Annotated in this window: 52 protein-coding genes (1 of these 52 cut by a window edge); 22 read left to right on the top strand and 30 right to left on the bottom strand. The window is 69.4% G+C overall.

Features of this window, described 5'->3' with window-relative positions; genetic code table 11:
* Positions 1-1,083 carry the 5' portion of a TonB-dependent receptor gene (locus tag E8D38_RS20610; RefSeq protein ID WP_140635064.1) on the bottom strand. 1,212 nt of this gene lie to the left of the window's left edge, so only the first 1,083 of its 2,295 coding nucleotides appear in the window; its start codon is at positions 1,081-1,083; its stop codon lies off the left edge, out of view.
* Positions 1,084-1,373: 290 nt separating this feature from the next.
* Here E8D38_RS20610 and E8D38_RS20605 point away from each other — a divergent pair, with 290 nt between their 5' ends.
* The 15 genes from E8D38_RS20605 (at position 1,374) to E8D38_RS20535 (ending at position 21,697) form a co-directional block, all read left to right on the top strand.
* Positions 1,374-2,123, top strand: a complete 750-nt coding sequence (locus E8D38_RS20605) for a GntR family transcriptional regulator (protein WP_140635062.1) — start codon at positions 1,374-1,376, stop codon at positions 2,121-2,123.
* Positions 2,124-2,141: 18 nt separating this feature from the next.
* The gene (locus E8D38_RS20600) at positions 2,142-3,245 is read left to right on the top strand and encodes a BMP family lipoprotein (RefSeq protein ID WP_140635059.1); all 1,104 of its coding nucleotides are present in this window, start codon (positions 2,142-2,144) and stop codon (positions 3,243-3,245) included.
* On the top strand, positions 3,242-4,864 hold the full coding sequence (locus tag E8D38_RS20595; RefSeq protein WP_140635057.1) for an ABC transporter ATP-binding protein: 1,623 nt from the start codon (positions 3,242-3,244) through the stop codon (positions 4,862-4,864). Before E8D38_RS20600 ends, E8D38_RS20595 begins: the two co-directional genes overlap by 4 nt.
* Positions 4,861-5,979 (top strand): ABC transporter permease, encoded by a 1,119-nt coding sequence (locus E8D38_RS20590; RefSeq protein ID WP_219851810.1) that lies wholly within the window; start codon positions 4,861-4,863, stop codon positions 5,977-5,979. The genes E8D38_RS20595 and E8D38_RS20590 overlap by 4 nt, the downstream gene beginning before the upstream one ends.
* Before the next feature lie 61 nt (positions 5,980-6,040).
* The gene (locus E8D38_RS20585) at positions 6,041-7,015 is read left to right on the top strand and encodes an ABC transporter permease (protein ID WP_140635055.1); all 975 of its coding nucleotides are present in this window, start codon (positions 6,041-6,043) and stop codon (positions 7,013-7,015) included.
* Complete coding sequence (locus tag E8D38_RS20580; RefSeq protein ID WP_140635053.1) at positions 7,012-8,082, top strand: ADP-ribosylglycohydrolase family protein; 1,071 nt, start codon at positions 7,012-7,014, stop codon at positions 8,080-8,082. The genes E8D38_RS20585 and E8D38_RS20580 overlap by 4 nt, the downstream gene beginning before the upstream one ends.
* Positions 8,083-8,093: 11 nt before the next feature.
* The gene (locus E8D38_RS20575) at positions 8,094-9,041 is read left to right on the top strand and encodes a carbohydrate kinase family protein (RefSeq protein ID WP_181179307.1); all 948 of its coding nucleotides are present in this window, start codon (positions 8,094-8,096) and stop codon (positions 9,039-9,041) included.
* The gene (locus E8D38_RS20570; protein WP_140635049.1) at positions 9,035-9,964 is read left to right on the top strand and encodes a ribokinase; all 930 of its coding nucleotides are present in this window, start codon (positions 9,035-9,037) and stop codon (positions 9,962-9,964) included. Before E8D38_RS20575 ends, E8D38_RS20570 begins: the two co-directional genes overlap by 7 nt.
* The gene (locus E8D38_RS20565) at positions 9,961-10,881 is read left to right on the top strand and encodes a nucleoside hydrolase (RefSeq protein WP_140635047.1); all 921 of its coding nucleotides are present in this window, start codon (positions 9,961-9,963) and stop codon (positions 10,879-10,881) included. The genes E8D38_RS20570 and E8D38_RS20565 overlap by 4 nt, the downstream gene beginning before the upstream one ends.
* A 15-nt stretch (positions 10,882-10,896) precedes the next feature.
* Entirely contained in the window at positions 10,897-13,119 is a 2,223-nt protein-coding gene (locus E8D38_RS20560; protein ID WP_140635045.1) for a winged helix-turn-helix domain-containing protein, read from the top strand.
* 136 nt (positions 13,120-13,255) lie between these two features.
* On the top strand, positions 13,256-18,130 hold the full coding sequence (locus E8D38_RS20555; protein WP_140635043.1) for a hypothetical protein: 4,875 nt from the start codon (positions 13,256-13,258) through the stop codon (positions 18,128-18,130).
* 110 nt (positions 18,131-18,240) lie between these two features.
* A complete protein-coding gene (locus E8D38_RS20550) occupies positions 18,241-18,972 on the top strand; it encodes a hypothetical protein (RefSeq protein ID WP_219851807.1) in 732 nt (243 codons plus the stop codon).
* Between the two features lie 10 nt (positions 18,973-18,982).
* Complete coding sequence (locus tag E8D38_RS20545) at positions 18,983-19,723, top strand: metal-dependent hydrolase (RefSeq protein WP_140635041.1); 741 nt, start codon at positions 18,983-18,985, stop codon at positions 19,721-19,723.
* A gap of 176 nt (positions 19,724-19,899) precedes the next feature.
* On the top strand, positions 19,900-21,237 hold the full coding sequence (locus tag E8D38_RS20540) for an ammonium transporter (RefSeq protein ID WP_140635039.1): 1,338 nt from the start codon (positions 19,900-19,902) through the stop codon (positions 21,235-21,237).
* A complete protein-coding gene (locus E8D38_RS20535) occupies positions 21,218-21,697 on the top strand; it encodes a hypothetical protein (RefSeq protein WP_140635037.1) in 480 nt (159 codons plus the stop codon). Before E8D38_RS20540 ends, E8D38_RS20535 begins: the two co-directional genes overlap by 20 nt.
* A gap of 31 nt (positions 21,698-21,728) precedes the next feature.
* Here the strand turns inward: E8D38_RS20535 and E8D38_RS20530 are convergent, their stop codons facing one another.
* From E8D38_RS20530 to E8D38_RS20515, 4 genes are all read right to left on the bottom strand, one after another.
* Complete coding sequence (locus E8D38_RS20530; protein ID WP_140635035.1) at positions 21,729-23,477, bottom strand: hypothetical protein; 1,749 nt, start codon at positions 23,475-23,477, stop codon at positions 21,729-21,731.
* A gap of 90 nt (positions 23,478-23,567) precedes the next feature.
* Entirely contained in the window at positions 23,568-24,182 is a 615-nt protein-coding gene (locus tag E8D38_RS20525) for an OmpA family protein (RefSeq protein ID WP_140635033.1), read from the bottom strand.
* The gene (locus E8D38_RS20520) at positions 24,170-24,796 is read right to left on the bottom strand and encodes a hypothetical protein (RefSeq protein WP_140635031.1); all 627 of its coding nucleotides are present in this window, start codon (positions 24,794-24,796) and stop codon (positions 24,170-24,172) included. Before E8D38_RS20520 ends, E8D38_RS20525 begins: the two co-directional genes overlap by 13 nt.
* Before the next feature lie 20 nt (positions 24,797-24,816).
* Positions 24,817-25,200: a hypothetical protein gene (locus E8D38_RS20515; protein ID WP_140635029.1), complete on the bottom strand. Its 384-nt coding sequence runs from the start codon at positions 25,198-25,200 to the stop codon at positions 24,817-24,819.
* 235 nt (positions 25,201-25,435) lie between these two features.
* Here E8D38_RS20515 and E8D38_RS20510 point away from each other — a divergent pair, with 235 nt between their 5' ends.
* Entirely contained in the window at positions 25,436-26,446 is a 1,011-nt protein-coding gene (locus tag E8D38_RS20510; RefSeq protein ID WP_140635027.1) for an SET domain-containing protein, read from the top strand.
* 35 nt (positions 26,447-26,481) lie between these two features.
* On the opposite strand, the gene E8D38_RS20505 is transcribed toward E8D38_RS20510, so the two are convergent.
* From E8D38_RS20505 to E8D38_RS20425, 17 genes are all read right to left on the bottom strand, one after another.
* A complete protein-coding gene (locus tag E8D38_RS20505) occupies positions 26,482-27,879 on the bottom strand; it encodes a GGDEF domain-containing protein (protein ID WP_140635025.1) in 1,398 nt (465 codons plus the stop codon).
* Between the two features lie 303 nt (positions 27,880-28,182).
* Positions 28,183-29,529, bottom strand: coding sequence for a leucine-rich repeat domain-containing protein (locus tag E8D38_RS20500; RefSeq protein WP_140635023.1), 1,347 nt, complete (start codon positions 29,527-29,529; stop codon positions 28,183-28,185).
* A gap of 131 nt (positions 29,530-29,660) precedes the next feature.
* On the bottom strand, positions 29,661-31,055 hold the full coding sequence (locus tag E8D38_RS20495) for a hypothetical protein (protein WP_140635021.1): 1,395 nt from the start codon (positions 31,053-31,055) through the stop codon (positions 29,661-29,663).
* A 46-nt stretch (positions 31,056-31,101) separates the two neighbouring features.
* The gene (sctN, locus tag E8D38_RS20490) at positions 31,102-32,424 is read right to left on the bottom strand and encodes a type III secretion system ATPase SctN (RefSeq protein WP_140635019.1); all 1,323 of its coding nucleotides are present in this window, start codon (positions 32,422-32,424) and stop codon (positions 31,102-31,104) included.
* 98 nt (positions 32,425-32,522) lie between these two features.
* The gene (locus E8D38_RS20485) at positions 32,523-34,046 is read right to left on the bottom strand and encodes a hypothetical protein (protein WP_140635017.1); all 1,524 of its coding nucleotides are present in this window, start codon (positions 34,044-34,046) and stop codon (positions 32,523-32,525) included.
* A gap of 130 nt (positions 34,047-34,176) precedes the next feature.
* The gene (gene sctL, locus E8D38_RS20480) at positions 34,177-34,995 is read right to left on the bottom strand and encodes a type III secretion system stator protein SctL (RefSeq protein WP_181179305.1); all 819 of its coding nucleotides are present in this window, start codon (positions 34,993-34,995) and stop codon (positions 34,177-34,179) included.
* The gene (locus E8D38_RS20475) at positions 34,989-35,651 is read right to left on the bottom strand and encodes a type III secretion protein HrpB4 (protein WP_140635013.1); all 663 of its coding nucleotides are present in this window, start codon (positions 35,649-35,651) and stop codon (positions 34,989-34,991) included. The genes sctL and E8D38_RS20475 overlap by 7 nt, the downstream gene beginning before the upstream one ends.
* A gap of 8 nt (positions 35,652-35,659) precedes the next feature.
* On the bottom strand, positions 35,660-36,454 hold the full coding sequence (gene sctJ, locus E8D38_RS20470; protein ID WP_140635011.1) for a type III secretion system inner membrane ring lipoprotein SctJ: 795 nt from the start codon (positions 36,452-36,454) through the stop codon (positions 35,660-35,662).
* Positions 36,455-36,482: 28 nt separating this feature from the next.
* The gene (locus E8D38_RS20465) at positions 36,483-36,869 is read right to left on the bottom strand and encodes a hypothetical protein (protein WP_140635009.1); all 387 of its coding nucleotides are present in this window, start codon (positions 36,867-36,869) and stop codon (positions 36,483-36,485) included.
* Between the two features lie 35 nt (positions 36,870-36,904).
* Positions 36,905-37,378, bottom strand: coding sequence for an HrpB1 family type III secretion system apparatus protein (locus E8D38_RS20460; protein WP_181179303.1), 474 nt, complete (start codon positions 37,376-37,378; stop codon positions 36,905-36,907).
* A gap of 103 nt (positions 37,379-37,481) precedes the next feature.
* Positions 37,482-38,354 carry a hypothetical protein gene (locus E8D38_RS20455; protein ID WP_140635005.1) on the bottom strand — a complete coding sequence of 291 codons (873 nt, stop codon included), beginning with the start codon at positions 38,352-38,354 and terminating at the stop codon, positions 37,482-37,484.
* An 87-nt stretch (positions 38,355-38,441) separates the two neighbouring features.
* Complete coding sequence (locus E8D38_RS20450) at positions 38,442-38,699, bottom strand: hypothetical protein (protein WP_140635003.1); 258 nt, start codon at positions 38,697-38,699, stop codon at positions 38,442-38,444.
* 101 nt (positions 38,700-38,800) lie between these two features.
* The gene (locus E8D38_RS20445) at positions 38,801-39,241 is read right to left on the bottom strand and encodes a hypothetical protein (protein WP_140635001.1); all 441 of its coding nucleotides are present in this window, start codon (positions 39,239-39,241) and stop codon (positions 38,801-38,803) included.
* A 29-nt stretch (positions 39,242-39,270) separates the two neighbouring features.
* Positions 39,271-39,531: a hypothetical protein gene (locus tag E8D38_RS20440; RefSeq protein ID WP_140634999.1), complete on the bottom strand. Its 261-nt coding sequence runs from the start codon at positions 39,529-39,531 to the stop codon at positions 39,271-39,273.
* Positions 39,532-39,560: 29 nt separating this feature from the next.
* Positions 39,561-40,574 carry an HrpD5 family protein gene (gene hrpD5, locus E8D38_RS20435; protein WP_140634997.1) on the bottom strand — a complete coding sequence of 338 codons (1,014 nt, stop codon included), beginning with the start codon at positions 40,572-40,574 and terminating at the stop codon, positions 39,561-39,563.
* Positions 40,575-40,588: 14 nt separating this feature from the next.
* The gene (gene sctC, locus E8D38_RS20430) at positions 40,589-42,439 is read right to left on the bottom strand and encodes a type III secretion system outer membrane ring subunit SctC (protein ID WP_140634995.1); all 1,851 of its coding nucleotides are present in this window, start codon (positions 42,437-42,439) and stop codon (positions 40,589-40,591) included.
* Complete coding sequence (locus tag E8D38_RS20425; protein WP_140634993.1) at positions 42,439-42,843, bottom strand: hypothetical protein; 405 nt, start codon at positions 42,841-42,843, stop codon at positions 42,439-42,441. The genes sctC and E8D38_RS20425 overlap by 1 nt, the downstream gene beginning before the upstream one ends.
* A gap of 257 nt (positions 42,844-43,100) precedes the next feature.
* On the opposite strand from E8D38_RS20425, the gene E8D38_RS20420 reads away from it, so the two are divergent.
* The 3 genes from E8D38_RS20420 (at position 43,101) to E8D38_RS20410 (ending at position 45,439) form a co-directional block, all read left to right on the top strand.
* The gene (locus E8D38_RS20420; RefSeq protein WP_140634991.1) at positions 43,101-43,523 is read left to right on the top strand and encodes a hypothetical protein; all 423 of its coding nucleotides are present in this window, start codon (positions 43,101-43,103) and stop codon (positions 43,521-43,523) included.
* Between the two features lie 13 nt (positions 43,524-43,536).
* The gene (locus E8D38_RS20415) at positions 43,537-44,235 is read left to right on the top strand and encodes a lytic transglycosylase domain-containing protein (protein WP_246099586.1); all 699 of its coding nucleotides are present in this window, start codon (positions 43,537-43,539) and stop codon (positions 44,233-44,235) included.
* A gap of 199 nt (positions 44,236-44,434) precedes the next feature.
* On the top strand, positions 44,435-45,439 hold the full coding sequence (locus E8D38_RS20410) for an RICIN domain-containing protein (protein ID WP_181179300.1): 1,005 nt from the start codon (positions 44,435-44,437) through the stop codon (positions 45,437-45,439).
* Here E8D38_RS20410 and E8D38_RS20405 read toward each other — a convergent pair.
* The 7 genes from E8D38_RS20405 to E8D38_RS20375 form a co-directional block, all read right to left on the bottom strand.
* On the bottom strand, positions 45,410-46,153 hold the full coding sequence (locus tag E8D38_RS20405) for a hypothetical protein (RefSeq protein WP_140634987.1): 744 nt from the start codon (positions 46,151-46,153) through the stop codon (positions 45,410-45,412). The genes E8D38_RS20410 and E8D38_RS20405 overlap by 30 nt on opposite strands.
* Before the next feature lie 46 nt (positions 46,154-46,199).
* Positions 46,200-47,675, bottom strand: coding sequence for a helix-turn-helix transcriptional regulator (locus tag E8D38_RS20400; protein WP_140634985.1), 1,476 nt, complete (start codon positions 47,673-47,675; stop codon positions 46,200-46,202).
* Between the two features lie 239 nt (positions 47,676-47,914).
* Entirely contained in the window at positions 47,915-48,349 is a 435-nt protein-coding gene (locus E8D38_RS20395) for a hypothetical protein (protein ID WP_140634983.1), read from the bottom strand.
* Between the two features lie 70 nt (positions 48,350-48,419).
* Positions 48,420-49,217 carry a hypothetical protein gene (locus E8D38_RS20390; protein ID WP_140634981.1) on the bottom strand — a complete coding sequence of 266 codons (798 nt, stop codon included), beginning with the start codon at positions 49,215-49,217 and terminating at the stop codon, positions 48,420-48,422.
* A 120-nt stretch (positions 49,218-49,337) separates the two neighbouring features.
* On the bottom strand, positions 49,338-49,826 hold the full coding sequence (locus E8D38_RS20385; RefSeq protein ID WP_140634979.1) for a hypothetical protein: 489 nt from the start codon (positions 49,824-49,826) through the stop codon (positions 49,338-49,340).
* 304 nt (positions 49,827-50,130) lie between these two features.
* On the bottom strand, positions 50,131-50,964 hold the full coding sequence (gene sctT, locus E8D38_RS20380) for a type III secretion system export apparatus subunit SctT (RefSeq protein WP_246099585.1): 834 nt from the start codon (positions 50,962-50,964) through the stop codon (positions 50,131-50,133).
* A gap of 1 nt (position 50,965) precedes the next feature.
* Positions 50,966-51,484, bottom strand: a complete 519-nt coding sequence (locus E8D38_RS20375; protein ID WP_181179298.1) for a type III secretion protein — start codon at positions 51,482-51,484, stop codon at positions 50,966-50,968.
* A 328-nt stretch (positions 51,485-51,812) separates the two neighbouring features.
* Between E8D38_RS20375 and E8D38_RS20370 the strand changes: the two genes are divergently transcribed.
* Positions 51,813-52,907, top strand: a complete 1,095-nt coding sequence (locus tag E8D38_RS20370; RefSeq protein WP_246099584.1) for an ABC transporter substrate-binding protein — start codon at positions 51,813-51,815, stop codon at positions 52,905-52,907.
* A gap of 46 nt (positions 52,908-52,953) precedes the next feature.
* Here E8D38_RS20370 and E8D38_RS20365 read toward each other — a convergent pair whose 3' ends face one another.
* Complete coding sequence (locus E8D38_RS20365; protein WP_140634973.1) at positions 52,954-53,577, bottom strand: response regulator; 624 nt, start codon at positions 53,575-53,577, stop codon at positions 52,954-52,956.
* Positions 53,578-53,987: 410 nt separating this feature from the next.
* Between E8D38_RS20365 and E8D38_RS20360 the strand changes: the two genes are divergently transcribed.
* Both E8D38_RS20360 and E8D38_RS20355 read left to right on the top strand, forming a co-directional pair.
* On the top strand, positions 53,988-56,390 hold the full coding sequence (locus E8D38_RS20360; RefSeq protein WP_181179296.1) for a TonB-dependent siderophore receptor: 2,403 nt from the start codon (positions 53,988-53,990) through the stop codon (positions 56,388-56,390).
* Positions 56,391-56,521: 131 nt separating this feature from the next.
* Positions 56,522-56,746 (top strand): transposase (locus tag E8D38_RS20355; protein ID WP_140634969.1); only part of this gene is annotated, 225 nt, incomplete at its 3' end.

Genomic DNA, 56,746 nt, shown 5'->3' with positions numbered 1-56,746 from the left:
GGCGTTTCCGTCCATGCCCGGGAAACCGCCGGTGCCCACGCCCGTTTCCTTGCCGATGCCGCTTTGCGTGTGGTAGTAGACCTTGGTGTTGAGCTTCAGGCTGGCTGCCAGGGGCATGTCGACATCGACATAGCTCAGCACGTCCTTGCGGGGGTTGCCCTTCAGCTCGCGGTAGTTGCGGTCGATCGACGCAGTGCCGGTCCAGCGGTCGGTGTAGCCGTCGTTCTTCGGGTCGGTGTTGAACTGGCGCAGCGTCACGATGTTGGTGCCGCTCTCTTCCTTCTTGTCGTTGTAGCCGCTGCGCAGCTTGATCACCGTGCCGTTGTCGAGCTTGGCCACCGCCTTGAAGTCCAGGTGCTCGCGCCCGTTCTTGCCGGCCGGGTCTTCGACGTACGACACCTTCCACTGCTCCTTCGACAGGCTCAGGTAGCTGGTGAGGCCGGGAACGAACTCGCCGCTGTCGATGCGGGCATACACACGGCCGAAGTCGGCACTGCCGGCGGCGGCTTCGGCACGCGCGGCGAAGCGGCGCTCCGGGTCCTGTGTGAGGTAGTTCACATGGCCGGCCAGCGCCTGGTGCGAAGGCGAGCCGATCACGCCGGCCGACTGCGAGACGTCCACGCCCGCCAGGTTGCTGGAGTCGAAATAGCGGGTCGGCACGGAACCGCCGCCCAGCGTGGTGCGGCCGTTGGGCACGCCATCGATCGAGAAGCCGATGCTGTCCTTCGCGAAACCGCGCATGTTGATCGTGCTTTCGAAACCGTCGCCGCCGAAGGCGTTGGACGATCCCATCTGGATGCCCGACACGCGCTCGAGCACCTTGTCGGCGCTGACGCCGGGCGGGTAGTAGTCGAGATCGGCGGCGGTGATCTTGACGTTGGCGCGCGTCTGCCGCACGCCGATCGCCTCGCCGGTGATCACGACCTTCTCCATCGACCGCACCACCGGTGCGGAGGCTGCCGCGGCGGGCGGCTCCGGCGACGAGGGCTCGGTCTTGGCGGCTTCCTGCGCGAACACAGGCAGCACCTGGGTGCTGATCAGGAGGGCCAGCAGGTTGCGTGGCAGGCCGGGAAGGGATCGCATCGTTGTTGACTCCGTGCGCAAAGGCTGTGGGTGGTGTGTGTCGGGTACCTTACGAAACGCGTGATCACTATAGGCCTGGTACGTACCAGTCGTCAATTGATACAAATTCACGATGTGTGAGTTTCATGCAACCCCTCTATGGTGCTCAGAGAGCGTACATTCCCTTGGGTCGCACCATGCTGGCGCTGATTGACATTCTGGTACGTACCACGATACGATGACTGCGCCGTGACGACTTCCGGGCAACATTGAAGACCGACCAGCTCCTCCAGCCCCGAACGGGACACTCCATGGCCACGGAAAGAATCCAGACCACCTCCACGCCGCGCTACCGGCAGCTCGCCGACATCATTCGCGGCGCCATCGAGCAGGGCCTGCTCACCGACAACCAGGCCCTGCCCTCCGAGCGCGAACTGGCCGAGAAGTACGAAGTCAGCCGCGACACGGTGCGCAAGGCGGTGCGCTACCTCGAGGAACGAGGCGTCATCTACAGCGACCACGGCCGCGGCACCTTCGTGGCCCCGGCGCTGGTGCGGCGCATGTCGCGCTTCATCGACAGCTTCTCGCAGGACACGGCGCAGCGCGGCGGCGTGCCGGGCCAGCAGATCCTTGCGGTGGAAAGCGTCGCCGCATCGATGGGCATCGCCGGCCTGCTGGGCGTGGAGCCGGGTCATTCGCTCACCCGTGTGCGCCGCGTGCGCCTGATCGACGATGCGCCGGTCGGCCTGCACGACGCCTATTTCCCGCTGCCGCGCGGCATGAAGATCGACCGCGCGGAGATCGAGCAGACCCAGTCGCTCTACAAGCTGCTGACCGAAAAGTCGGGCTTCGCACCCGCCGAAGCGGTGGAGAACCTCTGCGCGGCCGCGGCCGACGCCGAAGACGCACGCCTGCTCGGCATTGCCGAAGGGTCGCCCGTCCTGCTGTGCGAGCGCATCACGCTGTCCGAGCGGCGCGAGCCGATCGAGTACTGCGTGATGAAGTACGTGGCGAGCTATCGCTACAACACGCGCATCGCCAAGACGAGTGGCATGACATGACCCAACCCCGTTGACATCATGAAGCCGCTGCTGCGTTCCGTGCTCGTTCAACTGGCCTGGCTGGCCGGCCTGTTCGCCGTGCTGTACGGCCTGGCCGTGCTGGGCGAGCGCGCCGATGCGCGGCGCACCGGCGAGGTGAAGCTGCGCGCGGTGCTGTTCATCAACGGCACGCTGGGCGACAAGTCCTTCTTCGATTCGGCGGCCAAGGGCATGCGCGAGGCGAGCGGCACGCTGCCGGTGCAGGTGAAGGTGATCGAAGGCGGCACCGATCCCACGCGCTGGCAGGGCGCGCTCACCGACCTGGCCGACAGCGGCGACTACGACCTCATCGTGACCGGCACCTTCACCATGGTGCCCTACGTGCAGCGGCTGGCCGAGCAATACCCCGACGCGCGATTCGTGGTCTACGACGCGGCGGTCGACTACGCCGCCTGCCGCTGCGGCAACGTGCATTCCATCCTGTTCCGCCAGAACGAGGGCGCCTACCTCGCCGGCTACCTGGCGGCCCGGCTCGACAAGGCCGGCCTGCCCGGCGTACCGCCCGGCAGCGGCCTGGGCGTGGTGGGCGGCATGCAGTTCCCGGTGATCGACGACTTCATCATCGGCTTCCGCGCCGGCGCCCTGGCCGCCGTGCCGAGCGAAACGGTGCTGGCGCAATACGCCAACTCCTTCTCCGACCCGGCCGCCGGCAAGGAGGTGGCCAAGGCGCAGTTCGGCCGCGGCGTGGGCCTCATCTTCCATGCGGCCGGTGCCACCGGCCAGGGTGTCAACGAGGCGGCCCTCGAAGGCCGCCGCTATGCCATCGGCGTGGACATGGACCAGTACGCGATGTACCGGACGTCGAACCCGCAGCTGGCCTCGCGCATCGTCACCTCGGTGATCAAGAACGTGGATGTCGCGGTGGTACGTGCCATCGACCAGGCGCTGCAGGGGCAGCTGGCCTACGGCCGCACGCAGTCGCTCGGCCTGGCCGAGCAGGGCGTGAGCCTGGCGCGCCAGTCCGACGTGCTGTCGCAGGCACCGCCTGAACTGCTGCGTTCGCTCGACGAGGTGCAGGCCGCCATCGCCCGCGGCGAGCGGCGGGTGCCCAGCGCCTTCAGCACCACGAAGGAGCTGCAATGAGCGTGAGCTTGAACGCCACCCCGGCCGTCCCCCTGATCGAGCTGCGCGAGGTGTCCAAGCGCTATGCCAACGGCACGCTGGCCAACGACCGGGTGAGCCTGAGCGTCGAGCGCGGCGAGATCCATGCCATCGTCGGCGAGAACGGCGCCGGCAAGTCCACGGTGATGAAGATGCTCTACGGCCTGGAACAGCCCAGCTCGGGCCGGATCCTGCTGGAGGGCCGCACCATGCACCTGCAGCAGCCGGGCGACGCCATCGCCGCCGGCATCGGCCTGGTGCCGCAGCACATCGAGCTGGTACCCAGCTTCACCGTGGCCGACAACGTGGTGCTCGGCTGTGAGCCGCTGCGCCGCTTCTGGCTGGACCGCCGGCGCGCCGCCGACGAGGTACGTGCCACTGCCGAGCGCTTCGGCCTCGCGGTCGATCCGCTGGCGCGCGTGGAGGACCTCTCCATCGGCGAGCAGCAACGGGTCGGCATCCTGAAGGTGCTGTACCGCGGCGCCCGCATCGTGCTGCTCGACGAGCCCTCGGCGGTGCTGCCGCCGCAGCAGATCGAAGCCCTGTTCGCCGCGCTGCGCCAGCTGGTGGCCGCCGGCCTCACCGTGGTGCTCATCACCCACAAGCTGGCCGAGGTGCGCGAGATCTCCGACCGCTTCACCGTGATGCGCGGCGGCCGTGTCACCGGGCGCGCCCGTTCGCGCAGCGCCACCGAGGCCGAAATCGCCGAGATGATCGTCGGCCGCACCGTGGTGCCGCTGCGGGTGCAGCGCGTGCAGGCGCGGGCGGCGCAGCCGCTGGTCCGTGCGCGCGACCTCACCGTGCTGCACCGGGACGGCCGCATGCCGCTGCAGCAGGTCTCGTTCGACATCGCCGCCGGCGAGATCCTGGGCATCGCCGGGGTCGAGGGCAACGGCCAGGCCCCGCTGGCCGCCGTGCTGTCCGGCCTCGAAGCGCCGGCGCAGGGCGAGGTGCAGCTCGACGGCCGGCCGGTCAGCGGCCATGGCGCGCGTGCGGCACGCGCGGCCGGTGTCGCCGCCATTCCCGAGGACCGCCTGCACGACGGCGTGGCCCCCGGCATGAGCATCATCGACAACGCGATGGCCAACCGCTACCACCGCCCGCCGCTGTCGCGCTTCGGCTGGCTCGACGCCCGTTCGGCTCGCGAAACCGCCGAGAGGATGCTGCAGGAGCATGGCGTGGTGGCCCGCTCGGCCGACGTGCACATCGGCTCGCTGTCGGGCGGCAACATGCAGAAGGTGGTGCTCGCGCGTGAAGTGGCTGCGTCGCCGCGCCTGCTGGTGGCCAGCCAGCCCACGCGCGGCGTGGACATCGGCGCGGCCCAGTCGCTGCGCCAGCGGCTCGTCGCGCTGCGCGATGCCGGCACCGCCATCCTGCTGGTGTCGGCCGACCTCGACGAGCTGCTCGAGCTTTCCGACCGCATTGCCGTCATGTTCCAGGGCCGCATCGTGGCCCACTTCGCGGCCGGCACGGTGAGCGCGCAGCAGCTCGGCCTGTACATGACCGGCCTGCGCGGCGATGCCGGCGCGGCTGCCACGCTGGAGGCGCCGTTCACGCCGCCCGCGCAGATCACCCCCTTCCCTGAAGAAGTTCCGGCGTGACACCCTCCACCACCTCCACCCCCACCTCCGGCACCTCCCTCCGGCAGGCCCTCCAGCTGCCGGCGGCCATCGCGGCCGCGCTGCTGGTCGGCTTTGCCATCACCGCGATGGTGAGCGCAGAGCCCCTGCGCGCCTGCCTGGCGCTGCTGACCGGCGCATTGCCCGACATCCGCCATTCGGCGTCCGAAGGCTGGCAGGTGCACCGGCTCGTGCGCTTCGGCTCGGTGATCGAAGACGCCATCACCCTCACTTTCCTGGGCCTCGCGATCGCCATTCCGTTCCGCGCGCGGCAGTTCTCGCTCGGCGCCGACGGGCAGATGTTCCTCGCGGCGCTGGCCGCCGCCGCGGTGAGCCTCGCCATCGGCGGGCCGTGGTACCTCGTCATGCCGGCGGCCTTCGTCGCGGCGCTGCTCACCGGCTTTGCCTGGGGCTTGCTGCCGGGCTGGCTGAAGGCCCGCCACGGCGCCAGCGAGATCGTCACCACGCTGATGCTCAACCTCATCGCGGTGCAGCTGTACCGGCTCGTCATCACCCAGTGGATGCGCGACCCGAATGCCGGCTTCCTGGTGACGCCGGTGCTGCCCGAGGCCGCCCTGCTGCCCAACCTGCTGGCGCGCACCAACGTGACGGCGATGCTCTTCGCCGTGCCGCTGGTGGTGGCTGCCGGGTGGGCCCTGCTGATGCGCACCACCGTGGGCTACGAGATCCGCACCGTCGGCCAGGCTCCGGCCTTCGCGCGCCAGGTGGGTATGCCGGTCGAGCGCGCGGTGATGCTGTCCATGGCGCTCGGCGGAGCCTTCGCCGCCTTTGCCGGCATGCACGTGAGCAATGCGCTGCTCAAGCGGCTGCCGGTGGACCTGACGCCCGGCATGGGCTTCGAAGGCCTCGTCGTCGCCCTGCTCGCGCGCAACGAACCGCGCAACATCCCGATGGCCGCCTTCCTCTATGCCTACCTGCGCGCCGGCGCACAGGCCATGGAGCGCACCACCGACGTGTCGCGCGAAGTGGTGCTGGTGATCCAGGCCTTCATCATCCTGTTCGTCGTGGCCGAGCGGCTCCTGCCGCGGTGGCAGCTGCCGGCGTGGATGCGGCTTCACGTGAAGGAAGCGCCATGAGCCGGGCCATCTTCACCGCGGTGAACGCTTTGGGATTTCGCCGACAAGGCAAGGGGCACGCATGACCATGGACCTCGCGGGCTGGGCGCTGCTGGCCGCCACGCTGTTCGTCGCGGTGCTGCGGGCCACCACGCCCATCCTCTTCGCCGCCCTGGGCGGGCTGGTGTCCGACCTCGCGGGCAGCATCAACGTCGCGCTCGAAGGGCTCATGCTGATCGCCGCCTTCTTCGGCGTGCTCGGTTCGGTGTACGCGGGCCAGTGGCTGCCCGGGCTTCCGGTATGGGCGCATGCATGGATCGGCTGCGCGGCAGGCCTCGCCGCGGCGCTGCTGGTCACCGCGATGCTCGGCTTCTTCCACCTCGAGCTGGGCGCCGACCTCATCGTGGCCGGCATCGCCATCAACCTGCTGGCCGCCGGGCTCACCGTGTTCCTGCTGGTCACCATCGTCGGTGACAAGGGCTCCACCGCGGGACTGCACAGCCCGTCGCTGCCGTCGCTGCACATCCCCGGCTTCGAAGACCTGCCCGCACTCGACACCCTGCTCAACGGCGACGGCGGCCACGGCCACCATGTGCTGGTGTATGCCGCCTTCCTGGCGGTGGCGGGTCTGTGGGCCTTCCTCACCCGCACCCGCTACGGCACCTGGCTGCGCGCGGTGGGCGAGAACCCGAACGCCGCGCTCGGCGCCGGCATCCCGGTCAAGCGGGTGCGCTACCTGGCCCTGCTGATGAGCGGCGCCCTGGCCGGCCTGGGCGGCATCTACCTCAGCATGGGCTACCTCACGCTCTTCCAGGCCGACATGAGCGCCGGCCGCGGCTTCCTCGCGCTCGCGGCCGTGTTCCTCGGCGCGAGGCGTCCGCTCGGCACGCTGGGCGCCTCGCTGCTGTTCGGCGCCTCCACCGTGCTGGCCACCCAGCTGGGCGCGCTCGACCTGCCCACGCAGGTGGTCTACATGGTGCCGCCCTTCATCACGATCTGCGCGCTGGTCTTCGCCGGCCGCCGCCCCTCTCTCCGAAAGAACAGGACTCCCGCATGAACCAGGATGTGATCCACGACCGGATCCTCGCTTCGCTGTCGCTGGCCGGCATGGGCGACGCACTCGGCGCGCCCACCGAGCAATGGACCATCGACGAAATCGCCGCCGCCTTCGGAGGCCTCGTCACCCGCTTCGAGCAGCCTTCCGAAGACACCTTCGCCGGCGCCAACGCCGGCAAGCGCGCCGAGGTGACCGACGATGCCAGCCAGATGTACTACCTGGCCCGCGCACTGGTCGCCGCCGGGGGCCGGCTCGACCAGGACGGCTGGGTCAACTGCCTGCTCGACTGGGTGAACACCAGCCCCAAGGCCGGCTTCATGGGCCCCAGCACCGCCGGCATCGTGAAGGCCCTGCAGGAAGGCGCCGACACCGCCAGCGTGGGCGTCATCGGCCGCTCGCGCCGCAAGATGACCACCGTGGGCATCACCAACGGCGCCGCCATGCGGGTGGCGCCCGCGGGCCTGGCGCACCCCGGCCATCTCGAAGCCGCCTGCGAGCAGGCCTTCGTGACCTGCCTGCCGTCGCACGACACCGACGTCGCCGTCTCGGCTGCCTGCTCGATCGCCGCGGCGGTGTCGCAGGCGCTGGTGTCGCCGTCGATCGACGACGCGGTCGCCGCGGCCATCGAAGGCGGGCGCATCGGCGAGCGACTGGCGCGCGAGCGTGCCCGCACGGTGGCCGGGCCCAGCTACCTCGCCCGGCTCGACCTGGCCATCGACATCGCGCGCAAGTCCGACGACGACTACGCTTTCATGCGGCGCATCGAGCGCCTGGTCGGCAACTCGGTGCTCGCCGCCGAGTCGGTGCCCGCCGCCGTGGGCGTGCTGGTGTACGCCAAGGGCGACCCGCTGCGCACCATCGCGCTGGCCGCCTCCATGGGCAACGACACCGACTCCATCGCCACCATGGCAGGCGCCATCGCCGGCGCCTGCGCCGGCACTGCCGGGCTGCCGCAGGACCTGCTGGCCGAGTTCCGCGCGGTCAACGAGCCCGAATACGGCCTGGACGCCCTGGCCGGCGGGCTGTCGGCCATCGCCTGGCACAACCTGCAGCGGCAGCTCGCATGACGGTGCCGGCCATGTCGCGTCGCTGGGACCTGCTCGCCCACGGCGACCCGTGCGCCGACGTCGTCGTCGCGCTGGAGGAAGCCTCCCGCTTCGGCGAGAAGGTGGTCGGCCGCCCGCTCGGCATCCATGCCGGCGGCACCACCGCCAACGCCGCCTGTGCGTTCTCGAGGCTGGGCGGACGCGCGGCGGTTTACGGGCGCGTGGGCGACGACGCGCACGCGGCGCTGCTTCGCCAGTCGCTGCAGGACTTCGGCGTCGACATGACGCACCTGCGCACCGAACCGCACAGTGCCTGCGCCTGCGTGATCGCGATGGTGCCGCCTTCAGGCGACCGCGCCATCGTGTACCTGCCGATGCCGCCGTGCGAGCCCGACCTTGCGGACCTCGCCGCGGCGCTGCGGCAGACGCGGGTGCTCTACGCCATGCCCTACGACCTCGAAGCCTTCGCCGACGCCAGCCGCCTCGCGCACGAATGCGGCGCGCAGGTCGCCATCGACCTCGAGGCCGCCGTGGCGCCTGATCGCGACGCGATGCTGCAGCGCATCGCGCTGGCCGACATCGCCTTCTTCAACGAATCCGGCTTCACCGCCGGCACCGGCCGATCGCCCACGCCCGAGGCGCTCGCAGCCCTGTTGGCCGAAAGCCGCCTGCAGGCGGTGGTGGTGACGCTGGGCGCTGCCGGCGCGGTGGCCGCGAGCCGGGAAGGCACGGCCCTGCAGCCGGCCTTTGCACAGCCGCAGGTGGCCGACACCACCGGCGCCGGCGACACCTTCAACGCCGCCTTCCTGCTGGCCAGGCTCGAAGGCCGCGGCCTGCAGGACTGCCTGCGCTTCGCCTGCGCGGCCGCCGGCCATGCCGTCACGGCCGTGGGCGCACGCAGCGCAATGCCCGACCGGGCCGCGGTGGAGCGCATCATTGGCGGCGGCCAGGAGCCGCCGCTCGCGGAGTCCTCATGCTGACCGTCCTCGGATCGATCAACCTCGACGTCTCGGTGCGCAGCGCGCGGCTGCCGCAGCCGGGCGAAACGCTGCTCGGCGGCAACGCCCTGCTGTCCCCCGGCGGCAAGGGCGCCAACCAGGCCCATGCCGCCCGCCGCTTCGGCGTGCCGACCCGGCTGTTCGGCAAGGTGGGGCAGGACGCCTTCGCGACGGCCGCGCTGGCGCTGCTGCGCGAGGCCGGCGTGGACCTCGCCGGTGTGGAAGTGTCGGCCGGCGACCCGACCGGCCTGGCCGTCATCACCGTCGGCGAGGCGGGCGAGAACACCATCGTCGTGGCGCCCGGCGCCAACCATGCAGCGTGTGCCGCCCAGGTGCCCGACACGGTGCTGCACGACTCGCGCGTGCTGCTGCTGCAGCTCGAAGTGCCCTGGCCGGAAAGCCAGGCGCTCGCCTGGCGTGCTCGCCTGGCCGGCTGCAAGGTGGTGCTCAATGCATCGCCGCTGCCGCCGCAGGAGCTGCTGCAGCCGCTCGACGCGGTCGACCTGCTCATCGTCAACGGCATCGAGCTCGAGCAGCTGTGCGCACAGCGCGGCATCGCCGGCGAGGGCCCGCTGCAACGCGCTCAGCGGCTGGCCAGCGCCTTGCACCTGGACGTGCTGGTGACGCAGGGCGCCGCCGGCTCCATGCTCGTGCAGCCCGACGGCCGGCACCTGCATGCCAGCGCCCCGGCCGTGCAGGCGGTGGACACCACCGGCGCGGGCGACACCTATGCCGGCGTGCTGTGCGGCGCACTGGCCACCGGCGAGACACCGGAGCGCGCCATGGCGCTCGCATCCACCGCCGCCGCGCTGGCCTGCCAGCGACCCGGCGCGCAGGCGGCACAGCCGTCGCGCGCAGAGATCGACGAGCACATGAACATGAGCGCACCGGAGGCGGTTGCATGACGCGCCTCATCCTCGATTGCGATCCGGGCATCGATGACGCGCTCGCGCTGCTGCTGGCCTGCGGCAGCCCCGAGCTCGAGCTCCTGGGCATCACCACCGTGGCCGGCAACCGGCCGGCCGGCATCACCGCCGCCAACGCCTGCCGGCTCATGGGCCTGGCAGGCCGCGACGACGTGCCGGTGTTCGCAGGCGCGGTGCGCCCGCTCGCGCAGGCCGAGGCCCGCTGCAACCTCGTGCACGGCGAGGACGGCCTGGGCGGCGTGGTGCTGCCCGCAGGCCGTGCACCGGCCGCCGAACATGCGAGCGATTTCATCGCCCGCATGCTGCTGGCCGAACCTGCCGGCAGCGTCACGCTGGTGGCGGTGGGACCGCTCACCAACCTGGCCCTGGCCGAGATCAAGCATCCAGGCCTGCTCCGGCGCGCGAAGGCGCTGGTGGTGATGGGCGGTGCGGCATTCCGGCCGGGCAACATCACGCCGCTCGCGGAGTTCAATTTCCACGCCGACCCGCTGGCCGCCAGCACGGTCATGGAGTCCGGCCGGCAGGTTCACATGTTCGGCCTGGACGTGACCTCGAAAGCCGTGATGGCGGCCGACTGGATCGAATCCCTCGGCATGCTCGACACCCGCTGCGGCCGCGCCGCACACGCCATGCTGCGCGCCTATGCGCTCGAAGACCCGCTGCTGCACGACGCCTGCCCGGTGGCCTGGCTGCTGGAGCCCTCGCTGTTCAAGGGCGAAGCCTGCACGGTGGAGGTCGACTGGCTCCCGGGCCCCAACGAGGGCCGCAGCTGCGCGCGGCGCCTGCGCAGCGACAGCAGCACCGACGGCGAACGGGTCAACGCGATCGTCTACACCCACGTCGACGGGCCGCGCCTGCTGGCGCTCGTGCGCGAACGCATCGCCACGCTGCCCTGACCCCGGGTCCCGCCCATGGACGAGACCTGCTTCCGTTTCGAGCGCTGCGAGGTGCGCCTGGCCGCCCGCGAGATCGTGCTCGACGGCCGGCTGCAGCCGGTGGAACCGCGGCCGTTCGACCTGCTCGTGTATCTGATCCACCGCCGCGATCGGGTCGTCACGAAGGACGAGCTGCTCGACGAACTCTGGCCCGGCCAATGCCCGTCGCCCGGGGTCATTGCCCGCGCGGTCATGAAGGCTCGCCAGTGCATCGGCGACAACGGCAGGGTGGCCCGGCTGATCAAGACCGTGCACGGCACCGGGTACCGGTTCACCGGCAGCTTGCTGCAGGGCGAGCCGCCGAGCCCTCAGGCCCTGCAGGCCCGGCCGCAGCCGCCGGCCGCCCTGCCGGCGAGCCGTCCCGTACCGCGCGGCCGGGTGCCGCTGGCACTGCTGCCGTTCGAGAACAGCACCGGCCAGGCCGACCTCGACTGGATCGAGCTGGGTCTCATGTCCATGGTGGCCCGCGCGCTGGAAAGCGATCCGCGGCTGCAACTGCCCGAACTCAGCTCGCTGCTGATGGCGCTGCAGACGCTGGCACCGCAGGCCCCGCCGGAACAGCGCATGGAAGTCGCCACGCGCCTGCTGGGGGCCCGGCATGCGGTGCATGTCGCGGTGTCGAAGGAGCATGACCAGTACGTGCTCGTCTACACCGTGTCGTCGCAACCCGGGCAGCAGCGCCTGGTGGGCCCCGAGCTCACCGGGCTCGGCCAGCGCCTGGCATCGTCGCTCACGGCACTGGTCCTCGACGGCGACGCGGCGCCGGCCAGCGTCGGCTACGAGTCGGCCGACCCGCTGGTGAACGAGGCGCTGGCGCGCGCGCTGCAGGCCAGCGGCGAGCACCGGTGGCGCACGGCGGTCAACCTGTTCAAGGTCGTGCTCGACATCGAGCCGCTCAACACCGGAGCCCAGCTCGAATACCTTCGGGCCCTGTCATTCCTCGGCGACGAAGCCGCGTTCTCCCTGGGTGAGCGGCTGCTGGAGCAGGTCCGCTCCGCGGGCCAGCCCCGCCTCGCCATCGCCGTGCACGAAGCCCTGGCCAGGGCCTACAACAACCGGCTCTCGCCCCAGGGCCTGCGGCATGCCAAGGCACACCTCGCCGAGGCGATGCGCCTGGCCGACGAGCTGAACCAGACGCAGGAGCGGAAGTCCGCCCTGCGCGTGCTGATCGGCATACTCATCCATGAGCGGGACTTCGCGGCCGCGCGGCAATGCCTGGACGAAATGGAACGCCTGCACGACGCCGGCGGCGACGTGGTCGAGCATGTGCGTTTTCTCGGCAGCTTCGGCCTGGCGGCCATGGCGATGGGCGACCCGCAGCGCGGCCTCGACATCTTCCGCAACGTGATCGGGCTCACCGGGCAGCACCGCCTGCAGGATCTGCATGCGATGACGCTGCTCAACGCCGTGTACCCGTGCGTCGATCTCGGGCTGCTCGACGAAGCCGTTCGCAACAGCGAGAGTGCGCTGCCGATTGCACAGTCGATGCGCAACCTGCGGCTGCGCACCATCGCGATCGAACGGCTGAGCCTGCTCTACCGCCAGCGCCGGTCGCTGCCACAGATGCGCCGCCTGATGGCCGAGGCCGACCAGGTCGAGACGAGCGCCCCGGTGCAGAACGCCTTCCTGCTGACGGCCCGCGGCCACCATGCCGCCTGCGAAGGCGCACACGAACAGGCCGCCGACATGCTCGACAAGGCGATGGCGATCTTCCGCGATTCGGAGGCCCTGCTGTACGTGCGGGACGCCATTCCGTGGAGGGTGATCTCGCTGGCGCTGTCGGGCCAGACCGAGGCCGCCGAAACCGCCCGTGCGCAGGCGCTCGAGCTGCCCGGCCTGGGCGACGATCCCACCCTGCATGCGGCACTGGGCCATGGCCAGGCGCTGATGGCTCATTTGCGCGGCGACCGCGAAGCAGCACGCCGCCGGCTGGGGGACGTGGCGGCCACCGCCCCGGCGGGGATGTGGCGCGCCTACGCCTGCCTGGACGGCGCATGGCTGGCCATCGAGGACGGCGAGCTCGACGCCGCCGGCACGCTGCTGGCTGGCCTTGGGCCCTGGCTCACGCAGCACCCTGTCGGCCTGGCGGTGCAGGCCCGCTTCAGGTACGCCAAGGGCGACTGCGCGGCGGCTCTGCAGGCACCACAGGGCACGCCCATGCCCCTCGAGCCCGTGCCCGTATTGCCCACGGCGCTGTGAGGCGGCGGGCGGCCTCCGCCATCCCTTCACTTCGCGCGCAGCAGAAGCTGTTCGCACCGCGCCCCGGGGCCGCCCGCTCGAAACCCTAGATTGGCCGGCAGTAGTAGCTGCTGTGGAGCCACCGCTCCAGACCACCATGGCCATCGATCGCGTCGGCAAGGCATCCAGCACCGCCCTTACCCCTTCGGCGGACCTCCCAGTCGGCAGCAGCTCGGCCAGGCTCGAGCCGTCCTCACAGCCACTTGCGGCCGCGAGCGGCGCACTGCCCGCACGCACGTCGTCGGCACCAGGAAGCCTGCCGCCGCGCGGCAGCGCCATCGCCTCGACGTCCGCCCGGCAGGAGATCGAGCTGGCGGACGTCAACCCTCCCGTGGCGCTCCAGAAGGCGGCCGAGGTCGCGGCCCAAGGCGTGGCCGCTGCGCTCGTCGCGGACAACAGGCCGCCCCTGCAGAAATACGTCGACACGCTGCAGCAGTACGGGGCGACCCGCGAGCAGCTCCAGGCCTTCGAAGCGAGCTTCGGCGCTCACTTCATCCCCTCGGCATCGGCCGGCAAGCAGCTGGCGTCGATGAACGATCACGTCGGTCTCCTGAAGATTCCCGCCTATGACGGCCCGCCCGGCACCCCGGGGGGGCGCACCGTCGTGGCCGAGCAGTTCGCCGTCATCAAGGCGCAGGTGCCGAGCGCGGATGCGGCGCAGCCCGCCGGGGAGCGCTTCTTCGTCAAGGGCTATGGCGACCGGCTGATCGACTTCAGCGCGCTGGAGAAGGCGATGGCGACCCACTCGCCTCACGTCGCCTCCAGCAGCGCGACGACCGCCGCCGGCCACGAAGAACTGGGCAAGGTACAGAACAAGATGGAGACGCCGTTGCGCTCCGAGATCAAGCGCCTGTCCAACGAATCGGAGTTGGTCGCCCGGCGCGACGGCAAGGAGTCCGACACGCCCGTGATGCCGCTGCCGCCCAACGACACCAAGATGGCCTGGCGCGAAAGCTGGGCCAACTCGGAGGCGGCGATGTGCCCGGGCGCAGGGCCGATGCTGGCCAACGGCACGCGCAAGTTCCAGCTCGACTACAACGCCACCGAGAACCGGCTGATCATCTTCCGCAACGACAACGGGAACGCGCCGCGCAAGGAGAGCATCCTGTCCGACAGCCTGCCCGGCGAGGTCAGGAAGCTGGCGCCGGCCTGGTGCGAAGGCCCCACGCTGGCCGAGATCCACGGCATCAAGGGCTGGGAGCTCATGGGCCCGGCCCTCGACCACAAGGGCGTGAAGCAGGGCAACACGCAGCGGCGGCTGCATGCGGCGAAAGAGAAACTCTTCGGCCGGCGGGAGCCCGACCTCGAGGCCGGCGTGTCCGGCCTGCGCGACGCGGTGGTGAGGGCCACGCCCGGCGCGCACATCCGCATCACCACCGAAGACGGTGCGGTGCACGACCTCAAGGTGGACAAAAAAGGCATCAAGCTGTCGCTCGCCAACCCGCAGCCCGCCAAGGCGCACCAGGAATCCATGGCGGCCTTCGGCGGTGCGGGCAAGGTGCAGGCCGATGTGGACGTGTACAGCTACCACGGGCGCGACACCGGCGCGCATGGCAGCAAGACCGGCTTCGCGGACCCCAAGCTCGTCACCTCCACCGGCGATCAGCTCAAGGCCGGCCCGCTGATCAAGGACCACGGCGCGACGCTCGTGCAGGCGGGCCTGCGCCTGGCCACCTTCCAGCCGCTCGTCGACGGGCAGGACCGCAGCAAGCTCGCCCGCGTGGCGAACGCCGTGCTCAACACCGCCTCGAAGTTCCTCTATGTGTGGGCCATGAGCGCCCTCAACGAGAAGATGAAGGGCGGTCAGGACGGCCACTACATGCCGGGCATCCAGCCGATCAGCGCGTCGGGCGCGGGATCGGTGAGCCGCGGGCAGCTGGCCGGGGCGGCCGCGAGCATCGTGTTGGTCCAGGAGGCGCTCACCTTGGCGATGGACGCGGCGTCTCACGCGTTGCCCGAGCCGTGGAAACGCCGGCCTGAAGGCGAGATCATGAGGAACTTGAAGCAATTCGCCGTCCCGATGTGCGAAGAGATGGTGCGCCTGATGATCAACCTGGGCTTGCAGAAAGGCATGGGCATCGCCCGCGGCGGTGCGATCGACTTCGGCACGCTGGCCGGGACCTCCGCCGCCAAGGGCGGCATCGAGCTGTGGCGCCAGCATGCCGGCCCCGACCGCAGCAACCACCCCCTGGCCAACGCAGCCCTGGACGTGGCCCAGGGTGTGCAATACAACGTGGCCCGCGCGATCGGCAACGCGGGCAGTTCGCAGCAGGGCCTGTCGACCGCCACATTCAGCGAGGCCTTGATCAACCGCCTGGTGACGCGCGGTTACGACCAGATCGTCACACCGGGGGTCAAGGAAGGGCTCAACGCGACAGGCGTCATCGGCGCCAACGCCAGCGCCTTCAACGGCCAGCTGTCGCAGGAGTACCACATCGAACACCTGGCGGCCAAGGTGGGCTCGGCGATGAAGGGCATGGTTGACGAGTTGAAGGTCCAAGGTTTCAAGGACCTGCATGCCGAGGCCGGCGGCCTGATGGCCACGCTGCATGCCAAGACCCAGGACGTGGTCGCCGGAGCGGCGAGATGGGAGTCCGGTCCCGAGTTCCACAGCGATCACGTGCTTCGCGCGGAACGAGTCAAGCAGAAACTCAACCGCGTGGACCTTGTGCTGGAGCAGCCGTCGGTGTTGGCGCCGGACTGGCTGAAGGGCCTGTCGCAGCAGCTCGGGCTGATGAAGAAAGCGGTCGAAGCCGAGGTGCAGAAAGACCCGTCGATCCGCGACAACGTACAAAGGGCCGGCAAGTTCGCGACGCTCGATGAGCAGCCACAGCTGGCGCACCTCCAGAAGAACGAGGAACGGTTCGACACCCGCGTCAAACTGGCGGGCGACAAGCTGTCCGCTGCGCAGCACTCCGAATCGGCGGGCGCCTCGCCGCAGGAGACCTCTCGCCTGCTGATGAGCCCCATGACCAACAGCCTGGAGGAAGCCTCCACGCGGCAGCAGAAGTTCGCGAACAAGCAGGCCGAGGCCCTGTACGACCACGTGATAAAGGTGCCCGAAGCGGCCGACCACAGCCTCCGGGAGGACGATGAAAGCATGGGGAAGCGACGGGTGCCCGGCCCGGTGAACGTTGGCTACGACCTGGTGCCGCGCTCGTTCGGCAGCGACGCACGCGTCTCACGCAAGCACACCACCTTCAGCACGCTGCCGCAGTCGAAGACCTACGAGAAGAACTTGCGCATGGCGCAGGAGCCAGGCATTGACTCCATCAAGTCCAAGGACCAGCTGCCGCCGGCCGTGCAGGCCCGCATCGAGATGGCGGTGCGCGACTACACCGTGGAATCGCAGTTCTTCCACTATCCCTTGCGCTGGCAGGTCACCGGCGAGCTGCAGCACGAGCGCGTCGCCCCGGGCATCGACGTGCCCTACAACGTGATGAACCGGCGCGGCAACATCGACGGCAGCAAGAACCAGAAGGTGGACCCGATCGAGGCGCTGTACGTCAACCTCGGCGCGCAGGTGTCCGACAAGTTCCCCACCGAGATGTTCCGCGCGGTGGTCACCGAGGCCGCCTACAAGGCGCGGCTCGAAGGCGGCGAGAAGCCGGGCGACGCCGGCCTGATGACCGTGGGCAGCAGGGGCGTGCTCACGGAGATCCTGTCGGCCACCATGTCAACCCCCATGGCGGCCGGCTTCAACCTGCCGATCTCCAACTACGGCGGCGCCCCGCGCGAGAACAGCCTGCGCATCGACATGAACCAGGAAAGCGGCGTGAACATCGCCAAGTGGGCCGACCTGGTGCAGGGCGAGGTGATCATGATGCCGGGCGCGGTGATGCATGTGGAACTGATCGACGAGACCGCGGGCAAGGGCGCCAAGAAGCCGGAGGCGAACAAGCAGGACATCGGCCAGGTGGTCTACATGAAGGCGGTGGACACCTATGCGCTGGAGCTCGCGCACGACGCCTTCATGGCGTACAAGCATGGAGGCCAGCTCGACAAGAAGCCGGAGGACGGCGCGCTGATGATCGATCCCAAGTCCGGCCACTTCTTCAAGTTCGACGAAAAGAAGAACGACATCGAGGCCATTTCCGAAACCAAGAACTACTTCACCGGCCGGCAGCTCGAGTCGGTGAACGACCAGGGCCAGCCGGGCACCGAGGAGGCCCGCTGGCGCAAGCCCTACACCTCCGACGGCGCCACACGCGCCACGAAGGACGGCATCCACATGGCCATCCTGCGCGGCGACCCGATCGTGCCCTTCCTCGACCAGGCCACCGAGAACGTGCACCACGCCTGGTTCAGCAAGAAGGCGCAGCTGGCAGGCACGTTCAACGTCGAACGTGGCCGTGCCGAAGGCCTTCGGAAGGAAGAGACGCGCACGCAGGCGCGCGGCGTCGCCGGGCAGATCACGCAGATGAATCTCGACACGCCGCTGCGCGACAAGGGCACCGCCTCCACCGAGATGCTCGCCTGGCTGGCCACCAGCATGCTGCGCCAGCCCATCCAGTTGGTGCCGGTGGACGACTCGGGCGCGGCGCCGAAGCTCGGCAACCCGAAGGACGGCACGGTGATCAACCAGACCTACGACAAGGTCGACCTGCAGCATGCCCGCCAGTCCATCACCGGGCGCAATCCACCGCAGGCGCTGCTGATCGGCGTGGGCGAAAGGGGCTACTACGCCGTCAAGCACGATGGCGGCGAGTTCAAGCCGCAAGCGCGCATCGGTGAAGACAAGAGCCTGGGCAACCTGCTGCATGCGGTGGTCCGGGCGGGCTATGCCAAGCCGTCGCAGTATGTGGAGTCCGACGGCAAGCTGACCCCGGACGCCCGTGCGCAAGCCAGCGTGGATGGCCTGCTCGACAAGATGAAGCAGTTCGTCCAGACCGAGTACCTCGTGCTGCAGCAGGCGTTGGTGAAGAAGAACGACGAGATGGACCCCAAGGGCAAGCGCGTGGTCGAGGGTTGAACCGCGGCAGCGCATTGCCTGTTGGCGGGCGGCCGTGACTGTCACGATCGCTTAACGCCCATGTCACGCGGCGGAGGAAAGATGCCGGCGTTCTGCGCCCCCACCTCCGCATGTCCACCGCCGCCGTCATTTCAAGCGCCGACGCAACGCGCTCCATCGTCACCCGTTTCCTTCAGCCGGCCGACGTGCCGGCGCTGCTGGCCCTCGAAGCGCGCCAATGGACGGCCCGCCAGGCCGCCGATGCGGCCACGATGCACAAGCGCATCGATGCCTATCCGCAGCTGTGCGTCGGCGCGTTCTGCGCCGAGACCGGCGCGGCCCTGGCCTCGCTGTTCATGAAGCCGACTTCGCCCGAAGCCGTGAAGCGCGCACGCTGCTGGGAAGACTGCGCCCGCCTCGACGACCAGCCTTCGCCCCGGCACCAGCGCATGCACAGCCTGTTCGGCATCAGCCTCACCAGCGTGGACGGCGCTGCGGCATGGAGCCTGATCCGCTTCTTCTGGCCCCATGCGCTCAAGCAAGGCTGGCGTGACATCTACCTCGGCTCGCCGATGCCGGGATTTCGCCGCGCGTGCGAGCTGGAACGGCAACTTGCCGCCGATCACTACGCGCGCCTGCGGCGCGGTGGCCTGCCGCTGGATCCGCAGCTGCGCTACTACCACCGCAAGGGCTTCAGGAAGATCGTCTCGGTGCGGCCGGGCTACTTTCCGCACGAGCAGTCGCTCGACCATGGCGCCGTGCTGCGCGCCCGCGTGCCGCTGGCCGCGCTGTGGCCGCTGTGGCGCCGTGTGCCCCTGCCGCTGCTGCAGCGCTTCTCCAACCTCGTGACGGCGCTGCTCTGAACACGGTCCGATGCGCACCCCCGCACAGCCCCCGGCGCCCTGGAACGGCGACCACCTGCGCACCCGCTTCTTCGATGCGCTGTCGCTGATGCTGCCCAGCGGCGAAGCCTTCGTGATCCAGGCCGTGGCCGACTGGCTGGAAGACGAGCGCCACGGCCGCGGCGCCCCCGAGGACTTGCGCGTGCAGGCGCGGCAGTTCGTGCGCGAGGAGCAGTCGCACCAGCGTGCCCACCGCCTCTACAACGAACGCCTCTCGCAGCAGGGCTTGCCGGCACGCGAGCTGGAGGCTCGCATCGAAGCCGCGGTCGCCGAGCTGGGCACGCTGGGCCTGCCCACCCGGCTCGCACTCGCCGCAGCCTTCGAGCACCTCACCGCACTGCTGTCGGTCGAGGTGCTCAGGGGCCGGGTCTGGCTGAGCGTCGATGCTGGCGGCCGCGAAGCCAGGCTGTGGCGCTGGCATTGCGAAGAGGAGGTCGGCCATCGCCACGTGGTGCGCGACCTGGCGGCCGCCAGCCGGGTGGGCTTCGCGCGCCGCGCCGGCTGCCTGCTGCTGGCGAGCCTCTACCTCGGCTTCGACGTGGTGCGGCTGCTCACACGGCTGCTGCGGCACGACATGCAGGCCGGCGCGCTGCGCCGCTTCGCGCTCGCGGGCCAGGCCTGCCGCCTTGCCGCGGCCGCGGCGCCGGGCCTGTTGCGCATGGGCCTGGGCTGGCTCGGATACCTGCGCCCGGCGTCGCATCCGGCCGCGTGAACTCGGCGTGAACTAGTACGCGCTCCATCGAGACGTGCGATGCCCGCCGGGCTTCGTCATGAATAGGGCATGCCTCGAACATGACTGCCCGAAGTGGACGCTGCTGAAATGGTGGCCACCTCCACTCCATCTTGTGATGGCGCGTGCCGCCGCTGCGGCGCCGCCAGGCTGCAGTCATGTCTTCTCGATTCTTCAGCGCGTTCGCCCTGCATCTCAGCAGGCGCCTCGCCGCCACCGGCCTGCTCGCTGCACTGAGCGCCTGGGCCGCCTCCGCATCCGCCGCATCGCACGCCAGCGTGGCACCGGCGGACATCTCCTCCGGCGACACCGCCTGGCTGCTCACCAGCACGGCGCTGGTCCTGATGATGACGCTGCCGGGCCTCGCGTTCTTCTACGGCGGCCTGGTGCGCAAGAAGAACATCCTCGGCACGATGACCCAGGTGTTCATTGCCGCGGCAGTCGTGAGTGCGCTGTGGTTCGCGCTCGGCTACGCGCTGGCGTTCGCGTCGGGCAACCCGGCGTTCGGCTTCGTCGGCAAGGGCCTGGATGCACTGTTCGTGCCGCTGGCCGGCAAGGTGCCCGTGCACACGCTTGCGCCCAATGTGCCGTCCTCGGTGTTCGCATCGTTCCAGGGCGCCTTCGCGGTGATCACGGCGGCGCTCATCGTCGGTTCGTTCGCCGAGCGGGTGAAGTTCGGCGTGGCCGCCATCTTCTGCGGCGTGTGGTCGCTGCTCGTGTACGCGCCGGTGGCCCACTGGGTGTGGCATCCCGAGGGCTGGCTCTACGAAATGGGCGTGCGCGACTTCGCCGGCGGCCTGGTGGTGCACGTGAACGCAGGCGCCGCCGGCCTGGCCTGCGCCCTGGTGGTGAAGCCCCGGCAGGGCTGGGGCCGCGAACCGATGGTGCCGTCGAACCTGGCCTACATGCTCATCGGCGCGGCACTGCTGTGGATCGGCTGGTTCGGCTTCAACGGCGGGTCGGCCATGGCGGCCAACGGGGCCGCGGGCCTGGCGATGCTCAACACGCAGGCGGCGGCGGCCTTGGCCGCCGTGGTGTTCGTGTCGTGCGAGTGGCTGCTCAAGGGCCAGGCCACGCTGGTGGGCATGTCCACCGGCGCGGTAGCGGGGCTGGTGGCCATCACGCCGGCTGCGGGGTATGTCGGCGTGGACAGCGCCTACCTGTTCGGGCTGGTGGGCGGCGCGGTCTCGTTCGTGTCGCTCATGTGGCTCAAGCCGCTGCTCAACATCGACGATTCACTCGACGTGTTCGCCATCCACGGCGCAGTGGGCATCGTGGCCACGCTGCTCACGCCCTTCCTTTCGCGGCCGGAACTCGCCGGCCGCGCCGGCCACCCGGAGGCCGAGGCCATCGGCACGCTGGCGGTGCTGGCCTACAGCTTCGTCGTGAGCTGGTTGCTGATGAAGGGGCTGGACTTCGTCGTCGGCGCCCGTGTGAAGCGCGGTGACGAACTCGACGGTCTTGACGTGTCGCAGCATGGCGAACAGATCGAATAGCGAGCGCATCGTGGCTTCGAACATGTCCATGGGGGTGCTGGCCATGCGGCTGCGCCTGGCGCTGCTGCGGCAGAAGGTCACTGCCGACGTCCAGCGGCTGATGACCGACGCCGAATACGCGAGCGCGGTCGTGGCGCTGTGCGGCACCCTCGGCGGCGACTGCGCCGAACTGGCCGAGCAGTTCATGCAGGAGCGCGAGGCGCTGCGAGCGCAGACGTCCGCAACGCCCGCGCCATCGCCAGCCGAGGCGGCAGAGCCTGCCGTGCAGAAGGCGTCCTCGCGGTTTGCCGCGAGCCGGCCCGCGCCGGCCGCCAAGGCCACGACGCCCGCGGAGCTGGGTCGCACGACGACGACCTCCGGCGCAAGCACCGTCACGGGGACGACCGGGTCAGCCGCGGAACACGACCGCGACGACCCCGACAGCCCGCGCAACCGGCGCTACCTCCGCGGCGCGCGCTGAAGCGCCGTTGCGCCGGCGTGCCGCCCGACGATCACTTGAACAGGCCCTTGAAGAAGCTGCCGACCTTCTTGGCGGCCTTCTCCACGCCGTCGCCGATCTTTTCGCCCACTTCCTTGACCTTTTCGACGGCGGTCTTGGCAACCTCCTTGGTCTTGTCGACCACGGTGTTGGCAACCTCCTTGGTCTTCTCGACTGCGTTCTCCGCGAAGGCCTTGGTGCGGTCGAACGCGTTCTCGGCAGCGTTCTTCACCGTGTTGACCGCGGTCTTCACGCCTTCGCTGACCTTGTGGATGGCCTCGCGGTTGACACGCGCGACGTTGGCCCCGAATCGCATCAGGCCGTCGATGTTGATCTCGCCCTTGATACCGGCACCGAGGCCGAGGCCGAGCGCCAGTGCACCCTTGAGTTCGAACTTCAACTTGGTGCGGCCTTTTTCGTCCTTCGCCAGGCCGAGCTTCGCCTTGCCTTCCGCGCCGACACCGTAGAGTCCGGCCACGCTGCCGCCCACGTTGCCGACACCCGCCAGCCCCACGCTGCCCTCGCCTTCGGCCTTGCCGCCGATGAAGGCCGATCCCTTGGCCTCGATGCCGGCTTCTGGCGACATCCTGCCGGTCGCGGGGTCCGGCGTGAGGCGCCAGCCGGCCTTGAACCCGGCACCGAGCTCGCCGCCGGTGAACACGCGGCCTTCGCCGGCAATCTCGGGCGACAGGTTGATGGGCGCACCGAAGATCTTCGGCTCCCAGGTCACCGGCCGGTAGCTGCCGCCCACCTCGCCGAACAGGCCGGCACGCACCTCGGCTCCGGCGCTGATGTTGGTTTCCTGCGGCTTGAACTTCATCTTGCCGCCGGCGCTCGACTCGAAGCCGGCCAGGGCGTTGCTGCGCACCGTGGCTTCGCCGCTGCCGGGCAGGTCGAAGACATTGGCGAACTCGGCGCGCGTGCCCATCCCGAAGGAGGCCGTGCCCCCCTTCTTCGCTTCTTCGGTCAGCGTCCACAGCCCGCGGTTGGTCTGGGTATAGCCTTCACCGCCGTTCAGCCGCTTCACCTGCTCGTGGCCCGCGTGCCAGGCGTCCCGCTGCACCTCCACGTTCGAGAACGCCCCCTCGCGAAGCTTGGGCGTGTAGTTGCCGTACTGCGTTTCCGCGCTGAGCCCCCCGCGCTTGAACTCGGGGTCTGTGAAGGGCTTCTTGAGGAAGCTCTCGCCCCCGTCCGAGCTCGCCTTGCCGGAGCCGCCGTCGTTGCCTAGCTTCTCGCGCTCGTTGTCGCGGACCTTGGTCTCGTAGGCCTTCTCGTTCAGCCAGTCGGTCGCGCGGCCGGCGTCGAGGTGGCCCTTGTTCTTGTCGTAGTACTTGTCGCGGTCGTAGGGCTTGGGCTGCTCGCCGAAGGCTTCGGCCTTCTTCTTGTTGGCCTCAGCGTCCTCGGCCTTGAAGTGTTCCTCGAGGGTCCTGGGATTGGCGGGACCGTCGGCCTTGCCGGCGTCTTCGCCGCCCTTGTCCTTCTTCAGCCGCGGGTCCTTCGGCTTGTCGGCGACGCCCGTCTCCTTGTTCCAGAAGTCGTACTCCTTGCCTTTGGGCCGCTCTTCCCAATCGACAGGACTGTCGGCGTATTGATCAGCGTTCTCGAGCAGGTGCTTGCCTGCCATCTGGCGCTGGATGCCGCTGTCGAGCGGCCCGTTGAGGATCCGATCCAGCTTGCTGAGGTCAGCAGAAGGATCGGGTTGCCCCAGTGGTGGAACGAAAGTGGTCGTGCCGCTCTCGACACGGGAAAAGTTGGCAGACATGTGGATCTCCGGTTGTAGACCGAGGCAGTCTCCAGAGCGCTGGGGCACCGGCCGCGGGGTTGCACGAAGCGATGCACCACCAACCGAAGGTCAGCGCACCAGCGGATCGGACAGCACGAATTCGATGCAGCGCCCGGGCGCCATCGCCTTGCCCGGCTCCGGCTCGGCCGTGCCGCGCACACGCGCGGTGAGGCGTTCAGCGCCCACGCCATGGGTGGCCAGGACGCGCAGGCTCGAACGGGCCCAACCCAGGGCCTGCCGCGCCGCCGCGCCTTGCGTCGCGCCGCTGTAGCCGATCACCTGCACCTGCACCGAGGGGTGCGGCGCCAGGATGCCGGCCATGTCTTCGGCGAACCGCTGGAAGTCCGGCTGCAGCCTTTCGCCGCGGCGGTCGAGCGCGTCGGCCGCGTCGATGCGCAGCCTCAGCCGGTTGTCGGCGGTGCGCATGAGCTCGACATCACCGTTGCTCAGCGCGGCCTGCTGCAGCGACCGGGTCACCACCGCCAGGGCATCGGACCAGGCATTGCCGTCCACCACGTTGACGCGCGTGAGGGTGAGGGGCGGCTGTGCCGCCGGCGGGGATGCCGCGGGTCGCGCAAGCGTTTCGGTGCGCACCACCTTTCCGCCGCAACCGGCCAGCGCCAGCAGGCAGGCGACCAGCGCACAACGCGCGCGCCGGCCCGGGCCGATGTTCAACTCGCGCATGCCATGCCTCCGTTGCCGGCAGGTGCCGGGCGACGGGGCATCGATGTCAGATCGCCTGGATCGACCGCGTCACACAACATCGGCAGGCGCTCGACATCGAAATCGAAGCTCCTGCGCCGGGAAGTCGCCTGCGAGTGCGCCCATGCCGGCGCTGCGGCGGGCAAGGGCTGCCAGCCTTCGGGCATGCGGTGCGAGGCCAGCGTGAGCAGCATCTCGCCCCCGAGCAGCTTGAGCTCGCGCTCACCCAGCACGCCTTGCAGCCGCGGCAGCAGCTCGAGCTGGTGACAGCGCGCGTAGCGCAGCATCTCCTGTTCGAGCTTGAGCATGGCCGCATGGCCCAGCGCGTCACCCCTGCGCAGGCGCCCGAGCGCATCGCCGGTGCGCCGCCTGAGGCGCCGCTGGTGTGCGAGGAGTGCCGGCCGCAGCGCAAACGCGACCGCGATCAGCGCGGGATAGAGCACACGCTCTTCCGCATGCAGATAGGCCGTGATGCGCCCCCCGAGGGCCAGCCCGCGCAGCGCGCGCCTGGCGTCATCGGCGGGCAGCGTGGCATAGGCTCGAAAGTCGCCGGTGATGCGGTTCAGCTCGCGATGGATGAGGTCCAGCACGTTCATGGTGAAGCTCCGTGCTGCCGCTAGGCAAGCGGCACCATCACCGTGGTGTGCCGGGTGATGCCAGGGATGCCGGCACGCGGCACCGAATCGAAGGCCTCGTCGTCGTCGCCGGGTTGCACGAGGTCTTCCTCGCGCATGAGGGCGCGCACACGGTCGGCGCGGTACTGCACCAGGCACCAGCGCCCGTCCCAGCCTTCGCGCACGCCGGTGGAAACCACGGTGGCAAGGCGGCGGGGGCTGCATTCATCGATGCCCGGCGCGAAGACGACGCTGCCGTCCGCGAACAGGCCGCGCGCCGGCAGCATCGAGGAACCCGAAGGGGTGGGAATCCGCACGCGGGGGTCCTGCATGAACTGCAGCAGCGCATCGAGCACGGAGTCGGCGTGACGTGAGGTGTGGAACATGGTGGTGCCTCGACTGGGGGGTGACGGGGGCGCCACAAGGCGCCTGCTCTTCACCCCCAGTGTCGAAAGCCGCAGCGCGCACGCACGGCCGGCATGCGAAGCGTGGAAGCCCGACGCGAAACGCCGCCACACGCATCGGCCGCTTCGCCGGCGGCGGCGCCGCTTCGCGTTGCACTGCGCCATGTCGGCGCCGGCCGCCTAGCCTTGGCTGGAACAACACACCCCGATCTGAACGATGAACAGCGAAGAGTTCCTGGCCACGGTTCTTGCGCCCGCAAACCCAGAAGAGCAGCAAGAGGTGCTGCTGTCGCTGCTGGACCGGCCTTATGCCGAGGCACAGGCCCTGCCGACGGAAACCGAGCGGCGCGACGCGCACTTGAAGTACGTCCTGCGCACCAAGGAACTGATCGAGACGCTCGTGGGCGCCGACCTGCTGGCCCGCGCGGCGAACCTGCAGGCCACCGGGCAGCTGGAACCCGCGGCGATGCCGGGCCTCGGCAACATGGGCGACATGATGCAGCGCTTCCGGCTCGCGCATGCCGGAGGCAGCTACTTCTTCTCCGCGCTCCAGAAGGTGCGGCAGCTGTACAGCCACCGCGTGGCGCGCCGCGAGTTCCGCGACGAGCTGTGCGGCAACTACCCGTGGCGCGACGTTGAACATGAAGAGGTGCACGTACGCCCGGTCGGCGCGCACAGCGCACCTTCGGCGCTGGGCCATTGCTACCCCTGGACGCTGGTCGAGCCCTACACCCGGGCGGGCATGGGCCGGCTCGAGCGCGCGGCGCTGTATCAGTCGCGGCTGCTGGTACGCCAGCTCATGGCGGAAGACCTGCAGTCGCCCGATGAACAAGGGCTCATCGGCCAGCGCGGTGTCTTCGCCAGGACCGCAATCCAGGCGGGCACGTGCGTGGGCGTGTACGGCGGCCAGATCCTCGATCGCGCCGACCTCTTCATCCTGCAGGACGACCGCTACCTCATCAGCGCCTCGGCGACGCCCGGAGAGAAGGGCATCAACGGCGAGAACATGATGGCCGTCATGAACACGCACTACCTGCTCGACGAGCAGGGCCTGTTCGCGGGGCATCCGCACACCGGCTACAACGTGGAGCCGGCCGCATTCGCGGTCGAGACGAGCCGCGGCGAGCCGCTCATCATCCATGCCTACTTCGCGACCTGCGACATCGACGCGGGCAGGGAGCTGCGGTGGAACTACAACTCAGGGCGTCTGTCTTCGCCAGCGGCGTGACGAGGCAGTCGACCAGACGACGGCGGACCGCCTGATCATCCGGCCGCGGCGCCGAGCTCCATCCGGTCGCGCCCGCCGGCCTTGGCGCGGTACAGCGCCTCGTCGGCGGCGCGCAGTGCAGCCTCCGTGTCGGCCTCGGCCGGCAGGTCGACAGCGCCCATGCTGAAACTGAGCCGCTCCTGCTCCGGCATGCCCGCCACCGGGCTGGCCTGCAGCACTCCGCGCATGCGCTCGAACAGCGGCAGCAGCTCGGCGGCACGCGCACGCTGCAGCACGAGCAGGAATTCCTCTCCCCCCAGGCGCCCCATCACGTCGCCCTCGCGCAGCGCGCGGCTGCAGGCCTGCGCGAAGGTGACGAGCGCAGCATCGCCCGCGGCGTGGCCGTAGCGGTCGTTCACGCGCTTGAAGTGGTCGATGTCGAGCATCGCGATCGCGCGGCCTCCACGCCGCCTTGCAGCGGCGTCGTTCAGGGTCTCCAGGATCGCGCGGCGGTTCGGCAGCCCGGTGAGCTCGTCGACCTCGGCCAGCCGCTTCAGGCGGGCACGCAGGCGGCGCTGGCGCACCAGGTGCACGCCCAGCCCGGCCAGCACCAGGCCCGCCAGGGCAAGCAAGGACACCAGCGCCAGCATGCGCATGCGCTGCACTTCCTGCTGGCCTCGCAGCAGCTGGTTCTCGGCCTCCTTCTGGGCGATGGCGTAGCGCTCCTGCAGCTCGGTGGCAAGGCGATGGTTCTCGTCGCGCAGGCGGCGCTGCAGCGCGTCGGCGTACGCGCGCGACGCCGCCGCCGTGCCGGCAGCGTCCTGTACCGCGGCGCGGGCCTCCATCGCGACGCGGAAGTACGGCACGTCCGTCTTCGGCAGCGCCAGCCGTTCACGCAGCGGCGCGGCATCGGCCAGCACCCGCAGCGCCTGCTCTGGGCGATGCAGGCCGACCAGCGCTTCGGCTTCCATCGTCGCGGTGGCCACCACCAGCTGGTCGATGCGGGCCTCGGCGAGGGCGCGGTGCGCTTCCTGCAGGTACCGCAGGGCCAGTGCCGGCTTGCCGTCGCGCAGCTCGATCTCGCCCTGCAGCCGGCGGATGTATGCCAGGGGGGCGGGCAGGTCCAGCGCCCGCAGGAGACGCTCGGCCGCCGCGGCGTCGCGCCGCGCCCCTTGCCAGTCCTTGGCCGCGATGCGTGCGCCCACCAGATCGTGCAGCGAGGATGCGGTCTGGTAGGGGTAGCGCTGCGGGTCGAGCCCGGTCACGGCCTGCTGGGCCAGCTCGACCGAACGCCGCACGGAATCCGTGTCGTCGTCACGCTCGCGCAGCACCCACGAGAGGCTGCTGCGCACCCCTGCCAGCGCCAGCGTCTCGCCCGCGGCCGCGAATGCCGCCTCCGCCTCCCGGCCCACCTCCAGCGCGGCAGCCCTGCGGCCATCGTTGGCGTGGATCATGAGAAGCGTTGCCAGCAGGCGCGGCACGCACCATGTTTCGGTGCCATCGCGCGCCTCCTGCACGGCCGCAGCAGCCTTCTCGGCAATGCTCGCCCAGCCCTTGGCCTCGTGCCACGTGATCGTGCTCGTACCGCCGGGAACGAATTGACCTGATCAGGCAGAAAGCTCAGCCAAGCTCCGTTCGCACTGAGCTTGTCGAAGTGCAGCGCAGGCTTCGACAGGCTCAGCCCGAACGGACTCGGGTGGCCAACCGGGCTTTGTGCCCCATCAGGCGAATTGACGTCGTTGGCCTGTTGACTGACGTCAAGACAGCAGGTCTTGGAATCGTTCGCCCACTTCCCTGAAAGCCTGCATGCCGGCAGCCCCGATTCGGTCGAGTGCAGTGAACCAGGTGTTGGCCTCCGCAGCCAGCGCGTCCGAAGGCCCGAGGTTGCAGCGGCGCAGGGAAAGCGAGGTGATCGAGGAGCTGGCCTCCAGAGCCTCTGCGCCCTCAGCCCCGATGTGGTTGCCGCTCAGGTCGAGCGTGATGAGCGAGGGGCTGGCCGCCAAAGCCTTCGCGCCCGCCGGCCCGATGGCGTTGTCGGTCAGGGTGAGCGAGGTGATCGAGAGGCTGGCCGCCAGGGCCTGCGCGCCCGCATCCCTGACGGAGTTCCCGCTCAGGTCGAGCGTGGTGATCGAGGGGCTGGCCGCCAGAGCCTGCGCGCCCGCCGGCCCGAGGTTGTTGAAGCTCAGGCGGAGTGCGGTGATCGAGGGGTTGGCCGCCAGAGCCTGCGCGGCCGCGGCCCCGATATTGTTGGAGCTCAGGTCGAGCGTGGTGATCGAAGGGCTGGCCGCCAGAGCCTGCGCGCCCGCAGTCCCGATACTGTTGCGGCTCAGGTTGAGCGAGGTGATCGATGTGCTGGCCGCCAGGGCCTGCGCGCCCGCAATCCCGATGATGTTTTCGCTCAGGTCGAGCGTGGTGATCGAAGGGCTGGCCGCCAGAGCCTGCGCGCCCGCCGTCCCGATACTGTTGCGGCTCAGGTTGAGCGAGGTGATCGAAGGGCTGTCCGCCAGAGCCTGCGCGCCCGCATCCCCGATGTTGTTGTCGCGCAGGTCGAGCGAGGTGATCGAGGGGATGGCCGCCAGAAGTTGCGCGCCTTCATTCCCGATGCCTTGCACGCCTTCACCTTCCACACTGCGGCTGCCGCGCAGGGTGAGCGAGGTGATCGAGGGGTTCTCCGCCAGATACCGTGCCAGAAACCGTGCCTCCGCGACACCAAGTCCTTCGGCAGTCAGATGGGTGATGCGAGCACCTTTGAATGCCGTCAACGCCGGGATCAAGTCTTCTGGCTTTCTTACCACCAGCTCCTTCACGTGCTCCGCGGCAATGGCAGCGGACGTCTTGGAAGTCAGGTGATACGCCCCCAAAGTCGCTCGATCCATACGACTGGCGATCTCGGACCACAAATCGTTTGGCAGGCTCGGTGTCACGGGGAGTTCGGCACGCGGACGCTCTCCGCCCTCCTCGGTCTTTCCGGTCCTGCCATTCAGCGGCAGATGGCTGTCCAAACGCGGTGCCGGCGTTGGCTTGGCATTGACGGGTGGCGCGCCACCGGCGTTGCTGGTTGGCGCATTGGAAAAGCCAGTTCTTCTCCTCAATACGTTTTCCATCGGGCGTCCTTCCACTCCAACGTGCAGGGGACACCAGTGGGCCGTAGGTGCCTCCAATTCACGGGGTTCCCAGCGAACTGACGAGTCGGAATCCGAAGAATCCGTTGCGGGCCGAAGTCCGCGGTCGCGCTTCACCGCTCTTCGGTCGGGGCCGGATCGCCGCGGGAGGGAGCCGCAGGCGGCTCCGGCTCGACGGCCGGGCGTATGACAGGCGCCCAGATGTCGTAGTTGGGTTGGTTGAGCAGTTGATCGAAGGCCTGCAGCACCTGGCCCGCGACCTCGGTGCTCGTCGCCGCCGCGACCGGTTTCCCCATCGACCGGGCCACGCCGGCCAACTCGATGAACAGGGACTGGACGGGCCAGCTGACGGTGCGCCGCCGCGCGTCGTCGAGGAAGTCGCCACGCAGGTTGGGCAGCACGCTGCTGTCGGCCGTCTGGCTCACGTCTTCGCTCTCCCACTTCTCGCGCACGACGTTCTCAGCGGCGCGGGTCAAGGACCCGAGGGCGTTGTGACGGGACAGGCGCTGCTGCACATGGTCGGCCACCTCCGCCAGCCAGCGCGCCTGCACAGCGTCGAACTGCCACCGCGTGTCGTTGGCCACGGAGCCGAAGTGCGAGTCTTCGCGCAGATGGGCGACGGTCCGCATCCAGCCGTCCATGATCACGTCGTCGTGGCGCAGACGGGCGTCGCTGCCAATCGACTCCGCCCAGGCATGGTCCATGAAGTGCGATTTGGCGATCCGCGTCATCGCGGGCGGCTCCTGCACGACGGCGCGGGCATTGGCAACCGTCCGGGCATGCTCGCCGCAGTTGCCCGCGCCGTAGTAGCGCGCGGCCACCACCCTGGCCAGGAATTCTTTCGCCCGTTCTGCCGACGCCTCCGAAGGAAAGTGCTCCTGCAGCTTCTGGCCGAAATCGGCCGGCCAGCACTTCTTGAGCAAGCCCATGTTGATGTTCTTGCGCAGGCTGGCGCCGGCTGCGTCGAAAGCCGGCGTGAAATCCATGGACCGGAGGAGGAAGTCCGCGGCATCGCGCTGTAACTGCACCGCCACGTAGGCCTCGCCCAGGCTGGCCCGCAGGTCTGCACGGACATTGCCACGCCCGAGATGGAGCGCGCTCACCCCCGCGTCGATCGCCTGCTGACCGTCCACCAGCGACCGCACCGTCCCGCGGTCGTCCACCGTGCGGCCGGTCGCGGTGCGCGCCAGCAGATAGGCCGCGACGGACACCTCGGCCGGCGTCAGCCGTTCGCCCCGCCCCTGTGCGAGGCCTGCGGCGGCTTCGGCCGCAGGGGTGCCCGCTTCGTGGCGATGCGGGAGGCGCTGGCGCGGCGCCAGCGAGGCGGCCGTGCGCGACACGGTCGAGGGCAAGGACGGCAGCGGCGGCGGCGTGGGGAGCTGGCGCGCGGGGCCGGCCGCGGACGGCGGCGGCGCGGCCGGGGCGGCCGGCGCGGCCGGCGGGGGGAAAGTGAAGGCCGGCGCCGTCGGGCTCTCGGCGACGGAAGGCCTGGAGATGCAACCACCCATCGCAGCTCCTCAGTCCAGGGTCTCGTCCATGTCGTCCTCGCCGCCGTCAGGCCCCTGCCACCTGCTCCAGCGACATCAGCGAGCGGTCGAAGTCCCACAGGTCGTCGGTGGACTGGCAGAGGAAGTCGCGGATCTGCGCCTGCTTCTGCATCGCTTCGTCGGCCAGCGCGTCGTTGCCGGGCTTGTATTCGCCCATCTGCACCAGCGGCTCGATCTCGTCGTACTTGGCCATGAGCTTGCGTAGCTTGCCGGCAGCGGCCTGGTGCGGCTTGGGCACGATCTGCGACATCACGCGGCTCAGGCTGCCCAGCACGTCGATGGCCGGGTACTGGTTGCGCGCCGCGATCTTGCGCGACAGGATCATGTGGCCGTCCAGGATGCCTCGCACTTCCTCGGAGATCGGGTCGTTGCCGCTCTCGTCCTCGTACAGCACCGTGTACAGCGCGGTGATCGAACCGTGCGCGCCCATGCCGGCACGTTCGAGCAGGCGCGGGATCTCGGCGAACACCGAAGGCGGGAAGCCGCGCCGTGCCGGCGGCTCGCCCGCAGCAAGGCCGATCTCGCGCTGGGCCCGTGCGAAGCGGGTGAGCGAATCCATCATCAGGAGGACCTTCAGGCCCCGGTCGCGGTAGTACTCGGCCACCGCAGTGGCCACGTGCGCGGCCTTGGCCCGCTCGCTCGAAGAACGGTCGGAGGTGGCACACACCACCACCGAGCGAGCCATGCCGTCCTCGCCCATGATGATCTCGATGAACTCGCGCACTTCGCGGCCGCGTTCGCCGATCAGCGCGATGACGCTGATGTCGCACTGCGTGCCGCGCGCCAGCATGCCCATCAGCGTGGACTTGCCGACGCCGGCCGGGGCGAAGATGCCCATGCGCTGGCCTTCGCCCAAGGTGATGAGGCCATCAATAATCTTCACGCCGGTGGGCAGCGGGCGCTCGATCATCTCGCGCTCCATCGGCGTGGGCGGCAGCGCGAACACGGGGCGGTACTCGGTGGTCTTGACCGGGCCCTTGCCGTCGATCGGGCGGCCCAGGCTGTCGATCACGCGGCCGAGCAGCGCGTCACCCACCGGCACCGACAGCACCTGCCCCAGCCCTACCACGCGCGTGCCGCCGCGCACGCCGAGGATGGAGCCGAACGGCGAGAGGATGCTGCGCCCGCCCGAGAAACCGACGACCTCGGCCGTCTGCAGCACGGAACCGTCGTCGTCGAGCACCTCGCACAGCTCGCCCAGGCGGGCATCGAGGCCGCTCACTCGCATCAAAGTGCCGATCACTTCAGTGACCTTGCCGGTGCGGCCCACCATGGAGGCGGAGGCCAGTTCGGCTTCCATCAGCCGGGTGAATTGGTTCAGGTCGCTCATCGTCAGGTGTCTCGGTTCGCAGCGAGCCTAGGGCCGCGCCGCGACGCCCCGGCGCCATCGGCCGAAGCCTGGGTTCGTCTCGCGAAGGACGCCGGTCGTCAGTCGCCCTTCTGCAGCGCCTCGCGCAGCGTCAGAGACGGCGTCGCCGGCTGGGCGGCGGTACTGCTTTCACTGGGGAAGTGGAAGCTGCCGCCGGCGGAGCCGTCGGTGTCGAAGCGCATCGATGACCGGGCGGAGTCGATGGCCGGCAGCCTGCCGGCCGCGATGTTGGCGAGCGACGGCCCGCTGGCCAGGTCCGGCGAACTGCCGCCGCCGGAACTCTGGAACGACGTCTGCGGCGACAGCTGCGGCGACGCCGGCACCATTTCCTGTCGAGACAGAAAGCGGCTGAGGGGCCGCGCGCGCAGGCCCTGTTCCGCCAGCGCCTGGGCCTGTGCGTCGGTGCGTACCTGGCTGCGCACGGCGGAATGGGCCTGGTAGGTCTGGTTCACCGGCTTGTAGCTGGCACCAAAGAGCATGGCCACGCCGAAGCTCGACAGCGCGGTGCGCAGGTTCGACGGCACCATCAGCGAGGCGAGGTCGGCCGCCGTGGCCGCCGTGCCGTTCCAGGCCATGCGGGTGGGCGAGTGGTCGAGCAGGCGCGAGATGTCGACGTTCTCGCGGAAGGGACGACCGGCGGCGGCGGCCGTACCGAGGGCCTGCGACAGCTCGGCAAAGTCGATGAGCCAGGCGGCGAACAGCTCCGCCTGTGCGGCGGCCTCATCCGTGGCGTCCTCCACATCCCAGCGCCCGCTCAGGATCGGCCGCCCGGCCAGCCGGCCGACCGCCACGCCGGCGAGGGCCAGCAGGTCGAGGTTGCCGGCCAGCACGGCTGCCGTCTCCTGCGCACCCAGCGCGGTGGCCGGGCCGATGTCGGCCGACAGCACCAATGCGTGGCCTTCGATGTCGGCCACCACGGCGATGCTGGCCGGCCCGACGCGAAGCGAGCCCTGCGCCAGCGCCTGCCGCTGCGTAGCAGCGTCCCCACCCAAGGCTTCGACGGTCCGGCAGACCAGCGTCTCCATGGCGGCCGTGAAGGCGGGTTGCGCCATGGATGCCGCGATCGCGGCGTCTGCGGCCGCGCCCGGCTCGGGGCCGGCCGGCTCGCGTGCCCCGGGCGTCGCTGCGGCCCGCGGCTCGACCAGGCCGTGCACCAGACCCTCGGCGGTGCAGAGCAGGCCGAAGAGGCTGCCGCACAGCATCAGCGGATCGTCGCAGTGGGCGGGCGGCACGCGCAGCACCAGCAGCGCGGCGCCTGCGTCGTCGATCGCGAAGGCCCAGGGCGCCAGCAGCATCAGCGACCCGTTGGCCCCCAGCAGCACGTCGCACCAGCGCTCCTGCGCCACGCCGGCTGGCCGCTCCACGCGGGCCACGGCGAGCCAGTCATCGGGCTGGTGGCTGCGCGGCTGCACGCACAGCAGCACATCGTTCAGCTGCAGCTGCCCGCTGCGGGCGAAATCCCGCGCCACGGCGGGGTCGGCCCCGAGAGCGACGGCCGCGCCGTGAAGCCAGAGGGACGCTGGATCGCCGGCGTCCGGCGGTGCCGCACGGCCTGGCGTGGCGGGGATGCTGAGGCTGGACATGACTGCTCGTCCTTGCGGTTGGAGTTCGACGACTCCGACCGGCTCAGCCTAGGGATGCCGGTTTTCGGCCGAGGCCGGTGCGCGAAGCGATGTGCCTTCGGGCGAAGCCGCGGCCCCTCGCCAAGGGGGCTCAGGCCGACTCAGGGTCGTAGGCTTCGTCAAAGACAGCGTCGTCGAAGCCGTCCTCATCGAAGCCGTCCTCATCGGGCACGGCCGAGGCAGGCGGATGGGCCAGCCGCGCGCCGTCGCCAGGCGCGTCGCCGTCGACGATTGCCTTGCGCACCGCACGGTCCATCGCGGCGCGCAGGCCCTCAAGCTGGGTCTGCAGGCTGGCGTCGAGGATGCCGACCTCCGACTCGAACACGCAGCCGCCCGGCGGCAGGGCCGTGTCCACGTTGACTTCGATGTGCAAGCCCTGCGTCTGCAAGGCCGCCAGCGATTCGATGGCCGCGCGTGCGTGCTCGTAGTCCTCTGCGTTGACACGCAGCGCGAGCGTGGAGGCACCGCGCGCCAGGCCCTGCACGCTGCGCAGCGCGCGCTGGTACAGCGCCTCCCGCTGCTCCGTGTGCACGATGCGCTCGACCGCAGCGGTCACGATGGTGGCGAGCTTCTCGTGCATGTTGCGCAGCACCTGCGCCTTGTCGATCACGCTGCCGGTCTGCTGCTCGTGCCATTCGAGCGCGGCCTGGCGGCGGCCGGCGTCGTAGGCCTCGCGGCGTGCGCGCTCGGCATCGGCGCGGGCGCTTTCCAGCAGGCGTGCCGCTTCCTGGCGCGCCTGCTCCAGCAGCGCCTGCGCCTCGACGCGTGCCGCCGCGAGGACCTGCTCGCGCTGCTCGTCCATGGTGTGGCGCAACGCATCGAGTTCGGCCACGCCGCCGGCCATGGCGGCGGGCACGATGCCGTCTTCGACGCCGACGCCGCCGGCATTGCCGTGCAACCAGATCACCATGCCGCATCCCTTTCGAACAGGTTTTCCATGCGCAACAGCGCTTCGTGGGTCGGCACGTGCACCGGCAGCATCGCGCGCGCCCTGCTGGGCACGGGCCACCGCGCCGGCAGCGCCAGGCGCACCAGCCGGCGCAGGCTGCGGTGCGGCAACGCGCCCGCGTGCAACAGGTCGGCAAAGCCCACGCAGGCCCATTGGATGGGCACCCAGGCGGCCACGTGGCCTGGCACTGCCGGGCCTTCGTGCGATGAATCACGCAAGGCGTCCACGGCCGGGCCGAGCGCGCTTTCCAGCGACTGGCGAGAGTGCCGCTCGACACAACAGCGCAGCACCCCGGGGCGGCTCAACAACGCGAGCGCGCACAGGCGCGACAGCAGTTGCAGGCGGTCTTGCAGGGCCAGCCGCCCCCCAGGGGTGGTCAGCGCCTGCAGGCCAGGCAGAGGGCCGCACCAGCGGCGAAACAGTTGCAGCATCACCCGGCGGCGCGCCGAGCCCTGCGGCAGCTGCTGGAAGAAGGTGCTGTCGCCGGTCAGGGCCTGCCAGCTGGCATCTGCTCCATCGGGCAGGTGGTCGATCCGGTACTGGAAGGCCAATGCCAGACGCGCGAGGCCGGCGGCCTCAAGCGCCTGCGAACCGGCCCCTGCGTCGGCGGCATTCATCGCTTGTCTCAGGCAGCGGTGCCTGCATTCGCGGTGGGCTGGGGCGCGGGCGTGTCGCCCACCTTCGGCAGCTTCTGCGCAATGCCCGGCGGCAGCCAGGCGGGCCGGCGCCACACCACCCAGGCAGCGCCGCCGAAGAGCAGCAGCACCACGGCCAGGCCGATCCACCAGCCCAGGTACGAGGATTCGGGCGGCGGCGCCGGCGCCACCATCGCGCCGGGCACGAGCGTGACCGACACGTTGTCGTACGAGAGCCCCTCGACGCTGCGAGCCACCATGTTCTTGATGGCGGGCGTGAGCGCGGTGAGGTTGGCCTGCGGGCGGTACTTCACGAACACCGACGCGCTGGAAGGCTTGGCCTCGGGCGCGAGCGGGTCGTTGTTGGGCAGCACGATGTGCACGCGCGCGGTCACCACGCCGTCGATCTGCGTGAGCGTGGACGACAGCTCCTGCGACACGCCGTGGATGAAGCGCACGCGTTCTTCGGTGGGCGTGGAAATGAGCCCTTCCTTCTTGAACATGTCGCCCAGGTTGACGTGCTTGTCCTGCGGCAGGCCCTGGGCGCGCAGCACCGCGAGGGCGCGCACCACGTCGTCCTGCCCGACCTTCACGCTCCAGGTCTTGCCGTCGGGCGTTTCCTTCGCGGCGGAGATGCCGCTTTCGAGCAACGCCGAGACCATGCTGTTGGCGTCGGCCTCGCTCTGCTTGGTGTAGAGGTCGGTCTTGCAGGCGGCGAGGCCCACCGCCATGCAGGCGATGAGGGCCATGCGCAGCAGCCGGGCAAGCTGGTCTCGAAGGGTCATGTCGTTCTCCGCGAGGCGGGTGACTGCGTCACTGGTTTTTCATCAGCGTCTGCAGGCCGCTCTTGGTGCTCTGCGAGATGTAGACGCCGGCGTTGAACTGCACCTGCACCATCGCGAGCTGGTAGGTGAGATCGATCTGCCGCGAAGCCAGCTCACTCGGGTTCATCGCAGGTGCCTCCAGCGAAAACGAGCGAACCTTGTCGAAGGTCTGGCGCAGCACGCCTTCCTGCGCCTGGAGGAAGTGCGAGACGGTCGAGCGCGAGCCCGCTTCGGTGTCGTGCGGCGTGGGCGCGGCAGGCTGCTCCTGCACCATGCGGCTGAAGCGGTCGGCGAGGTTGCCCAGGGCTTCGGGCCGTGTGGTGGCCTGGTCCATCACCTGGGTGGCGGTCACTGAACCGATGGCGGAGACGGTCATGGGCGAACTCCTTGTGTGGCGGTGCTGCGTGCCGCTCAGGCGCGCAGGAATGCCGCGTGGTGCATCGAGCGCGGGTCGTAGTCGGCGAAGCTGGCCGCCGGCGCCGAGGTGGACTCGGCCTCTTCGGCGGGGCCGCCGTCCTTGCCCATCAGCAGCCTGACGAGGCCACGCGCTTCGTCGGTCGAGTTGCCCTCGAGCACTTCGTTGGCACTGACGCTCCAGCCGGCGTCGCCCACGGCGAACTGGCAGAAGGCCATGAGCGCCTTGCCCAGGCTCCAGTTGCTGGCGGTGGCGTCGAGCTTGTGCAGCGTGCGGATGGCGTCCTGCCAGTGGCCGCGCTTGATGGCGATCCAGGCCTCGAAGGTGTCGAGTTCGGCCAGCCGCGGGCGCAGCACGCGCACACCGGCCAGCACGGTCTCCGCATCCTCCAGGCGGTTGTGCGTGATGGCCGTGCTGATGACTTCGATCAGCGCGGCAATGAAGGGCTTGCGGGTGAAAAACGGGTCCATCGTGCGGTCTCCAGGTGGGAGGAATTGCCTGTCCTCAACGGAACGCGTTCCGCTGAGGACAGGCATGCAGCCGCCTGGCTGCATGCCTTGCGAAGGCGCGGGTTCAGAACGCCCGGTTGTTGCCGGTGTTGAAGATGCTGTAGAGCGCCATGCCCTGGTTCACATCCTTGGCGGTCATGTTCTCGCCGCCGTTGGCGAGAGCCCAGCTGCGCGCGGCTTCCGGCGTCATGTTGCCCAGCAAGGCCGAGGTGTTCACCGAGTTCGGGGTGAAGCCGGGGGTGGCGGCCAACGGGGTTCCGGTGGCACCGGCCAGTGCGGTGCCTGCCGCAGCGCCCACGGCAGCGCCCACCTGGGCACCCGGAGCGCCGGCGATGGCATTGCCGACGGCCGCGCCGATCTGGCTGCCGGCCTGCGCCAGCGGGGCGGCGCCCAGGCCCACGGCCGGGCCCACGCCCAGCCCGCCGTTGGGAGCCAGTGCAGCGCCGGCAGCGTTGCCCGCCGCGGCGCCCAATCCGGCACCCAGCGCAGCACCCGGAGCGCCGCCCAACGCGTTGCCCAGGGCCGCGCCGATCTGGCTGCCGGCGCCGCCCAGGCCGCCACCGGGGAAGCCGTTGGCCAGTTGCGAGGCCGGCCGGTTCGCACCCAGGCCGCCGTTGCCCAGCGCCTGGAGCAGCGGCGTCATGGACTGCAGCAGTTGCGCGAAGCTCTGCAGCAGGCCGCCGAGGCCATTCAGGCCGCCGGCACCGCCCAGGCCGCCCAGGCCGCCAGCGCCGCCGGCGCCGCCCGCTTGCGAGGGGCCGCCGATGCCTGCCGGATTGGCCTGCTGGGCGGAGCGCAGCAGGTTCATCAGCAGGGCGTTCATCAGTTGCGTCATCTGCGAAGCAGCGTCGAGGCTGCTCGCGATGGCGTTGAGCGCCGGGCCGCGGTTCGAGACGTTGAAGGCCTGGGCCTGGTTGGAAACAGCAGAGACTGACATCTTGATTTCCTTGTGTTGATGAGTGATGAGGCGATCAGACGTGCCGGCTTCGACACTGCCGCGCCGGCACGCCTGGACGGATTCCTATCAGGCCAGACCCTTGATGGCTTCGCCGATGGCCTTGAACATCTTGGCCAGGGCTTCGTTCATCTTCACGATCATCTGGATGAGGCCCATCTCGGTCTGGAACTTCATCTGCATGGCAGCCGTCTGCTGGATCTGGGCCATCATGTCGGTACCGTCCTTGGACGCTGCAGCCGTACCTGCCGCGCTGAGTTGCGCGCCGCCGTTCTGAAGAGCGGTGGTGCCCGAGCTCATGCCGATGCCGCCGGGGTTGAAAGACATGGTTATCTCCTAGGAAAGATGCGGTAGGACCGCGTGGGTGGTGCCGCCGGATAGCGGCGGGGGGGTTACATAGAGGCCGACCATCGGCCCCTTCAGGGAACTCAGTGCGCCTGCTGCAGAGCAGACAGGAAGGTCAGGACGCCATTGGCTGCTTCGCGGGCGCTTTGCTCGGAGCTGGTGGCCAGCACGTTGTCGAGCCAGCTCTTCCACTCGGCGTCGCCGCCCAGCATCAGCGAGACAGCCATCGCGACCTTCGCGTTGTCGTCGTCGGGGTGCTGTTCGACATAGCTGCCCAGCTGGTCGCGGGCATAGCCCACGTCGCCGCCCATGCCCACCGCGATGGCGCGGCACATGCGGTAGAAGCTCGGGTCGTCGAGCGTGGCCTCGACCGCGGTGTTGACGATGTCGGCATCGTCCTTGCTGCGGTAGATCGCGCCCAGCAACCCGATGGTCATCAGGTTGCGATACACCTCGGGGTAGCCGGACGCCGGCGCCACGGCGGGCGCGGCGTAGGCGGCGTGCTGCGTGTAGGTGTCGTACATGTGCGTACTCCTGCTTGCTGTGCGGCGGCTCAGACGGCCAGCGATGCGTTGTGCAGCGTTTCCCACACGTGGCGCACGATGCGCTGCGACGCGTGGAAGCCTTCGATCAGCTGGGTGACCAGCTGGCGCTCGGTGGCGGCGGCGGTGGCCAGCATCGCTTCGGCGGACTTCGCGACGTCTGCGAAGTAGCCGAGCAGCGCACGGGCACGGTCGCCGGAGGCGTCTTCGGCCAGCGACTTTTCCAGGTTGGCCAGGTCGCCGAATACGGTTTGCTCGAGTTGCTCGTTCATGGTCGGAAGTGCTCCGTGGATAGGGGTTGTCAACGGGTGGGAACCGCCGGCGCGTCGCTCAACTCGACGATCGGCTCGGGAGAAAGTGAAAGGTGCTTGGCGCCGTCGCGCGTCTGCACGTACTGCAGACCGTCGGTGGACAACATCGCGCCCACCGGCACGCTGTCGGGCGCAGGCGATTCGTCTGCAGCCACCTCGATGCCGCGCACCAGCGGAGCCAGATCGGCCGCGATTCGCGTGGTGGCCGCCCGCACCTTGTCGAGGTACATCGCGCGGCCGCCCACCACGAACACGCCGCGGTCGCGATAGCTCACCGTGAGGCCGGGCGTACCCAGCGCATCGGAGATGCTCTGCGCGATCTCCGGCACCGCGGCGTACTTGTGTTCGATGAGTTCTGCCGGGAAGCGCGAGAGCAGCTGGCGCAGGGCCACCGCGTCGGCGCTGTCGGCGAGCAGCCCTTCGACGATCACGCGCTCGCCCGCCGGGCGCACCGAGATGCCTTGCAGCGTGGTGCCCGACACCGCGCGGTACACCCGGCCCACCAGCGGCTCGGGCTGCACCTTGTCCTTTGCGGCCTGCGTGTTGTGCCACACCACCGAGGCAAAGGCGCCGCCGACGGCCAGCGTGGCCACCGCAGCGAACACCACCGCGGCGCGCGCCACCCGCGAGGGCCGGGCTTCCTTCACTGCCTCGGCCATCTTCTTGACCGGGCGCATCAGTCGCTCGAGCAGCTCCACGTCGGAAGGCCACGCCACATCGGCCGGGCCCACGCACAGCACCACGTCGCCGAAGCGTCGCGGCTCGAAGTCCACGAAGGACTCCGGCGTCGCGGCGCCGCTGGTGGCGTCTGCGGCGTCAGCTTGCTGCGTGTTGGCGATGGTGACCAAGTTGCCTTCTTCCAAGAGTTCCAGGTTCAGGGGTTCCGCCTGCCAGTCGACGAGCTGGATGTCTGCTTGCTCGTCTGCGGCGATGCGGTACTTCGATGCACTCAACAATAGGTCCACCCCTGCATGCCGACCGGTCAATACGCGAAGCTGCTTCATGATTTGCGAACCTCTCAGCGGTTGTTGTTGCGGGCGACGCGCTGCGTGCCGCGTGCGTCGCCGCCAAGCGGCTGGGCAGCGGGCTCGCCTTGCGGTTCGACGGCGGGAGCAACCGGGGCCGGGAGTGCCGCGGCACCTCCCACCAGCTTGGGCGTGATGAGGAACAGCCGCTCGGTGCGCGTGGAGCGATTGCCGTTCCAGCGGAACAGGCCGCCCACCAGCGGGATGCTGCGCAGCCCCGGCACGCCCGACTGCTGGTCGGTGCTGGCCTCGACCATCAGGCCGCCGATGAGCAGGCTCTCGCCTTCCCTGACATGGGCCTCGGTGCGGATCTCCGTCTTCTTGAGCACCGGCACCTGGTCGACCGAGCCGGCTTCGAAGTTGCCGTCCTCGATGTAGAGCGACATCTTGATCTGGTTGCCGCCCTCGCCAGAGACGACCTGCGGCGTCACCTGCAGCAGCGTCCCGGCTTCGATCTGGAACAGCTTCGCGTCGAGGTTGCCCGCCACCCGGATGGTGGCGACGCGCTTTTCCTTCATCACCGCAGGCCGGTTGGCCACGCCCAGCACCGAAGGCTTGGAGACCACGCGGGCCTTGCCTTCGCCCTGCAGGGCATTGATGCGCATGAGCAGCTGCCGCCCGGCGTCGGCCACCAGGGTGCCGATGGTGTAGGTGCCGTTGCCGAGCAGGCCCTGGCCGCTGCCCACCTGTGGCGGCGCGTCGCCAGGCGAGTTCACCGAGAACTGGCCGCGCGAGCCCTGCACCGACCAGTCGATGCCGAGCGAGCGCACGTTGTCCTCGCTCACGTCGATGATCATGGCCTCGAGTTCCACCAGCACCGGCCGCTGGTCGAGCCGGCGGATCAGCGCCTCGTACTCGCGCATGCGGTAGGCGCGGCCCTGCACGATGACCGAGTTGGTGCCTTCGTCGGCCTCGAAGTTGGGCTGGTCTTCCTCGAAGTTGACGGGGCTGCGCAGCGAGCGCGTGCTGATGCCTGCGCCCGACTTGTCAGGCGGGGGCAGGCTCTCGTTCGATGCGGACGGCAGGTCCGGCATCATCTTGCCGCTGCCGTACAGCGCCTGCATCGACTTGATCTTGTGGCTCACCGGCCGCGACCCCTGCGAGTCGCCCGCGCCGGCTTCAGCGCCGGTTCGCGAATACAGCCCGCGCAGGATCGACGCGACGCCGGGCACGTTGACCTCGCCCAGCCCGCGGTCGCCGGCCGAGGCGAAGCGCAGCGGGAACACCCGCACCACGCGCTCGTTGCCTTCGCTGGCGCCCTGGTCGAGCGAGTCCAGCGCCTGCGCCACCAGCTCGATGTGACGCGGCGGCCCGTAGACCAGCAGCGTGCGCTGCGCGTCGTCGAACTTCAGCGCAAACCGCTTGTCGCCGAGGTTGAGCGACTCCAGCAGGCTGGTGACCTCCTTGCGGCTGTAGCCCTTCAGGCGGAACAGCCGGCTTTGCACGGCCTTGGCCGGGTAGAAGTAGAGCGCCGTGCCGTCGTGGTACCAGAGGATCCCGTAGGCCTTGGAGATGGCGCTCAGGAAGTTCTCGGGCGTGGTGTCGAAACTGGCATTGACCACGCCTTCCACACCGTCGCCCACCACGCCGGGCAAGCCCTGGCTGGCGGCAAAGTCCTGCAGCACGTCGGCCAGGCGCCGGCCTTCGGCGCGATAGACGAAGCGCTTTTCGCGGCCGCCGCGTGCGACAGCGCCGCGCAAGGCACGCGTTTGCGGCGCGGCCTGCACCACGCTGCCCTGCGTGGCCTGTGCGTGGGCTTCGCCCGCAGCACCACACCATGCCGCGGCCAAGGCCACGCAGGCGGCTGCCACCGCACGGCGGCGGTAAGTGCAAGCCGCTTTCATCACAGCGACTCCGCGTCCGGATCGTCCTCGTCGGGCTCTTCTTCCTTGAAGAAGTTGTCCATCGCCTCCTTCATCATCCCCTGGCCGGCATTGAGCGTGTTGGCGGCGAACTGGCCCAGCACCTTCTGCATGTCGCTGTTGTTCACGCTGCCCGACCCGCCGGTTGCAGCCGGCCCGCCGAGCCCGGCCGCCCCGCCGGAACCGGCGGACCCGTACGCAGGCGAACCGCCGCCACCCGGCTGGTTCGCATACGAGGTGATCATGTTGAAAAGCTCCTGCGGCGAGACGCCGTAGTTGCTGGCCAGCTGACTCAACAGCTGCTCGAACGAAGCCGCATCGTTCGGTTGCGCCGACGGTGTGCTGGCGTAGCTCACCGGGCTCGCGCCACTGACTGACATAGTCATGGTCCGCTCCTTTTGGATTGATGACCCCTGGAGCCTAGGGAGGTGCAGCGGCCACTCCTCACAGCCAGGCGAAGCCGGGTGCGCCACCGCGAAGCGCGACGTCCGGTTCGCATGCCAGGACGCGGCTTCGCCGCGGGCGCCACACGCCCGCCTGCGCTCGCCAACACTGCCGCATGCACAGGCCGCCACGTACCGCGACGGCGTGCACCGGATCACCGATCGACCGCCCGGCGGTCACCACCAACAGGAGTCACTTCATGCAAGCTGCCCAATCTGCCGCCAACGCGATGGCTGGCTATACCGACCTCTTCGCATCGCTGCAGACGGTGCAGGCCACAGTGCAGGAGCAGATCGAGCGCTTCAACGTGCTGATGGCCGAGATCAAGGTCGTCGGCAATGCCCGGCAGGACGAGGAAGGCACTCGCATCGTCGGCAACATCGCGCTCAAGCTGCACCGCGTGCATACGCTGCTGTGCGGCGGCGAGATCGCCGCGACCGACGTCGCGGTGCCCCAGCCGCAAGTCGCTCCGGCCGGCAGCGCCGCCGAGCTGGACCTCCACAGCGCGCTGAACGAGTTCTCCTCGCTGCTGGCCACCAGCCAGCGCACTTCGCAAGAAGTTGCCGCCCTGCTGGCCTCTGCCACGGAAGAGCTCGCGCAGCTGCGCGCTGCAGCCAACTGAGCGGCCACCGGCCATGGACCGCCGTCGTCGTCGCACTCTCTGGCACGCCGCCTGCCTGACCGCGCTGTCCATCGGCACCGGCAGCGAGGCCGCCGTGCGCTGGCGCTGCGACATGCTCGACGGCACCCAACGGGTGGCCATGCAGGACTTGTCGGTGCGCTTCAGCGCCGCCGTGCGCAGCTGCAGCGCCTTCGAAACGCAGGAGCCGGCCGCCAGCGAGCCGGTACTGCGGGCAGACGGCCGCCTGCCCGGCTTGCCGGACGTGCAGCAACCCTTCATCGCCAGCTTTCCGCTGCGCGCGCCTGCGCTGGAGCTGGGAGCACCGCACCTGCAGCACATGGTCACGATGGCCAGCCGCCGCCATGGGCTGGACCCACGCCTGGTGGGTGCGCTCGTGCACGTGGAGTCGGCCTATCAGACGCGGGCGCGCTCACCCAAGGGCGCCCTCGGGCTGATGCAGATCATGCCGGCCACCGGCGCACGCTATGGCGTGGGCGCCGCACGCGACCTGCTCGACCCGGCCACCAACATCGACGTCGGCACGCGCTACCTGCGTGACCTGCACGAGATGTTCGACGGCCGCGTCGAGCTGGTGCTGGCGGCCTACAACGCCGGCGAAGGCGCGGTCAAGCGCTACGGCAACCGCATCCCGCCCTATCGCGAAACGCAGGACTACGTGCAGAAGATCCTGCGGCTGTACAACGGCCGCTGACGCGCGGGCCGGCTCTCGGCTCGCGTGACTCCGATCACGGCAGTCGCCAGCCTCGACAGGCGGCCGTCATGCCTTCGCCATGACTGCTGCGGCCCGGCGGCCAACACTTGAGGGGACGTGATGCGCGACGGCACGCAGCCATTGCGCCATCAAACCCATCTCCACTCTTTCACTTTCGGGGGCAAGGATGCATGAGTCGGTGAAACGGCTCGCCCGCGTTGCGACCGGCCTGGGGCTGCTCTGGGTCGCAGCGACGGCAGCAGCCAGCGACAGCGGCGACGACCCGGTGTCCACGATCGTCGGCGCCGGCGGCCTGTGCCTGGGCGTCAGCGGGTCGGGCGACGCCGTCGGCGCCATGCTGCTGGCCCAGGACTGCACCGGCAGCGTCTTCCAGAAGTGGCGGTTCGTGAAGGAGTCCTCGGGCGACTACCTGCTGGTCAACGCCGGCAGCGGCATGTGCATCGACGTGACCGCCGGGTCCACCTCCAGCGGTACCGTCCTGCAGCAATGGGGTTGCAGCGGCGGCACCTACCAGAAGTGGACGCTGGCCGACCAGGGTGCGGGCCGTTTCTCGATCACGTCGAGGTACAACAAGCTGGTGCTGAAGGGTCCGGGCACCGGCGGCCGCGCCGGCGTGGAGCAGTGGCCCTGGTCAGGTGCGAGCAGCCAGCTGTGGACCGCCCCGACGGCCAGCGTCGTCGTCGCGAGCCCGGGGCCGACGAACAACTCGCTGGTCACCTTCAGGTCGGTGCGCAACGGCAGCTGCCTCGGAGTGGAAGGTGCCAGCACCGCCAGCGGCGCCAAGGTCAAGGCGCAGTCGTGCGGCAGCACGTCCTTCCAGCAGTGGAAGGCCTTGAAGAACGCAGGCGGCGAGTATCAGTTCGCGAACGTGGGCAGCGGCCTGTGCATGGACCTGCCCGACGCCTCGATCGCACCGGGCACGCCGATCCGGCAATGGGACTGCAGCGGCGGAAGCTGGCAGAAGTGGCAGCTCAATGGCACCGGCCGCGGCCACTACTACGTGACCTCGAGACTCAGCGGCCAGGCCCTCGATGAAGATCTCCATGACACCGCCGGCAGCGTCATCCAGCGGGCGTACAGCGGCAAGCCGAGCCAGCAGTGGCAGATCACCGCTGCCGATGCGCAGGCGCCCTCGGACGCCCGGCGCCGCGACCTAGGTGCCGAGAAACCGGCGCACCGTTGAGGCCACCGCGCCGACCGTCAGGTCGAAGGCCATGCGGCCGAGGCGGCCCACGGCCATCCGAGTCAGCGTCTTCGCCTGGCATTCCGCCGCTTGCGTGCGGGCCTCCAAGGCGATCATGGTCGCGGGGTCCGTGGGGCCATCCGCCTTGAGCTGCTCATGCAGCGCCTCCGTCTGGTTCACCCACGTGCTCAGCTTTTCCTTCACGGCTTCCCTGTTGGCCAGGAGATCGGCCACCGGCGTCTTCGCCAGGCTGGCGGCGATGACCCTGCTGGACTCCCTCACCTCTTGCAGATCCACGAAGAGCTGCGAAGCGGCCGCCGACACGGCGTCGAGTCGCTGCAAGAGACTGGCCGGCGACAGTGGCGCCGTCGGCGAGGCGGGCTCGGCGCTCCCGATGCCGACGAGGCGTGCCGTCTGGACGGCCAGGCCCCGGGCTTCGGGCGGCAGCGAGCGGAAACCGTCCTGCACGCCTTGCTGCAGCAGCGCGGCTCCTCCGCCTTGCAGAAGGGCGTTGACCTCGTTCGTGGCGGCCTGGACCTGCTGGACGGACTCCCGAGACACCCGGGGGGGTGACGCGGCAGGCGCATTCGAGACCCTCGGTGACAGGTCGGCATGGCCGGGCGACCGCGGCGATTCGGGTCGCGAGGTCTCATTCGTGTTCTGAACTTCGGCCGGCCTGGCATTCGCGGTCGCGCCGATGCGGTTGATGGTCATTCTTGGTATCTCCCTTGCTGACAAGTCGCCGTTCGCAACGGCGCGATCACGCCGGCGGCATGCCTCCCGCTTCCGCCGCCCCGCGCAGCGTCTGCGTCGGCGTCTCGTCGAAGCGCGTGCGGTAGTTGTGGACCAGCGTGGAACGGTTCTTCACGCCCCAGCGCGATGCCACCTCCAGCACGCCCGCATCGCCGGCCTGCCGTTGCAGCTCCTGGTGGATGTTCTCGACGCGACGCGTGCGAATCAGCTCGGCGGGCGTCACGCCCAGGTGCGCGCGGAAGGCCAGCTGCAGCGCCCGCTCGGTCACGCCGACGTGGGCGGCGACCTGGCGCACCGAGAGGTTCTCGTCGGCGAGGTGCTCCATCATGTACTGGTAGGCGCGGCGGTAGCGCAGCGGCAGGCGCATCTTGGCGGCGTCGCCGGCGTCGGCCTGCGCCGCCTGCTGCAGGAAGGCCGGGGTGCGGCTCACGCCGGCATAGCTCTGCAGCGCCTGCACGGCCTGCTGCGTGTGGTGGCGGTACATGCGCAAGGCATCGATGTGGCGCCCCTGGTGCTGGTGGAGCTTGGCCAGGCAGTACTGCAGCTCGAGTGCGTGGCGGCTGCGGCGCATCTGCTGCTCGTTGAACGTGAGAGGCGCCAGCAAGTCGGCGGCCGCGCGTGCCGCGCCGCGCCCGATCAGCATCAGCGCGCCTTCGATGCGTGCCTGGGTTTCGGTTTCCGCCATGCGCCGCTCGCGCAGCCACGCGATGGCATCGGTCACGCGCGCGGCGGCCTCGGTGCCGACACAGTCCTTCGACAGCATGCGCTGCAGGAAGCGCATGCGCATCGCCACCAGCGCAGACCAGGACTGCACCGCCTGCGCCGCGGCGCCGAGCTGCTGGTGCAGCAGCGCGTTGTCGAGCAGCTCCGCGGCGCCTTCCTTGAAGACGGCCCCCAGTGCATGGTCGTCCAGCGCCTCGCCTGCGCGTTCGCGATGCAGCATCGACAGCTCGAGTGCCACGCACTCCACCAGCTGGGCGAAGCGCTCGTCGGCCAGCCCGGCGGCCAGCGTGCGTGCCACGTCGATCGACTTCAGCGCGCTGCGGCAGTCGCCCGCCCGGTGCATCGCGGCGGCGGCCTGGACCATGGCTTCAATGCGAGCCTCGACCGGTGCACGGGCATCGTCGGCCACGGCCCCGCTGCACTCGAGCGCGCGGCCCGGGCGGTTGAGATGCAGCAGCATCGCGGCCTGGTCGATCGACCCGTACCAGCGCACCATGTGGCGCGAGATGGCTTCGTAGCTCTTGAGCTGGCGCTGGAACAGTTCTTCAGCGTCCTCTTCCCTGCCGCAGGCGAGCATCACGCGGCCGAGCAGCTGGCCCAGCGCCGCGCGCTGCGGCGCGGCCTCGTCCGATGCAGGCAGGCGCTCGATGCGCTCGCACCCGAGGCGCAATGCGCCGGGCAAGTCGCCCTCCAGCACCAGCTCGGCGATGTCGCGGTGCAACGAAACGGCTCTCAGTGATGTCAGTGCGAGCGAAAGCATGGGGTACTCCAGGGGTGCCAGTCAGTGGCGTTGTCGATGGAGTTGATGCTAGGTTCGCCTCGCCGGTTGAGGATTCACAACCTCTCTACGAAATCCTCACGAATCCTCTCTTCGTTGCTCATCACTTTCACAATCGCGTGGCGGCGAAGCGCGATGAGCAGAAGCGGCAAGGCCCGCCGTCGCGAGACGGGCGGGCCTTGCTCGGGGCCGCGCCGCAGCGGCGCAGCGAAAGAGATGCGTTACTGCGACACCTTCTCGACGCCCTTGCCGATACCCGTGATCGCCTTGGCCACCTGTTCGTTCATGCTCTTGTGCAGGTTGATGATGGCCGACTGCGTCGTGAACTGCATTTGGATCGCGGTCATCTCGGCCATGGACTTCATCGAGTTCTCGGCATCGGTCTTCGCCTTGCTCGTGCCCTCGGTGCCGGTTTCCCGGGTAATGGCCGCCAGGTCGGGCGTCTTGTCGCCACCGGGGCCACCGGCCGGGCCGAGCGCAGCACGCGGCGCCATCTCCGCCGATGCAGAAGCCCTGGCCGTTGGAATTCCGTCGGGAGCGCCTCCCGCGGGCGCGGGGGCAGGACCTTGCGGCTTGCCTGTTTTTTCGAACGCGTCGATGTTCTGGCGCATCTGGCCGTCGATCTTCGCACTGACGTTTACGTTGCTGATACCCATGACTACTCCTGGTGAAGATTGCGGTGGTCGATAAAAGCGCCCCTCAGCGGGGCATGTGAGGTCGTTGGCTTCAGTCTTTCGACGTGGCCTGCAGCCCCTGTTTCCACCGCGCCGCGAAGGCAGCAACAGTGGCCTGCATCTCGCCGGCCGAACCCGAGAGGAGCGCCCGGGCCACGACCCTGGCGCTGACGTCGCGGGCCAGCTGCTCCGCCGGCGGCGTGAGCTGGAGTGCGGGTTCCTTGAGCACGTAGCGTGTCACGCAGCGCGCTGAATCCTGCAAGGTGTTGCCGGCGAGCACGACCTGGGCGTTCGAAGCGTCGGCTCCCAGCCCACAACGGTGGCGATCGATGAACTCCTTGAATCGCGGCGACTCCGTCATGACCACCACGCCGCGCACTGCCGCCGGCGTCGCCTGCGAAGAGTCCGCGATGAAGCAGCGCGACATGTCGATCACGAGCCGCTGGCCCGGCACGTCGAAGTACAAGGGCTGCCCGCGCGGGTCTCCCAGCACCTGGGTGGCGCTTTCGGCGATCCGCCGGTAGTTCGCCGTGTCGACGTAGACATGGTCGAACCGGCCTTTCAGGAACAGGTTGATCTCCGGGCCGTGCAGGACGCCGCGGCCCTGCATGAGCTGGCCCAGCCGCAACTGCAGCGCCTGGATGCTGAAGTAGCGCATCGACAGCAGCGAATCACTGCCATCGAGCACGCTTGCGGCCGGCTTCCAGATGGTGCCCATGCCGGCGTTGAGTTCGCGCACGCTGTCTGCGGACATGTCTTCCGCGGCGCGCGCGACGGGCGGGTACAGCATGGTGTGCGGCTTGAGCAGCAAGGCGCCCCGCTGGGTGTTCTGGTGAGCGACAGATGACATCTGTATCGTCTCCGGTTGGTCGAGTAACGCTGATGCAATGGAGCATCAGCCCATGCAAGTCGTGGCGCCTATCTGGATGCGAAACGCCATGGGAGCAAGCGAAGCCAAACGCACTGCATCTCAATGGATGGTGGGCAGCGTGGTTCGCTGCGCAGCCTCGCCGTACAGCAATGCCTGCAACATGACCGTGCCCAGGCCGGCCGCGATGTCCAGCGCCGTGGCCGCATCCAGGGCGCTGTCGATCCATGCGAGCGACTCGATCTGCAGCAGCCCTTCGGACGACGTACCCAGGTACCAGCCGAGTTCGGCCAGCACCAGGGACTGCACGCTCAGCACGTGGCGCACTTCGGCGCCCATCACTTCTTCGCTCGAAAGCGGCAGGAGCGTTTCGGTACGCACGGCGGGCTGGCCGTCCATGAGCTGGAGGCGGCACATGAAGCCGGACGGACCGGTGATCAGGCGCGGGGCGACCAGGCCAGCGCCTTGTGCCGGCGACAGCCCCAGGTGCGTGGCCAGTTGCGAGAGGAAATCGACTTGCGCCGGCGTCATCGGCGGCAGCGCAGCAGTGCCAATCCTCTTCCTTGCCACTGCGGCGATGGCTGGTTCCATCAAATAGCCTCCTGTTCGGATGGCTACAAGCGTATGAATCCTGCCGCTGCCCGCAGCATCCGGATGCGCAGCATTCGACTGCGCAGCGAAGCGTTGGGACAAAAAGAAACCCCGGGGCAGGCCCCGGGGTGGAAGCCGGGCCCTTGGAGGAAGGAGAGGATCAGCACAGCTGAAGGCCCGGAGTCGCAGCAGTTGACGTCGATCAGACTGCCGAGGCGCAGGATGCAGCTTTCCCGCCGAAAGATCATGACGGCGGGCTGATCTTTCGCTGACAGAAGAGAGAACGAGAAGCGGACGCGCGCACTCAGCGCGACGGCGGCTTCAGCCAGGCCGTGAGGTCCCGACCCATCGACTGCAGCGCGAGCTGCGGCTTCACCTGCTCGAAGAAGACGGCCACCAGCATGACCAGCATCAGCAGCGCGACAGCGCCCTTGATGGGCTGCCCCAGGTTGTTGGGCTCGAGCTTGTCGGCGGTCTTGGCAATGAGGCCGATGCCGACGTCGATGAGCAGCAGCACCATCACCACCGCGCTCGATATCTTGACCACCGCCTGCATGTAGTTCGACACCTGCACCTGCAGGAAGCGTTCGAGCAGCTGCGACCACTCGGGCATCAGCTTGTCCAGCGGCCACCAGTGGTACGACTCGAACAGCAGCCCCACCAGCACGATCATGCCGCCCAGCAGATAGAAGCCGCAGATCGCCAGCTGCGACAACAGGTTGCCCACCGGCGTGCTCTGCTCGCCGCTCAGCGGGTTGGTCTGCTGCACGTTGTTGTAGCCGGCCTGGTTGTCGATCATCACGCCCACGCCCTCAGCGATCCAGAACACGGTGGAGATCGCATAGCCGAGCAGCAGGCCGATGAGGCCTTCCTTGGCGATCATGGCCAGCAGCGTGATGGTGGGCACGTTGTCGACCACATGCAGCGGCTGCCCCGCCGCGATGAAGATGCCGATGGTGAGCGCGATGCCGTTGCGCACCACGCCCTGCAGCAACTGGTCGTTGCTGACCGGCAGCACCAGCATCGCCACGTAGCCGCGCAGGCTGCACAGGGCCAGCAGCGTGAGCAGGCTCTTGGTCGATTCGCCGAGGTGGATCAGCGCATCGGTGCCCGCGAAGGGATCGCCTGCGACCGCCATGTCAAGCCGCCTCGGCGTGTGCAGCGACAGCACGCTGCGCGGCCAGCAAACGCGCCACCGAAGCCTCTTCGGCCTCTTCGTCCTGCTGGTCGTCCTGCTCGGCCTGAATGGCCTGGAGTGCGGCTTCGAGCCGCTGCCTGCAGCTTTCGAGCTGCTGCTCGCCACGCTGGCGCGCCGCCTGGGCCGCCTTGACCTGCTGGCGTGCCGCCTCGACCTGCTGCTCGGCCTGCTGAACCCGGCGGGTCGCTGCCACGGTCAGCTGCTCGGCGTCGGCCAGCAGGTGCTGCAGCGTCACCACGTCGCTGGCGCGGAACCCCTGGGTCGCGGAGGCCATGCCGATCAGCTTGTCGCGCTGAGCCTCTTCTTCGGCCCGGCAGCGCGCCTCGTCTTCGATCACCTTCGACAGGTTGTCGACTTTTTCACGAAGCTGCTGGCGGCATGCGTTGACCGCCTCGTCGAGCTGGCCGAGGCGGCGCTCCTTCAGCTTGACGAGCGTGCGCCAGCCCTTGGGGGTGCTCATGGTGGTTCCTGCTGCTTCGCCGGTGGATTGATTGGCTGCGGCCAGCATGACGCGGCTCTTGTCCAACGCGCGTCAAGCACACGAACACACGTGCGCGACTGCGAAGCGACGCCTCCCCGAAAAATGCCGCATGCCTGCAGAAAAGGACACGCTTTCCGACGAAGCATCACAACCGTAAGAAGTTCATCAAATGTTGGTCATGCGGGCATCGGCTGCATGTTTGATCATCCTCAAGACGGTCGTCGCAAGGCAAGACGACCGGCCCCACGAAACGAGATCCACCATGCGTTTGCAGCTTTCATCGACACTCTTCTGCGCAGCCCTTCTTTTGGCTGCCCCGCATGCCGCGACGGCCAAGGACAAGGTCAACGGGGAACCCATCGTGATCGGCCAGTCGGCACCGTTCTCCGGTCCTTCCGCGCAACTGGGCACGGACTTCAACCGCGGTGCGCGGGTGTACTTCCAGTCTGTGAACGACAACGGCGGCGTGCACGGCCGCAAGATCGAGCTGCACGCCAAGGATGACGCCTACGACCCCCGGCAGACCGCCAAGAACACCACCGAGTTTCTTGAAGACGGCCGCCTCGTTGCGCTGTTCGGCTATGTCGGCACGACGACGTCCATGGCCGCGTTGCCGCTCGTCAATGCCGCACACGTGCCGTTCTTCGCGCCCGCATCGGGGGCCGAGATGTTTCGCCATCCGATGAACCGCAACGTGTTCAACGTGCGCGCCAGCTACCAGGACGAGGCGGACTACATCGTCGACCAGCTCACCGTCACCGGCATCAAGAACATCGCCGTCTTCCACCAGCACGACGCCTATGGCGAAGCCGGCCTGGACGCGATGACCAAGGCGCTGACCAAGCGCGGCAGCAAGGTGCACGCCTCCGCGACGGTGGAGCGCCACAGCACGGAAGTGGCGGCCTCCGCCAAGAGCCTGCTCGCGGCCAAGCCGGGCGCCGTGGTGCTGGTCAGCACCTACGGCTCGGCTGCCGCCCTCATCAAGGAGATGCGCCAGGCGGGCTACGGCGGTCAGTTCGTCAGCATGTCGTACGTGGGCGGCAATGCGCTGGCCGACGCGCTCGGCCATGCCGGCGTGGGCGTCATCATCTCGGAGGTCGTGCCGTTCCCGTGGGGCGAGTCCACGCCGCTGCAGCGCGAGTACGGCAAGGCCATGCAGAAGGCCGGTGAAGTGCGCCTGAGCTTCGGCTCCATGGAGGGTTATCTCGCCGCCAAGACGCTGGTCGAAGGGCTGCGCAGGGCCGGGCCGGACGTCACACGCTCCAGGCTGATCGCAGCGCTGGAGACCTTGTCGAACTGGGATGCCGGCGGCCCGCGCATCTCGTTCTCGCACGACAGCCGCATCGGCTCGCGTTTCGTCGAGATGACGATGATCGGCACCGGCGGCCGCTTCGTGCACTGACTCGAGCGCGCTCCCTGCTGCCGTCAATGAGCCACTGCCGCAGCCGTCAGTGCCGCAGCGGCTGCGCGGCCGATCCGTCCGCCGCGGCAACCCACGGCAGCAGGGTCGTGCGCAGCTCCCTGGGCAGCATGCGCCGCGCGATGGTCTGCGCCAGCCCGCTCGGAGCCTCGCGCAAGCCGCGCCAGCCGCCGCCTTGCAGCGCGGCCAGCGCGTTTTCCACCACGGAGAGTGTCTGCGGGTTCATGCGCCCCACCGACAACAGCGCGGACACGAGGCTGCGCCGGGCTGCCAGCATCGCTTCGTCGAGCGGCCGATCGTTCGCGCGGCGGCTGGTGCAGGCCTGCAACGTCCAGCCTGACAGGCAGGCGGCGATGGACTCGCGCGACCTCGGCACCACCGCAAAGGCTCCGTTTCGGCGCGCCCACAGGGACTGTGTCGGATGCACCTGGCTCGACAGCAGGAACAGCAGCACATGCGGATCCTCGGACCGCAGCTGGCGGGCCAGCTGGGTACCCGTGGTCCCGCAGGGCAACGGCCCGAAGTCGGCGACGACCCGCGCGTGCCGCCGCTGGCGCCACAGCCGCAGGCCCTCCTCGGCGGACGTGGCGACGTCCGCCCATTCGATCTCGCCAGGCGCGACTTCGCGCGTGACCAGGAGCGCCCTGTTCATCTGCGGGGGTGCCGAGCCGCTTGCTTGCTTGTGCCTCATGCCGCTTCACAAAGATGTCGCGCCCCGTCAAGCGCAGGCGCAGGCGAATGGGGCCCATCGTGAACGCAAGCAGGCCACTCGGCTTGCCGCAGGCGAAGTGCTGCCCATGACCGCGAAGCGACCACCGCTGGCAACCCGCATCGGACCGTCATGAATTCGTCAGGGAAATGACAAGCATGGGGCGCCAACCCACCGCAACATTGCCGGCAATCCAGCAACCCCCATCGATGCAGAGGAAGGTCGTGCAGACGGAACTCTCGAGGAGACATCGAGCCTCCGATGAGGCGGCTGCCTCTCGTGGCCGGGAGCCAGGGCGCGGCCGGGCCATCTCGTCGGCCATCGGGCTGATCGCGCGAGTGGCCCTCTTGTCCATGCTGGCCCACGCCATCCACGCGAAGGCGTCGGCTGTACAGCCGGTGAACACCCTGGAGCTCGAGGTCGGCAGCGGCCCGGTCGCCAGCGCGCTGCTTGAGATAGGGCAGCGCTACGGCGTGATCATCTCGTTCCAGCCCAATCTCGTCGAAGGGTGTCGCACCGCGGCGCTGCGCGGGCGCTTCACGCTCGACCAGGCGCTGGATGCGGCCCTTCGAGGCAGCGACCTTGCAGCCGACATTGCGGCCGAGGGGATCGTGACCGTCAGGCGCGTGAGCCGTGCGGAGGCACCAGCCAGGACGGCGCTCGCCGCCGAAATGGCGCAGCCCGGTCGTCAGGAAGCCGGCGCGCCGCGCACCGTCGAACTGCAGGACGTCGTCATCCAGGCCAAGGCGGATCCTTCGTTGGGTGGTAGTGAAAACGGTTTCATGCCTACGGTGAGCGACGCAGCCACGCTGCACGACACGCCGCTGTCGCGCGTGCCGCAGGCGGTGTCGGTGGTGACGCAGGACATGCTGGCCGCGTCGCAAGTTCGCACGCAGTTCGAAGCGCTCGGCTACGCCACCGGCGTCACGTCGTTCGGCGGCGGCACATGGGGGTTCGAGTCCGCCACCAAGGTCCGCGGCTTCCCTGCACCACTCCTGCTGTCCGGCCTGGGTTCGTATCGCACGGCCGTCCCGTTGGAAAGCGCGGCCATCGAGCGCATCGAAATACTCAAGGGCCCGAGCGGTGCGGTGGGCGGCGTCACGGAACAAGACGGCCGGGGCGGCGTCATCAACATCGTTCGCAAGCGGCCCTACGCCGGGCAGAAGCCGGGCGCATCGCTGCAGCTCGATTCCCGCGACGGCGGCGTCCTGCATGCGAACGCCGACGTCGGCGGCGGCGAGGGCGAAACGCTGTGGCGACTGGTGGCCTACGGCTCGCGCGGCCGCGACCGTGCAGCCGCCGCCGAGCCGGTCCGCGCCGGCGGCATGCTGGGCAGCCTGAGCCATCGCACGGCCGATCTCTCGACCACGCTGACCCTGCAGCACGAGCGACGGCGGGACCCGCCGCCAAGCCTGGCCAGGAACCACCTCGACAACGAGACATCCACCTACGCGGTCTCGCCGGAAGAGACTGCACCGGTATCCCGCGAAGACGGACGGCGGTCGCGCGTCGACGACGCCGAGGTGGACGTGCAGTGGCGCCTGTCGAACCGATGGCGCCTCGGCGCCCGGGCGCGCTGGGAGCGCGCCGGGTTCGACATGCGCAGCTACCAGTACGCCCCCGACGTCGCGGAGGTACAGATGGCGCGCATGGCGGTCAAGGCACGGGCGAAGTCCTGGCGCTGGAACCTGCTCGGCGACCTGGAGACCGGCCCGGTGAAACACAAGCTGCTGGTCGCGACCGACCTGCGCCATCACCGGCAGGTGCTGCAGTACACCTCCGCGAGCTGGTACGCGGACCCCGCAACCTTCGAGCCGGGGCAGACGGAACTCGCGTCCACGCCGGACCATGGCAGCCTCGCGCTGGTGGACATGGGGGAGAGCTTCAGTGCCGAGCGGGGCGTGATGCTGCAGGACCAGCTGCGCTTCGGTGATGCGACCGTTCGCCTGGCGATGCGGCGATCCCGCTACCGGGACACGCGGTTCGGCGCATCAGACGAGCGCAAGTTCGCCGGGCGCAGCTGGGACGCAGGCGCCAGCTACCGGCTGCTGCCCGACGTGACGGTGTATGCAGGCGCGCAGGCGGCCATCGAAGCCAGCCTCTACGCCGGGCAGGACGTCGACAACCTCGCGGTGCCGCCCGGCACGTCGCTGCAGCAGCAGATCGGCACGAAGTTCGATCTGAGCGAAGGCCTGGCACTCACCCTCGAGGCCTATCGGCTGCGGCAGCACAACGCTCTGTACTTCACCGTCGACTCGAGCTACGACATGCATCCGACCCTCGTGCCGGGCAAGGCCTCCACCGGCGTCGAACTCGAGCTTGCCGGACGCGCCGGCACGGCGCTGGACATTTCCATCGGGCTGAACGTGATGCGCACGCGGCAGCAGCAATTCGCCGCCTCCAACCAGGTCTACTGGTGCCCCATTCTTGCGACGCCGCAACGCTCGATGCACCTGCTGGCCGACTACCGGCTGCCTCAAAGCCTGGTGACCGGCACGAGCATCGGACTGGCGTTGCGCGCGCAATCAGGCAGCTGGGTCATGCCGCCCGACCCCGACGGGATGTCGCCGGCCTCGTGGGTGCCCGGCGGCGCGCAGCTCGATGTCTCCTCGACGCGCCGCGAAGGGCATTGGTCGTTCGGCATCACGGTGCACAACGTCTTCGACAGGCGGCTGTACAGCCCCACCCTCGACACCAGCTTCGTGCCTGTCAACCGTGGCCGCAGCGTCTCGTTGACACTGCGCTACCAGGGCTAGGAGCGTGCGCGGCAGCAGCGCGTGACCGACTCCCTCTCCCGCGTGCGGGAGAGGGCTGGGGTGAGGGTGCGGCGCCACACTCGGGCAGTGACTGATGCGCGAGCCAAGGCGGCTCCGTAGAGTGCGCCGCCATGGCGAGCTACCTGCCGTATGAACCTCAGCAACAGATGTTGCTGCCCGAGGCGTTGCAAGACTGGTTGCCCGAAGGGCACTTGGCCTACTTCATCAGTGATGCCGTCGATGGCCTGGACCTGAGCGCGTTCCACGCCCGCTACAACAGTGGCGGCCCGCGCAACCAGCCGTTCCACCCGGCCATGATGGTCAAGGTGCTCGTGTACGCCTATGCCAGCGGCGTG

The sequence above is a fragment of the Methylibium rhizosphaerae genome (genome assembly GCF_006386545.1).
Lineage (GTDB): Bacteria > Pseudomonadota > Gammaproteobacteria > Burkholderiales > Burkholderiaceae_C > Pseudorivibacter > Pseudorivibacter rhizosphaerae.
Note: the sequence above shows the minus strand (reverse complement) of the source record. Positions and strands in the feature narration are given on the sequence as shown.

Coding starts and splice junctions, on each gene's coding strand:
- E8D38_RS20510 (WP_140635027.1), top strand. CDS start 25,436: ATGAACAGCGAAGAGTTCCTGGCCACGGTTCTTGCGCCCGCAAACCCA.
- E8D38_RS20595 (WP_140635057.1), top strand. CDS start 3,242: ATGAGCGTGAGCTTGAACGCCACCCCGGCCGTCCCCCTGATCGAGCTG.
- E8D38_RS20565 (WP_140635047.1), top strand. CDS start 9,961: ATGACGCGCCTCATCCTCGATTGCGATCCGGGCATCGATGACGCGCTC.
- E8D38_RS20475 (WP_140635013.1), bottom strand. CDS start 35,651: ATGAATGCCGCCGACGCAGGGGCCGGTTCGCAGGCGCTTGAGGCCGCC.
- E8D38_RS20500 (WP_140635023.1), bottom strand. CDS start 29,529: ATGGAAAACGTATTGAGGAGAAGAACTGGCTTTTCCAATGCGCCAACC.
- E8D38_RS20515 (WP_140635029.1), bottom strand. CDS start 25,200: ATGTTCCACACCTCACGTCACGCCGACTCCGTGCTCGATGCGCTGCTG.
- E8D38_RS20390 (WP_140634981.1), bottom strand. CDS start 49,217: ATGTCATCTGTCGCTCACCAGAACACCCAGCGGGGCGCCTTGCTGCTC.
- E8D38_RS20495 (WP_140635021.1), bottom strand. CDS start 31,055: ATGGGTGGTTGCATCTCCAGGCCTTCCGTCGCCGAGAGCCCGACGGCG.
- E8D38_RS20600 (WP_140635059.1), top strand. CDS start 2,142: ATGAAGCCGCTGCTGCGTTCCGTGCTCGTTCAACTGGCCTGGCTGGCC.
- E8D38_RS20555 (WP_140635043.1), top strand. CDS start 13,256: ATGGCCATCGATCGCGTCGGCAAGGCATCCAGCACCGCCCTTACCCCT.
- E8D38_RS20460 (WP_181179303.1), bottom strand. CDS start 37,378: ATGGACCCGTTTTTCACCCGCAAGCCCTTCATTGCCGCGCTGATCGAA.
- hrpD5 (WP_140634997.1), bottom strand. CDS start 40,574: ATGAAGCAGCTTCGCGTATTGACCGGTCGGCATGCAGGGGTGGACCTA.
- E8D38_RS20485 (WP_140635017.1), bottom strand. CDS start 34,046: ATGTCCAGCCTCAGCATCCCCGCCACGCCAGGCCGTGCGGCACCGCCG.
- sctT (WP_246099585.1), bottom strand. CDS start 50,964: ATGGCGGTCGCAGGCGATCCCTTCGCGGGCACCGATGCGCTGATCCAC.
- E8D38_RS20465 (WP_140635009.1), bottom strand. CDS start 36,869: ATGACCGTCTCCGCCATCGGTTCAGTGACCGCCACCCAGGTGATGGAC.
- E8D38_RS20420 (WP_140634991.1), top strand. CDS start 43,101: ATGCAAGCTGCCCAATCTGCCGCCAACGCGATGGCTGGCTATACCGAC.
- E8D38_RS20375 (WP_181179298.1), bottom strand. CDS start 51,484: ATGAGCACCCCCAAGGGCTGGCGCACGCTCGTCAAGCTGAAGGAGCGC.
- E8D38_RS20415 (WP_246099586.1), top strand. CDS start 43,537: ATGGACCGCCGTCGTCGTCGCACTCTCTGGCACGCCGCCTGCCTGACC.
- sctN (WP_140635019.1), bottom strand. CDS start 32,424: ATGAGCGACCTGAACCAATTCACCCGGCTGATGGAAGCCGAACTGGCC.
- E8D38_RS20395 (WP_140634983.1), bottom strand. CDS start 48,349: ATGGGTATCAGCAACGTAAACGTCAGTGCGAAGATCGACGGCCAGATG.
- E8D38_RS20425 (WP_140634993.1), bottom strand. CDS start 42,843: ATGACTATGTCAGTCAGTGGCGCGAGCCCGGTGAGCTACGCCAGCACA.
- E8D38_RS20605 (WP_140635062.1), top strand. CDS start 1,374: ATGGCCACGGAAAGAATCCAGACCACCTCCACGCCGCGCTACCGGCAG.
- sctC (WP_140634995.1), bottom strand. CDS start 42,439: ATGAAAGCGGCTTGCACTTACCGCCGCCGTGCGGTGGCAGCCGCCTGC.
- sctL (WP_181179305.1), bottom strand. CDS start 34,995: ATGGTGATCTGGTTGCACGGCAATGCCGGCGGCGTCGGCGTCGAAGAC.
- E8D38_RS20525 (WP_140635033.1), bottom strand. CDS start 24,182: ATGCGCGAGTTGAACATCGGCCCGGGCCGGCGCGCGCGTTGTGCGCTG.
- E8D38_RS20505 (WP_140635025.1), bottom strand. CDS start 27,879: ATGATCCACGCCAACGATGGCCGCAGGGCTGCCGCGCTGGAGGTGGGC.
- E8D38_RS20360 (WP_181179296.1), top strand. CDS start 53,988: ATGCTGGCCCACGCCATCCACGCGAAGGCGTCGGCTGTACAGCCGGTG.
- sctJ (WP_140635011.1), bottom strand. CDS start 36,454: ATGACCCTTCGAGACCAGCTTGCCCGGCTGCTGCGCATGGCCCTCATC.
- E8D38_RS20440 (WP_140634999.1), bottom strand. CDS start 39,531: ATGAACGAGCAACTCGAGCAAACCGTATTCGGCGACCTGGCCAACCTG.
- E8D38_RS20570 (WP_140635049.1), top strand. CDS start 9,035: ATGCTGACCGTCCTCGGATCGATCAACCTCGACGTCTCGGTGCGCAGC.
- E8D38_RS20445 (WP_140635001.1), bottom strand. CDS start 39,241: ATGTACGACACCTACACGCAGCACGCCGCCTACGCCGCGCCCGCCGTG.
- E8D38_RS20580 (WP_140635053.1), top strand. CDS start 7,012: ATGAACCAGGATGTGATCCACGACCGGATCCTCGCTTCGCTGTCGCTG.
- E8D38_RS20560 (WP_140635045.1), top strand. CDS start 10,897: ATGGACGAGACCTGCTTCCGTTTCGAGCGCTGCGAGGTGCGCCTGGCC.
- E8D38_RS20520 (WP_140635031.1), bottom strand. CDS start 24,796: ATGAACGTGCTGGACCTCATCCATCGCGAGCTGAACCGCATCACCGGC.
- E8D38_RS20575 (WP_181179307.1), top strand. CDS start 8,094: ATGTCGCGTCGCTGGGACCTGCTCGCCCACGGCGACCCGTGCGCCGAC.
- E8D38_RS20540 (WP_140635039.1), top strand. CDS start 19,900: ATGTCTTCTCGATTCTTCAGCGCGTTCGCCCTGCATCTCAGCAGGCGC.
- E8D38_RS20385 (WP_140634979.1), bottom strand. CDS start 49,826: ATGGAACCAGCCATCGCCGCAGTGGCAAGGAAGAGGATTGGCACTGCT.
- E8D38_RS20400 (WP_140634985.1), bottom strand. CDS start 47,675: ATGCTTTCGCTCGCACTGACATCACTGAGAGCCGTTTCGTTGCACCGC.
- E8D38_RS20455 (WP_140635005.1), bottom strand. CDS start 38,354: ATGTCAGTCTCTGCTGTTTCCAACCAGGCCCAGGCCTTCAACGTCTCG.
- E8D38_RS20545 (WP_140635041.1), top strand. CDS start 18,983: ATGCGCACCCCCGCACAGCCCCCGGCGCCCTGGAACGGCGACCACCTG.
- E8D38_RS20405 (WP_140634987.1), bottom strand. CDS start 46,153: ATGACCATCAACCGCATCGGCGCGACCGCGAATGCCAGGCCGGCCGAA.
- E8D38_RS20365 (WP_140634973.1), bottom strand. CDS start 53,577: ATGAACAGGGCGCTCCTGGTCACGCGCGAAGTCGCGCCTGGCGAGATC.
- E8D38_RS20450 (WP_140635003.1), bottom strand. CDS start 38,699: ATGTCTTTCAACCCCGGCGGCATCGGCATGAGCTCGGGCACCACCGCT.
- E8D38_RS20530 (WP_140635035.1), bottom strand. CDS start 23,477: ATGTCTGCCAACTTTTCCCGTGTCGAGAGCGGCACGACCACTTTCGTT.
- E8D38_RS20585 (WP_140635055.1), top strand. CDS start 6,041: ATGACCATGGACCTCGCGGGCTGGGCGCTGCTGGCCGCCACGCTGTTC.
- E8D38_RS20550 (WP_219851807.1), top strand. CDS start 18,241: ATGTCCACCGCCGCCGTCATTTCAAGCGCCGACGCAACGCGCTCCATC.
- E8D38_RS20535 (WP_140635037.1), top strand. CDS start 21,218: ATGGCGAACAGATCGAATAGCGAGCGCATCGTGGCTTCGAACATGTCC.